The following is a 54,759-nucleotide window of genomic DNA, read 5'->3' as shown; positions in this document are numbered from 1 at the left end:
AACAACGCCGTAATCAAAGAACTCGCCTAGTCGGAAGGCCCCGCCGGAGGCGTGTTGGAATCGCAGCCCTCGTGGTCGGGCGGCGGCGCGCACCCTGGCCCTTGTCACGGATCACGGTGAAGCTTTTCGCGGATCTGCTTCTCTTCTTCTGGTGTGATGGTCGATGCCGCACTGCGTATGAACAGGCCGAGCTCATACATGGTGTTCAGGACTACTCTGATCTCGACGTCGAGTTCCTTTGCGAGCTCGTAGATACGCCTCGTCATCGCATCGGCCCCTGTCCGCCATGGCTCTTGTGATCGTCCACAGTTCGACTCAGCTGGAACCAGAGGACGACGCGCGGACGTGCCAGATAGCCCCCGTGGGAGGCCGACAAGTGCGGGCCGGCGGCGCGGCCCCCGTGACCACCGTCAGCCGTCGGGCCGGGCGGCTCTGGCGTGATGCGCGGCCGGGCGCGCGCCGCCGGGGACCGGCGCCCACGCCGCGCGCTCCGGCGACGGGCCGCGCCACGGGCGCGAGCGCCGCCACCCCTTGATCCCAAACAGCTCACCGGCGGAGAACGTCGACCAGATCGGGGAGATTCAGGCGGAGCAAGTCCTGCGCCAGACGGTCGCGCTCATCGTCGGTGGTCACGGGCAGCAGGCTACTCAGTCCGCCTGCCCGGGCCCGAAGAACGTTCCTGTTCTCCGGGCTGGTCACTCAGTTGGTCACCCACAAGATCGAAGGCCATGATCCGCGGGGGCGGATCATGGCCTTGACGTGGGTGGGCGCGGACGGTTTCGAACCGCCGACTCCTCGCTTGCAAGGAGCCGTGATCATCAACTGGACGGCGCTCACCTGGGCGTTCACAACCCGTCCGGGAGGGCGCACGCTCTCTGCCCACAGACCTAATGGCACGCTAATGGCACGGACGCGCGGCAAGATCACACAGGCTGATCAAGGTTCTGAGCTGCTACGCCTCACAGCTTCTGCGCTCCCGTCTGGCACGCAAGCGGCACGGGGCCGTCCTCCCGCATGGCACGCACACCACTCCCCCGCCTGAGCTTCCCGTCTGCCGTCGTCCCGCGCTCCGCGCGGCCGGGCCAGGGCCAGGGGGTGAAGGTGGAGCGCCCCACCGGACGAACGACCTTCACCCCCTGGCCCTGGTCCGGTAGATCCCCGATCGGGACGACGGCAGACGGGAAGCTCAGGCCCACACCCCAACCCGCGGCAACCGTCACGGACACGCCCCCTACTTCCCGGAGCCGGAGTGCCCCCCGCCGGAGGCAGAATGGCCGATCGATAGAGACGGGGCAAGGATGAGCGATGCTGAGGTCTTGGGTGCCTGGTGGCGCTCATTGGTTGATCAGGCTCGGGAGGTGACCACGGTCCGGGCGCTGTGGTTCGGCATCGTGGAGTTGGCGGGGACCGAGGGCGCCAGTTGGAATCTGTATGTGGGCGGGTGTCGGGAGTTCGCTCGGGAGGATGACACAGGCGACTGGGCCGCTGAGCCTGCTTGGTGGCCAGAGGGGCGCTACCTATTCCTGACTGGCTTGAACGAGCGTGCAGAGGACGGCGCTGACGCGATGCTGGCGTATGTGGCCGGCCTCGTCCGCTCTCTGGCTCCCGAGCAGTCTTGGCCTGGCCTCCTGGAGGGGGTTGCAGTCGGTTTCGATGACGGTGATTTTGCGCTGACTTGGACCTCTTAGCGGCGGCGCGTGGCCCGTGACCGCCAGCAGTTGGCGGACGGAGCGGCGGCGGCACGATGCCCGGCCCGGCGCGGCACGGCCGTCTCGAGCGATGGACGACAAGATCAACAAAGCCGACTCGGATGACGACGATGGGGCGGCCGGAGCACTCGCGATCGTGGGCTAATGGCACGCTAATGGCACGAGACCCCGTTTCCGATCTTGGAAACGGGGTCTTTTGGCTGGTGGGCGCGGACGGTTTCGAACCGCCGACTCCTCGCTTGTAAGGCGAGTGCTCTACCCCTGAGCTACGCGCCCGCGTTGCCGGGAAAGCGTACCTGGTTCTTGGGGGCGATCGCGAAGCGGCGGGGGGCGGGGCAGGTCAGGCCATGGCCTCGCGGACCAGGTGGGTGTCAGTGAACTGTTCGAAGTCGGTGATCTCTCCGGCCTGGACGCGCCAGACGTGGACGAAGCGGACGCGCATGCCCTTGCCGGTGTTGCGGTAGGTGCCCGAGTAGTGGCCGATCGCTACCACGGTTCCGTCGCCGCCGTCGATCAGTTCGTCGGGGTCGGCGCGGAAGCCCTTCCACTCCTTGGCGAGGCGGCCGAACACGCCGGCCTTGATGGCTTCCGTGCCCACATAGGTGCCCGCGTAGGGGAAACCGGCCATCTCGGTCCATGCCACGCTCTCGGCGAACTTCTCGACCATGCCGGCCAGGTCGCCGCGGGCCGAGGCCTCGTAGTGGGCCTTGACGATGTCGTATGCCTCGCTCATGTGGTGTCTCCCGTGTCGACGAGTCTGTCCGGCCCAGCGTCCCAGAGTGCCTTGGTTGCGCGGTCAGGGTCAGGTGGGTAGGCCGCCTAGGAGGCGTAGGGCCGTGCGCATCAGGGGTGGGTGGGCGAGGCCTTGGTGGGTTGCCAGGCGCATGAGGTGGGGGTTTTCCAGGGCGCGGGTGAAGGCTCGGCCTAGGGCGAAGGGGGTGCTGTTGGCACGGTTGACGGCGGCCGGGTACTTCCGCAGGACGTGTTCGGGGAACGGGGAGCGGAAGGCCGTTGTGATCACTTCGGCGGCCAGGCGGCCTGCCTCCAGGGCGTAGGAGATTCCCTCGCCGCTGGACGGGTTGACCATGCCGCCGGAGTCGCCCGCGAGGAGGACGCCCGGTAGGTAGTGGGGGCGGCGGCTGAAGCCCATGGGGAGGGCCGCGCCGCGTAGGGGGCCGACCGCGTTGTCTTCCGTGAAGCCCCAGGACGGGGGTAGGGAGGCTAGCCAGCGGGAGCAGAGCTGGTGGTAGTCGGGGTGGTCGGTGCGCAGGAACGCGACGCCGACGTTGCAGGTGCCGTCGCCCATGCCGAAGATCCAGCCGTATCCGGCGGGCGCCAGGTCGAGTTGGATCTCGAGGTACTCGTCATCGTGGCGGGGGCTGCGGAAGTAGCGGCGGCCCGCGATGCCGATGGGTCGGTCGCGGCGTGGACGCAGGCCGAGCGCTACCGAGAGGCGGGACGAGGCTCCGTCGGCGGCGATGACCAGGCGTGCCTTGTGGGTTCCGGTGGAGGTGCGGACGCCTTGCACACGGCCGTTCGCCGTCAGCGGTGCCGTCACCTTGGTGTTCTCTCGGAGGGTCGCGCCGGCGCGGACGGCGTTGCGGGCCAGGATCTCGTCCAGGTCGGCCCGGGTGCGGGTGAGGCCTAGGCCGCCGTTCGGCCAGGGCAGCTCTAGGCGGCGGTCCCCGCCGAGTAAGCGGACGCCTTTGGTCGGGAACCAGCCGGGGCCGGTCGTAACCACACCGAGGGACTTCAGCTCCTGGACGGCCCTCGGCGTCAGGCCGTCGCCGCACACTTTCTCGCGCGGGAACGAGGTCTTCTCCACCACTAGGACGTCGAGGCCGGAGCGGGCGAGGTGGGTCGCGGCGGACGAGCCCGCGGGGCCCGCGCCCACCACGATGACGTCGTGCATCACAGGTACCGATTGAACCAGTCGGCGGCCTGCGCGGTGACCTCTTCGAGCGCTCCGGGCTCCTCGAACAGATGGGTCGCGCCGGAGATCACATGGACCTCGGAGACGGGGAGGCTGCGGTGCGCCTGCTCGTTCAGCTCCAGCACCTCGGTGTCGCGCCCGCCGACGAGCAGCAGTACGGGGGCCTGGACCTGCGGGAGGGACGGCCCCGCCAGGTCGGGACGCCCGCCGCGGGAGACGACCGCGGCGATCTTCTCGGGACGGGCCGCGGCGGCGCCTAGGGCGGCGGCCGCGCCGGTGCTCGCGCCGAACAGGCCGATGGGGAGGCCCGCCGTGTGCGGGGCGGCTTCGAGGCCCTCGGCGAGCCCGTCGACCGCGCCGACGAGCCGCCGCGTGAGCAGGTCGATGTCGAAGCGGAGGGCCGCGGTCACCCGGTCGGCCTCCTCCTCGGGCTCGGTGAGCAGGTCGATGAGGAGCGTCCCGATCCCGGCCGCGTTGAGGCCTTCGGCGACCGCGCGGTTGCGGGGGCTGTGCCGGGAGCTGCCGCTGCCGTGCGCGAACAGGACGACGCCCCGCGCGCCGTCCGGGATCACCAGATCGCCCGGCAGCTCGGCGTCCGGCAGCGTCAGCGTGATCATATGTTCGGCGGCTCCGCGCTGATGTCGGCGAGGGCCGAGCGCTCGTCGCGCTGGACGGCCAGGTCGCCGATGGACACCATGCCGATCGGGCGGTCGCCGTCGACGACCGGGAGCCGGCGGACGGCGTGCGCCCGCATCAGCCGCACGGCCTCCTCGGCGTCCGCGGCGGGCTCGACGGTGATCATGTTGGTGCTGCAGACGTCGGAGACGGCCGTGCGGGCCATGTCGCGGTGCTCCGCCACGGCGCGGACGACGATGTCGCGGTCGGTGACCAGGCCCAGCAGCCGCCCATCGTGGACCACCAGGACGTCGCCGATGCCGTGCCGGCGCATGAGGTCTCCGACCTCGACCAGGTTCGTGTCCGGGGACACCGCCACGGGCACGGGCGTCATCACTTCGTTCACCCTCTGGGACATGCGAGACCTCCTCCCCCGGCTCCCTCGAAGGCTCGCGTACCCAGCGGCGGGCGGGAATATGTCCGTGCCGGCTAGGCGGGTGTGTCAGGGCCCTCCCGCTCGGCGAGGAAGCGCTCGAACTGCGCGCCGAGCTCCTCGGCGGTCGGCATGTCCTGCGACTCGGCGAGGAGGTTGTCGCGCTCGGCGGCGCCCGCGAAGGCGTCGTACTGCTGCTCCAGCGCCCGGACGACCTTCTCGACCTCGTCGTTGCCGTCCACCTGCTCGGCGATCTCGGCGTCGGTGGCGGCGGCGGCCTCGCGGAGCCGGTCGACCGGCAGCACCAGCCCCGTCGCGGCGATGACGGCCTCCATGGCGGCCACCGCCGCGGCCGGGTAGGCGGACTGCGCCAGGTAGTGCGGGACGTGCACGGCGAACCCGACGGCGTCGTGGCCGGCCTCGCCGAGCCGCAGCTCCAGCAGGCCCGCGACGCTGCCGGGCACCTGCACCTTGTCGAACCAGGAGTTGCGGGTGATCAGCTCGGGCCGGGTGGCGTGCGAGGTGGTGCCGACGGGACGGGTGTGCGGGACGCCCATCGGGATGCCGTGGAAACCGACGACCAGCTCGACGCCGAGCCGCTTCACCAGGTGCAGGACGGACGCGGTGAAGCCCTCCCACAGCCGGTCGGGCTCCGGGCCGGACAGCAGCAGGAACGGGCTGCCCACCTCGTCGCGCAGCAGCCGGACGACCAGCTCGGGCGCCTCGTAGGTGGCCCAGTGGTCGCGGTCGAAGGTCATCGGCGGCCGGCGCGCCCGGTAGTCGATCAGGGAGTCGACGTCGAAGCGGGCGATGACCCGGTGCTCCAGTGCCTCCAGGAGGTGCTCCCGCACGAGCTGCCCGGTGGACCCCGCGTCCACGAAGCCGTCCAGGCTGTGCAGAAGCACCGGACCCGTCATCTCCGGCACGTCGGAGTCGAGCTCGTACAGATCCTCAGGGTTAAGCAACTTCTCCCCCACCTCTACTGGCCTCAGCCCAAGAGTATCCATTGGGGTGGGACAGGTGCCGGGGCGTCAGGGCGTCCGGCACCTGTCCCGCTGCGGAGGGGAAGGCGGGCCGGCGGTCGGCTCAGGTGGCTTCCTTGAAGACTCGGCTGGTCAGGAAGTCCTCGGGGTGGAGGGTCGTCAGGGCCTCGCGGTCCACTTCGCCGGGATGGGCCAGGAGGCGGTTGGCGTGCCGCAGGCGGGCGCGTTCTATCGCATTGCGGACGGACCGGGCGTTGGCGAAGCGGGGCCGGGCCCGGCGGCGGTCCAGGTACTCGCGGAAGACCGGCTCGGTCTCGGGGGCGAGGGTGTAGCCCTCGCGGTCCATCATGAGGCGGCCGATGGCCTCCAGCTCGGCGGGCTCGTAGTCGGGGAAGTCGATGTGGTGGGCGATGCGGGAGCTCATTCCCGGGTTGGACGCGAAGAACGAGTCCATGCGGTCCTTGTAGCCGGCGAGGACGACCACCAGGTCGTCGCGCTGGTTCTCCATGACCTGGAGGAGGATCTCGATGGCCTCCTGTCCGTAGTCCCGCTCGTTCTCGGCCCGGTACAGGTAGTACGCCTCGTCGATGAACAGGACGCCGCCCATGGCGCGCTTCAGGACCTCCTTGGTCTTGGGCGCGGTGTGGCCGACGTACTGGCCCACGAGGTCGTCGCGGGTGACGGAGACGAGGTGGCCGCGGCGGATGTAGCCGAGGCGGTGCAGGAGCTCGGCGAGCCGGACGGCCACGGACGTCTTGCCCGTCCCGGGGCTGCCGGTGAAGCACATGTGCAGGTTGGGGCGTCCCGAGTCGATGCCGAACCGGGCCCGGACGCGGTCGACGAGCAGCAGCGCGGCGATCTCCCGGATGCGGGTCTTGACCGGGGCGAGGCCGACGAGCTCGGCGTCGAGGGCCTCGAGGACGGAGTCGACCTGGGAGTCGGCGCGCTCCTTGGCGAGGTCGACGCGGGCGTCGGCGGGGAGCGGCTCCGCGGCGGGGGCCTCCTGGAGGTCCACCGGGGAGCCGTTCCGCCGCATGCCGAAGCCCTGCCGCGTCCCGGCGCCGGGGCTTTCGCTCAACGTCCCGCTCCGTACCGATCGCCCTCGGGACGGTCGAGGGCGTAGGGATGCATCGTGTAGCGGACGCGCCGGTCGGAGGTCTCCGCGCGGTCGAGCCTGAAGCCGGGCTCCTCGGCCGGGCGCTGGACGATGAACGACAGCGCCGTCGTCTGCCGCCCGTAGCGGGCGTCGTAGGCGTTCAGCCGGACGTAGTGGCCGGGGTAGGCCTTGCGGCACTCGTTGACCTCGTACAGGACGCCGGCCGGGTCGGTGAGGTCGAACATCGGCAGGCCCCACATCTCCCAGTAGGAGTTGCGCGGGTGGGGGTCGTCGGTGAACTCGACCGAGCAGGGCCAGCCCTGGTCCAGGGCGTAGGCGATCTGCTTGGCGATGTCCTCGTCGGTGAGGCCGGGCAGGTAGGAGAAGGTGCCTTGGGTGATCCGCATGTCACACGCTCACGGGGGTCTCGACGGCGTCGGGGGTGTCGGTGGACTCGTAGGTGAAGGTGATGTCGCCCCAGGTGGACAGGGCGATGTCGAGCTCACGGCTGTGCTTGGCGGCGGCCCGGAGGATGTCGGGCCCCTCGGCGAGGTAGTCGCGGCCCTCGTTGCGCGCCTTGATCATCGCCTCCAGCGCGACGCGGTTGGCGGCGGCCCCGGCGGCGATGCCCATCGGGTGGCCGATCGTCCCGCCGCCGAACTGGAGGATGGAGTCCTCGCCCAGGTAGTGCAGGAGCTGGTGCATCTGCCCGGCGTGGATGCCGCCGGACGCGACGGGCATCGTTCCCGGCATCGACGCCCACTCCTGGTCGAAGTACAGGCCCTTCACCGGGTCGGCCTCCACCTTGTCGAGGCGGAGGGTGTCGTAGTAGCCGCGGACGCTGTTCGGGTCGCCTTCGAGCTTGCCGACGACCGTCCCGGCGTGGATGTGGTCGACGCCCGCGAGGCGCATCCACTTGGCGATGACGCGGAAGTTCACGCCGTGGGTCTTCTGCCGCGTGTACGTGGAGTGGCCCGCGCGGTGCAGGTGCAGGATGACGCCGTTCCTGCGCGCCCACTTGGCCATCGACTGGATGGCCGTGTAGCCGATGGTGAGGTCGATCATCACGATGACGCTGCCGAGCTCCTTGGCGAACTCGGCGCGCTCGTACATGTCCTCCATCGTCGCGGCGGTGACGTTGAGGTAGTGGCCCTTGACCTCGCCCGTCGCGGCCTGCGCCCGGTTGACGCCCTCCATGCAGTACAGGAAGCGGTCGCGCCAGCGCATGAAGGGCTGGGAGTTGATGTTCTCGTCGTCCTTGGTGAAGTCCAGGCCGCCGCGGAGGGCCTCGTAGACGACGCGCCCGTAGTTGCGGGCCGACAGGCCGAGCTTCGGCTTGACGGTCGCGCCCAGCAGCGGGCGGCCGAACTTGCCGAGGTACTCGCGCTCCATGACGATGCCGTGCGCCGGGCCCTGGAACGTCTTCACGTAGTGGGTCGGGATCCGCATGTCCTCCAGGCGCAGCGCCTTCAGCGCCTTGAACCCGAAGACGTTCCCGATGATGGACGACGTCAGGTTCGCGATCGACCCCTCCTCGAACAGGTCGAGGTCGTAGGCGATGTAGGCGATGAACTGGTTGTCCTGCCCGGGGACGGGCTCCACCTTGTAGCACTTGCCCTGGTAGTTCTCGTAGGAGGTGAGCCGGTCGGTCCACACGACCGTCCAGGTCGCGGTGGACGACTCGCCCGCGACGGCCGCGCCGGCCTCCTCCGGCGGCACGCCCTGCTGGGGGGTGATGCGGAAGGCGGCGAGGATGTCGCTGTCCTTCGGCTCGTAGTCCGGACGCCAGTAGCCCATCTCCGCGTAGGGGATCACGCCCGCCGACCATCTGCCCGCGCTCATCGCCGCTCTCCTTCAGCCGAAGCGTTGGATGGGCGGGACGCGGCGCGCCGCCCCGGTGGAGGACGGCATGTCCCAGGGGATGGGGTGGAGCGCCGCGTCCCGGCCACGTGGAACCGTGACGCGTCCGAGCTTCACCTCCCGATACTTGCGATGTCCATCAAGTGTTCTACGGTGACCGTTGAGCATTCGTTTGAACGAGGAGGCCGGACGTGACGGAGGCGCGGCTGCGGGCGCTCGTCGCGCTCGCCGACACCGGGTCCGTGCGGTCGGCGGCGCGGCGGCTGTACGTGACCGAGTCGGCGGTGTCGGCGGCGGTCGCGGCGCTGACCCGCGAGCTGGGCGTCCCGCTCGTCCGGCGGGAGGGGCGCGGCGTCCGGCTGACCGGCGCGGGCGCGGTCTACGCCGGGTACGCGCGGCAGGTGCTCGGGCTGCTGGAGGAGGGGCGGGCGGCGGCGCGCGGGGCCGCCGACCCGGGGCGCGGGCCGCTGCGGCTGGCGGCGGTGACGACGGCCGCCGACCAGATCCTCCCCGAGCTGCTGGCCTCGTTCCGGTCGCGCTGGCCGGACGTTGAGCTGGCCCTTGAGGTGGGGCCGCGCCGCCAGGTGTGGAGCAGCCTCGCCGCGCACGAGGCCGATCTCGTGCTGGCGGGCCGCCCGCCCGCGGACGTCGCGGCGACCGTGCTGGCGAGGCGGCCGAACGAGCTGGTCGTGGTGGGCGCGCCGGACCTCGCGGCCGGCTTCGCCCTCGCCCGGACGCCGTGGGTGATGCGCGAGCCCGGGTCGGGGACGCGGGCGAGCGCGGACGCCTACCTGGCCGAGCGCGAGGCGGCGCCGCCGCGGCTCGTGCTCGGCTCGAACGGCGCGGTGATCGCGGGCGCGGCGGCGGGGCTCGGGGTGGCGCTGGTCTCGCGGGACGCCGTCGGCGCGGAGCTGGACGCCGGGCGGCTCGTGGTGGTCGACGCCCCGGGCATGCCGCTGGACCGGCCGTGGCACGCGGTCGCGGGCGCCGCGCCGACCGCGACGACGCTGCTGTTCGTCCGGCACCTGCTGGAGGCCCCCGGCTGGCGCCCCGCCACGGCGGACGCGACGGCTACGGCAGGCGCAGTGGCTACGGCAGGCACAGTGGCTACGGCAGGCACAGTGGCTACGGCAGGCTCCAGAGGGAGACCGACAGCAGGCCCAGGCTGACGGCGATCAGGATCATCGCGACGGACCGCCCGCCCTCGCCGGACGGGGCCTCGTTCCGGCGCCTCACAAGCACCGCGAGCGCCACTAGGAAGCCCGCGGCGACCACGTCCATCGCCACGGCAAGCCAGGTCATACCCACACCAATCGCATCATCGGAGCCACCCTAGAGGAGTGCGGTCCCCCACATCGGCGGGCCCGCGCGCATGAACGCGCCCGAACACGACAGAATCGTGTTCGGACTCGTGAAAGGGGGCCTCCATGACCGCCGACCGCCCGTACGACATCGTCCTGTTCGGCGCCACCGGCTTCACCGGCGCCCTCACCGCCGAGTACCTCGCCCGGAACGCCGATCCGGGCACGCGGTGGGCGCTGGCCGGGCGCAACCAGGCGAAGCTCGCGGCCGTGCGCGACCGGCTGGCGGAGCTGGACCCGGCGTGCGCCGACCTGCCGCTGCTGCACGCCGACACCACCGACGCGGCGTCCATCGAGGAGATCGCGGAGTCGGCGCGGGTCGTCATCACGACGGTCGGCCCCTACGTCAAGTACGGCGAGCCCCTGGTGGCGGCGTGCGCGCGCGCCGGGACGGACTACGTCGACCTCACCGGCGAGCCCACGTTCGTCGACCGGATGTACGTGAAGTACCACGACGCCGCGGTGCGCAGCGGGGCCCGGATCGTCCACGCCTGCGGGTTCGACTCCATCCCGCACGACCTCGGGGCGTACTACACGGTCAAGCAGCTCCCGGAAGGCGTCCCCCTGCACGTCGAGGGGTTCCTGCGGGTGCGCGGGGACGCCTCCGGCGGCACCCTGCACTCGGCCGTCGGCATCTTCGGCGACACCGCCGGCATGATCCGCGCCGAGCGCGAGCGCCGCCAGGTGGAGGACCGCCCCGCCGGGCGCACCGTCCGGATCTCCCGCCGCCCGGCGCCGAAGGCCCGCATCGGCGGCGGCTGGACGCTCCCGCTGCCCACCATCGACCCGCAGATCGTGGTCCGGTCGGCTGCGGCCCTCGACCGCTACGGCCCCGACTTCTCCTACGGCCACTACGTCGCGGTGAAGCGGTTCGCCACGGCGGCGGGGATGGCGGCGGGCTCGGGCGCCCTGCTCGCCCTCGCGACGCTGCCGCCGACCCGCAGCCTCCTGCTGCGGCTCCGGACGCCCGGCGACGGCCCGGCGGAGGAGCGGCGCGCCCGCAACTGGTTCAGCGTGAAGTTCGTCGGGGAGGGCGGCGGCAGGCGCGTCGTGACCGAGGTCGCGGGCGGCGACCCCGGCTACACCGAGACGGCGAAGATGCTCGCCGAGTCGGCGCTGTGCCTCGCCCACGACGACCTGCCCGAGACGGCCGGCCAGGTCACGACGGCCACCGCGATGGGCGACGCGCTGATCGACCGGCTCGTCAAGGCCGGCATCACCTTCCGCGTCCTCGACGCCGGCTGAGCCCCGACTTCAGGAGCGGCGGCCGGGGATGGGGATGATCGCCTCGACGGTCGTGCCGACGCCGGGGCGGCTCGTCACCGCGACCCGGCCGCCGAGCAGCTCGGCGCGCTCCCGCATGCCGCGCAGCCCGTAGGAGTCGGGACGGCGGCCCCGGCCGCCCCGCGCGAGGACGTCGCCCATCGAGAAGCCGACCCCGTCGTCGGCGACCCTCAGCCGGACCCGGTCGCTGGAGTGCTCCAGCAGCAGGTCGACGCGGTTCGCCGACGCGTGCCGCAGGCAGTTGCCGACCGCCTCCTGCGCGATCCGGTACAGCGCGGTCTGCACGTGGTCGGGCAGCTCGTCCTCCAGCTCGCCCTCGACGGTCACCGTCACGTCGAGGGGGCCGGGGCCGTCCCCGGCCTCCCGGGCGAGGGTGGCGAGCGCCGCCGACAGGCCGAGGTCGTCCAGGACGGGCGGGCGCAGCCCCCCGATCGCCGCGCGGGTCTCGGCCGCGGCCAGCTCGCACAGCCGCCGCGCCATCATGATCTGCGCCAACCCCTCGGGATGGTGCTCGGGCAGCGCCCGCTCGGCGGCCGACAGGTGGAAGCCGAGGCTGGCGAGCCGCTGGGCGATGCCGTCGTGGATCTCCCGGCTCAGCCGCGACCGCTCGGCCTCCTGCGCCTCGACGGCCCGCTCGGCGAACCGCTCGGCCGCGTGCTCGCGCTCGCGGGCCGTGCGGAGCCGGCGGCACGAGGACAGCACCGGCCCGAACAGCCCGGCGAGCGCGGTGACGAGCGCGACGTCGTCGGGCGGGCACGGGCCGGCGGACCGGACGTCCACGACGGCGATCACGATCCCGTCGGCGTGCACGGGGATCGCGGCGCCCCGCCCGTCCGGGTGCGTGCGGGCCCGGCCGTGCGCCGCGACCCAGCCGACCTCGCCCTCCCCCAGCGGGACGGGTTCGCCGCGCCATTCCAGGACGCGCTCCTCGTCGTCCAGGACGTACACGTCGCAGAAGGTCAGCGTCCGCGCGGACCGCACGACCAGCTCGGCGAGCTTGTCGGCCATCCAGGGCAGCTCGCGGTCGGAGCAGGCCACGCCCGCGACGCGGACGAGCAGGTCGCTCCCCCGCTCGGCGAGGAGTTCGAGCGGCCGGACACCGGTCACCGGAACAGCCCCTCGCGGAGCGCGACGGCGATCGCGGCCGACCGGTCGGCCACCTCCAGCTTGCGGTACAGGGCGCGCAGGTGGCTCTTGACCGTCTCCTCGCTGAGCACGAGCCGGGCGGCGATCGCCTTGTTGGACAGGCCGCCCACCAGCAGCGACAGCACCTCGCTCTCGCGCTGGGTGAGGCCGCGGTTGGCGCCGGGCCAGAACTCGCCGCGGGTGAGCCGCGCCGCGGTCACCGCCATCCGCCCGGCGAGCGTCGGGTCGACGACGGTCTCGCCCTGCGCGACCTCCTCCAGCCGCCGGACGAGCTCCGGGCCGTCCACCCGCTTGAGCAGGTAGCCGCCGGCCCCCGCGCGCAGCGCCTCGAAGACGTACTGCTCGTCGTCGTACACCGACAGGAACACCACCCGGGACTCCGGGACGCGCCCGGTGATGAGGCGGCACAGGTCGAGCCCGCTCTCGGGGCCGAGCCGCACGTCCAGCAGGACGACGTCCGGGCGCAGCGTGGTGACCAGCCGGGTCGCCTCGTCCCCCGTCCCCGCCTGCCCGACGACGCGCACCCGGCCGGAGAACCCGGCCAGCATCGCCGTCAGCCCGGCGAGGATCATCTCGTGGTCGTCAACCAGGACGACTCGTACGGGGACACCCATTCCGGCACGATAACAACCACTGGTCTACTCACCAGTAGCCCACTGGGGAAGGCGTGCCGCGTTTCACCCCCGCTCTCCCCTGATTGGGGGACGAGCCGCCGCGCCGACCCGCCTACGCTGCACAGCGAAAACTGAATTCCGCAGGACGGAGGAGCCAGTGCCCCATCGGATCGTGCATATGCTCCGGGCGCGCGGGTCGGGCCGCCGCCCCGTCATGCTCGCCATCGCGGGGGACAGCGCGGCGGGCAAGACCACCCTGACCAGGGGGCTTGTGCGGTGCCTGGGGGCGGACCGGATGACGGCGGTCTGCGTGGACGACTACCACCGCTACGACCGCGCCGAGCGCGCCGGGAAGCCGTTCACGGCGCTGCACCCCGACTGCAACCACATCGACATCATGGAGCAGCACCTCCAGCTGCTGTCGATGGGCGAGCCGATCCTGAAGCCGGTCTACGACCACGCGACCGGCGAGCTCGTCCGGCCGGAGCTGGTCGAGCCCCGCGACTTCGTGATCGTGGAGGGGCTGCTCCCGCTGCACACCCGGCTCGCGCGGGCCTGCTTCGACATCACCGTCTACCTGGACCCGCCCGAGCCGCTGCGGCACTCCTGGAAGGTCCGGCGCGACTGCGAGAAGCGCGGCTACGGCCCCGAGCAGGTGATGGCGGAGCTGGCCCGGCGCGAGCCCGAGAGCGCCGCCTACATCCGCCCGCAGCGCAAGCACGCCGACATCGTGGTCCGGTTCGCGCCCGTCGCCGGGCGCCTCGACCCTCCCGGCACCCCGCTGTCGGCCGAGCTGCTGCTGCGCCCCACCATCGACCACCCGGAGCTGGCCGACGTCCTGGAGAGCGGGCCCGGCGACGGCGAGACCGCCATGCACCTGCGCCTCCACCGCGACACCGACGGGCGTCCCGTGGACGCGCTGCACGTCCACGGATACGTCTCGCCCGAGGAGTCGCAGGTCGTCAAGAAGGCCATCTGGGAGCGCCTGGGCCCCCGCGCCGGGGCGGCCCTGCCCGATCCGGACGCTCTCGGCCGCATCGGCGACACCGGCACCAGCGACCCGCTCGCCATCACCCAGTTGCTCCTGCTCTACCACCTGCTCGACGCGGACCACCGCCAAGCAGCTTGAGCGGAGCGAACCGGGGGGTGTGGGGGGGCGCCACCCACAAGGAACATGTGTGAGCGGAGCGAACCGGGGGGTGTGGGGGGGCGCCACCCACAAGGAACATGTGTGAGCGGAGCGAACCGGGGGGTGTGGGGGGTCGCCCCCCACAGGCAACACGCTTGAGACTCCGCGTGCGTGCGGGGAGGCCCCGGGGCCTTGGACCTGTGCCCCGGGCCGCACGTCCGCGGCCGCCGGGAGGGCGTCCTAAGCGGGCGCGAGGGGCGCCCTCCCGGTTCTCTACAGCTCGTGCCAGGGGATCTCGGGGCGGTCGATGGCGACGACCGCGAGCGACTGGCCGCCCCGGATCCTCTCGTCGTGGGCGGGCGTCAGGCGGAAGCGGGCGTCCGGGCGGTGCGAGTCGCCCACGGCGAGGAGCGTGCTCCCCCGGCGGAGGAGGAAGACCGCCACGTCGATCCGGGTCCACTCGCCGGCATCCTCGGGGACGTCGACGCGGTACAGGGTGCCGTCGCTGTCGAGCGTGCTCGCCAGGTCGTGGTAGATCGCGGCGATGCCCGGGTTGCGGATCGCCGCCGCCGTCACGGCGGGATCGTCGATGTCGACCGGCTCGATGTTCTCGCCGACCAGCCGGAGGGCCTCGGTGATCTCGGCGCGGCGCCCGCCGTCGCGCACCCCGGCCAGGAGGTGGACGGACGGGTCGCCGTTGCGCCGCAGGTAGGCCTCGACGGTCAGCATCACCCGGACCGTCTCGTCGTCGCTGCGGCCGACGACCATGACCGTCCGTGCGTGCTCCAGGCAGGCCCGCTCGAAGGCGGTGTCGTCGAACACGACCACGTCGTACAGCTCCGGGTCGGGGTTCTCCCCCGCCAGCTCGCCCGGCCAGAAGACCGTCACCACCTGCGTCTTCGCGAACTGCGGATCGGCGCGCAGCTGCCGGATGATGCCGACCAGCCCCTCGCGCTCGTACCCGACGATCACGATGTGCCGTCGCCTGTGCAGCCGCGCCTGGCCGTTGGCCCTCATGGCCCGTCCCTTCCCCATCCAGAGCGTCAGCTCGGCGAACATCACCAGCCCCGCGGTCAGCCCCGCGATCATGACGAGCACCCCGCCGATCCGGCCGCCGACCGTGGCCGGGGCCAGGTCGCCGTAACCGGTGGTCGTGCCGCTGACCAGGAAGTACCAGATGTACTGGTGCGGCTTCTTGATCTCGGCGCCGGGCTCCTCGAACACCGCGATGAGCAGCCAGCCCGCCACGAAGGCGGTGAGGAGGACCAGCGCGGGCACGCGCCACGTCCGCCCGGTGATCCGGTGCACCAGGCGCATCAGCACGATCGGCATCCGCGAAGAGTCCCACCAGGCAAAATGCCGCGTCAAGCCTGGACGATCCGGAGTTGCCCCAGGTCGGCCCGGAGTGGGGGTCCGCGTCCGGATCCGGCCGGTCTCCTCAGAGCGCGGGACCCCGTTTCAGGACGCGCGACAGCGCCGCCGCGACCTCCTCGGACAGGCCGCCGTCGGCGGGCGGCTGGGCGCCCGAGTGCACCAGGTCGGCCTGGTCGGGCTCCTCCCGGACGGCGTCGCGGGTATGGCCGCAGTCACGGCACTCCACCTCGCCGAGCCGGCAGACCAGCGCGGCCGAGCCGCACTCCGAGCAGTGGTCCAGCTCGTCCGCCCAGTCGTGGACGACCTGGCACCGGGGGCAGATCAGGACCTGGTGGTCCGCCCGGACCCCGCGCTTCCACGGGCTCGCCCCGCGCACGGGGTCGGTCTGCCGCGCCCCGCAGCGAAAGCAGGGCATCACACCTCCAGGGGTGCGGGGGCCGGTTCCGGCCATCCGGTCCGGATGGCCGCGAAATGAGCCGGAACCGGTCCGGTTCGCTCAGAGCCCGGCGAGCGCCTTGCGGTACTCGTCGATGTCACGTGCGTCCGGGATCGCGTTCACGACCTTCCAGCGGACCACGCCCTCGGTGTCGATGATGAAGGTGCCGCGCTGCGCGACGCCCCTGACCTCGTCGAACACCCCGTAGCGCTGGGCCGTCCCGCCGTGCGGCCAGAAGTCGGCCAGCAGCGGGAACGGGAAGCCCTCCTGATCGGACCAGGCCCGCAGCGCGAACATCGAGTCGACGGAGACCGCGAGCACCTGCACGTCGTCGCCGGCGCCGTCCCCGGCGACCAGGCTGGACAGCTCGTCGCGGAGCGCGCACAGCTCGCCCGTGCACACGCCGCTGAACGCCAGCGGATAGAACACCAGGACGACGTTCCTGCCGCCCCGGAAGTCCGACAGCCTCACCGGAGTGCCGTGCTGGTCCTTCAGCTCGAAGTCCGGTGCGGTGTCGCCTACGTTGACCGCCAAGATCTCTCCAGCCCCGGCGCTACTTGCGCACCTTGGGGGCGACCAGCCGCGTGCCGGACCACTCCCGGGCCGCGCTGACGCTGCTGGTCTGCGACAGGCCGGCGGTCTGCGCGGCCTCGCCGATGTCGCTCGGCTCCACGTGCCCGTCCCGGCCCGCCTTCGGCGTCAGCAGCCAGATGTTGCCGCCGCCGGTGAGCGGGATCATCGCGTCGGTCAGGCCTTCGAACAGGTCGCCGTCCTCCTCGCGCCACCACAGCAGCACGATGTCGACCACGTCCTCGTAGTCCTCGTCGACCAGCTCGTTCCCCGTGAGTTCCTCGACGGAGCGGCGGAGCTCCTCGTCGACGTCCTCGTCGTAGCCGATCTCCTGCACCACCTGGCCCGGCTTGAGGCCGAGCCGTTCGGCCAGGCTGCGCTCAGACTGCGCCTGACCCGCGGTCGCGCTCACGAAAGTCCTCCCATTGTCGTCAGTCCGCACGGTTCGAGCCCTTGTCGCTCTCGGCCCCCCTGGACGGGCGGCCCGCCCGCACCTGTGCGGTGTTTGCGGGACAGTCCACACAAGTGAGGGCCCCTTGCGCAAGTGTCTTCCCGGCTTTTGGTGACCCCATTGGCCCGATTACGAAGATCCCGGTCACCGGACGCCCACCGACCGTGATACCGGCCCGCCCAACTCCGCACCCCGCAGAGAGGCGTCCGGCCGCACCCTGAGGTTCGCGCTGCTCAACCCTGCACCATGTGGCAGGACGACCTCCCACACTCCCCGGTTTACCGTGCTCATTCCTACAGAATGTAGCGGGACGACCCCCCACACCCTGCGATTCGCGGTGCTCAACTCTGCACCATGTGGGGGGACGACCCCCCACACCCCCCGGTTCGCGCCGCTCAACCCTGCACCATGTGGGGGGACGACCCCCCACACCCCCCGGCTCGCGCCGCTCATCCTTTGAGAAACGACAGCCGAACCTGCCGATCGGGGTTGTCGACATTGAGGTCGACCAACGCCACCGACTGCCAAGTGCCCAGCGCGAGGCGTCCGCCCACGACCGGCAGGGTCGCGAACGGGGGCACGAGGGCGGGCATCACGTGCGACCGCCCGTGGCCTCGCGAGCCGTGCGCGTGCCGCCAGCGGTCGTCCGCGGGCAGCAGGTCGCCCAGGGCCGCCAGCAGGTCGTCGTCGCTGCCGGAGCCCAACTCGATGATCGCCACGCCGGCGGTCGCGTGCGGGACGAAGACGTGCAGGAGCCCGTCACCACCCGCGGACGCGGCAAACCGCTCGCATTCCGCCGTGATGTCGTGCACGGCCTCACCCGTACCGGTGGTCACCCGGACCACGGTGCTCTCCATGATCCCGTGTCTACCCCATCCGCGGCACCGGACGCATCCGCTCCGAGACAGAACCGCACGGGGACGGATCCGGGGCCGGGCGCCGCGGCTCAGCTAGCGGGACGCCTTGGCGCGCGGCTCGATGACCGCGTCCGGCCCCGGGTACACGAGGGCCTCGTGGCCGTCGTCGAACCTGACCAGGTACGGCGGGCCGCCGTCCTTGCCCCGCACCTCGACGATCTCGCCCATGCGGTCGGGCTGCCCCACCACGTTGCCGTGGACGTGCAGCCGGTCTCCGATCTTTCCGTTCATACTTCCCCCAAGCTCACCCGTCCGCCGCCGGGGCGGACCGTGCCGGGCGGGTGGGCGCTCGTTCGCGCCCAGGGCGCTCGTCGCTCCCCGCCTCACAAGTTCCCCACCTCAAACGTTCCCCGCCTCATACGTTCCCCGCACCCGGCCGGAGGGAATCTCCCGGCACCGTGAAAAAGGTGGTCGCACCGGGTCGGCCCCCGCGCTGACCGGGGACAATGGTTACTGGTTGGTAGAGATGCGTTAGCCGAGATTAGCGGCGACGATGGATCACGAACCGAGGCGACGAACAGTCTGCCGGGACCGGTGGCCTCCCGCGCGGCGGCCCAGGTCTGACCAGCACAGACGGTAAGGACAGAGGGGACCCCGTGGCTTCCGGACGTCAACGCTTTTCGATCATCAGCGACGGGCTGCCGAGCCAGCTGCCCGACATCAACCCGGACGAGACCCGGGAGTGGCTGGAGTCGCTGGACACGGTCATCAAGACCGAGGGCCGCGGCAGGGCGCGCTACGTGATGCTGCGGCTCCTGGAGAGGGCGCGAGAACTCCAGGTCGGCGTACCCAGCCTGCGCAGCACCGACTTCATCAACACGATCCCGCCGGAATCCGAGCCCTGGTTCCCCGGCGACGAGCATGTGGAACGGCGCATCCGCGCCTACATCCGGTGGAATGCCGCGATCATGGTGTCGCGGGCGAACCGCCCCGAACTCGGCGTCGGCGGCCACATCGCCACCTACGCCTCCGCCGCCTCGCTCTACGAGGTGGGCTTCAACCACTTCTTCCGCGGCAAGGACCACGGCGAGTCCGGCGACCAGGTGTTCATCCAGGGGCACGCGGCGCCCGGCATCTACGCGCGCGCGTTCCTTGAAGGACGGCTGCCCGAGGAGAAGCTCGACGGGTTCCGCCAGGAGCACTCGCACCCCGGCGGCGGCCTGTCGTCCTACCCGCACCCGCGGCTCATGCCGGACTTCTGGGAGTTCCCCACGGTGTCCATGGGCCTGACCGCGATCGACTCGGTGTACCAGGCCCGGTTCAACCGGTACCTGTACAACCGCAAGATCAAGGACACGTCCCGCTCGCACGTGTGGGCGTTCCTCGGCGACGGCGAGATGGGCGAGCCCGAGTCGCTCGGCGCGATCGGCCTCGCCGCCCGCGAGGAGCTCGACAACCTCACCTTCGTCGTCAACTGCAACCTCCAGCAGCTCGACGGCCCGGTGCGCGGCAACGGGAAGATCATCCAGGAGCTGGAGTCGTTCTTCCGCGGCGCCGGCTGGAACGTCATCAAGGTCATCTGGGGCCGCGACTGGGACCCGCTGCTCGCGCAGGACGTCGACGGCGTCCTCGTCAACCAGATGAACACGACGCCCGACGGCCAGTTCCAGACGTTCACCGTCGAGTCCGGCGAGTACATCCGGGAGAAGTTCTTCGGCGCCGACCCCCGGCTGCGCAAGATCGTCCAGCACCTGTCGGACGACGAGCTGCGCAAGCTGTCGCGCGGCGGGCACGACTACCGCAAGGTCTACGCGGCGTTCAAGGCGGCCCGCGAGCACGTCGGGCAGCCGACCGTGATCCTCGCGCACACCATCAAGGGCTGGACGCTCGGCTCGGACTTCGAGGCCCGCAACGCCACGCACCAGATGAAGAAGCTCACCAAGGCCGAGCTGAAGGAGTTCCGGGACCGCCTCTACCTGGACATCCCCGACTCGGCGCTGGAGCAGCCGCTGCCGCCCTACTACCACCCGGGCGAGGACTCCGAAGAGATCCAGTACATGCGCGAGCGCCGCGCCGCCCTCGGCGGGTTCCTGCCGAAGCGGGTCGTGCGGGCCAAGCCGCTCAAGCTGCCCGGCGACCCCGTCTACAGCGAGCTGAAGAAGGGGTCCGGCAAGCAGAACATCGCGACGACCATGGCGTTCGTCCGGCTGCTCAAGGACCTGATCAAGGACGAGAACATCGGCGCCCGGTTCGTACCGATCGCCCCGGACGAGTACCGCACGTTCGGCATGGACTCGCTGTTCCCCACGTCCAAGATCTACTCGCCGCACGGGCAGACCTACGACGCGGTCGACCGCAAGCTGCTGCTGTCGTACAAGGAGGCCGAAAGCGGCCAGATGCTCCACGAGGGCATCAGCGAGGCCGGCTCGATGGCGTCCACCATCGCCGCGGGCACCGCGTACGCCACGCACGGCGAGCACATGATCCCGGTCTACATCTTCTACTCGATGTTCGGGTTCCAGCGGACCGGCGACCAGATGTGGGCGCTCGGCGACCAGATGGGCCGCGGGTTCCTGCTCGGCGCCACCGCCGGCCGCACCACGCTCACCGGTGAGGGCCTCCAGCACGCCGACGGCCACTCCCCACTGCTCGCGGCGTCCAACCCGGCGTGCGTCCACTACGACCCGACGTGGGCGTTCGAGCTGGCCCACATCGTGAAGGACGCGCTGCGCCGCATGTACGGGTCGTCCGAGGAGCACCCGAACGGCGAGGACGTCTTCTACTACCTCACCGTCTACAACGAGCCGTACCAGCAGCCCGCCGAGCCCGAGAACCTCGACGTCGACGGGCTTCTCAAGGGCCTGTACCGGCACAAGGCCGCCCCGGAGGTCGCCTCCGGGAACGGCGAGGCCCCGCGGGCGCAGATCCTCGCGTCCGGCGTCGGCGGCCGGTGGGCCCTGGAGGCGCAGCGGCTCCTCGCCGAGGACTGGGGCGTCGCCGCGGACGTGTGGTCGGCCACCTCGTGGAACGAGCTGGCCCGCGAGGCCCGCGCCTGCGACGACTGGAACCTGCTGAACCCCGACGCGGAGCAGCGCGTCCCGTACGTCAGCAGGGTCCTCGACAACGTCGCCGGGCCGATCGTCGCGGTGTCGGACTACATGCGCGCCGTGCCCGACCAGATCGCGCCGTGGGTCCACGGTGACTACACCTCGCTCGGCACCGACGGGTTCGGGTTCTCCGACACCCGCGCCGCCGCCCGCCGGTTCTTCAACGTGGACGCCGCGTCGATCGTCCTCGCGGTGCTCACCCGCCTCGCCCGTCACGGCGAGATCAAGCCGGAGACCCTGACGGAGGCGATCCAGCGCTACAAGCTGAACGCCGAGGTCAGCGACGTCTTCGCGGGCGGCGTAGGCAGCGCCGAGAGCAACACGGGCGGCGACGCGTGAGCTGTGTTGCCCAGGGGGAGCGACCCCCCTGGAACCCCCCGTTGCGAGCCGGGCGATCCTCACGCTGCGCTGCCCAGGGGGAGCGACCCCCCTGGAACCCCCCGTTGCGAGCCGGGCGATCCTCACGCCACGGTGCAGGTTTCCGTGCCCGTGCGGGTTCGCGTCGTGTCGCTGCGGTCGCCCGGCTCGGCGGGTCGTGCGACTTCCAGGCGCTCAGAGCGCCTTCCAGCCGCCCGACCCGCGGCGGTGGCTGAGGCCAGGGCCGTGTCGGTGACGGTGATCGCGGAGGTGTAGGCCGCGATCATCGCCGGGCCCCGGCGTGGTGAGGGCCCCGAGGTTCGCCTCGGGGCCCTCGCCATGTCCTGGGTCTAGGACGCGGGCGGGGTGAACACGCCGAAGGTGTTGCCGGACGGGTCCTGCAAGTAGGCGAACTTGAGGCCGTTGGTCGTGGTCAGCGGCGGCATGGCGACCTTGCCGCCGGACTTCACGGTCTGGTCGCAGACGGCTTCGACGTCCTCCACCAGCACCAGGAACATCGCGTGGTTGCGGGACGCGTCCGGCTCATGGGAGATGCCCCCGGACGGCTCCTCCGCGCCCGGGTAGGTGACCAGGTCGTAGCCGTCGGCGTCGGGGTCGAGCGCGAACTTCCAGCCGAACATGTCGCCATAGAAGCGGCGGGCCTCCTCCGGCGCGTCCGTGCCGACCTGGAACCACGTGACGGTGTTGAAAGCGGGAACGGTCATTGGTCTCCTCCTTGGAACACTGCTGCCGAACAGCGTGGAAGAGCCTCGCGACAACCCCATGTCGGAGTTTCCGAACGAGTTCGATCCGAGCGACCTTTCTCCTCAGGTCCTCTCGGCCCCCTCCATCGTGGTGAAGCCCGTCCGCCAGCTGGAATGGCGGGGCCGCCAGCCGAACGATCTCGCGCGGGCGTTGCTCGCTCCGCGCTGCCAGCCCGCGCGGCCGGTGGCCGCGGGCGGGGGCGGAGCCCCGAACGCGGCGGCCAGGACGGGCAACCAGTCCCGGGCGGCCGCCGGCTCGTCGTCGACGATGTTGACCGGGCCGCTCGGCCAGTCGAGGGCGGCGACCGCGGCCCTGGCGGCGTCCTCCACATGGACGAAGGACGTGACGCCGTCGTCGGCCTGCAACCGGCCGACGAACGCGGCGGCCCGGCCGGCGTTCCCTTCCCCCCGGAGCACATCGGCGACGAGACCGTCCGGCGAGTACCAGGTCCCCTTCCCGTAGAAGGTGCCGTAGCGCAGGACGACGTGCTCGTCCAGCTCGGCGGCCGTCTCCTCCAGGGCCGCGATGCCGCCGATCATGTTCGCCCGCGGCGGAGGGGCCGTCCGGTCGAGGGGGACGTCCTCGCCGGCCGGCGGGTCCCCGGGCGCGTAGGCCCAGGCGACGGACTGCGCAACAATGCGGGTCACGCCGGCCCGCACCGCGGCGTCGACGAGGTTGCGCGTGCCCTCCCTGCGGATCCGCCCGTTGTCGGCGGGCGTGCCCTTCGCCAGCGCGGTGAGCTGGTGGATCACGGCGTCGGGTGAGGCGGCCGCGACCGCCTCGACCAGGCCACCGGCGTCGAACACGTCGACCTGGACGGGGATGGCGCCTTGCTCGCGCAACCGGTCCAGCCCTGCCCGGGTCCGGGCGGTACCGGTGACCTGGTGTCCGGCCTCCAGGAGAAGCGGCACCAAGAACCGGCCCACGGCGCCGGTGGCGCCGGCGACGAAGACGCGCACGGCGGGCTCCTTTCTCTGCGGATCTTCGATGGAGCCCGGTGGCCGGGCATGACGGGGCAGTCGAACGGCCCGGCCTCCGGGCACCGCCAACCTACGAGCGGAACAGCCCACTAGGCTGGGCCATTGCATGGACGAAAGATTGGACAGCTTCACGCCTCCCCTCGGGCCCGGCTTCGGTCCGGAGCTGCTCCTGCAGATCCCGCCCCGGGGCGGCCGGCGGCGGGCGGTCGAGGAGGCGCTGCGGTCCGCGATCCGCGACGGGCGGCTCAGGGCCGGGACGCGACTGCCCTCCAGCCGGGAGCTCGCCGAACAGCTCGGGCTGGCCCGCGGGACCGTGGCCGCCGCCTACGAGCAGCTGGTCGCCGAGGGCTGGCTCACCTCGCGTTCCGGATCCGGCACGCGCGTCGCGGCCGGGGCCTCCACGCCGGCCTCCACCGCGCCGGAGCGCCCGGTCCCGGCGGCGCCGCGCCATGACCTGCGTCCCGGCCAGGCGGACAGCAGCTCCTTCCCCCGCGACTCCTGGGGCCGCGCCATGCGCCACGTCCTGCGGGAGGCGCCGGCCGACGCCTTCGCCCGAGGCGACGCCAGGGGGCGCCTGGAGTTGCGCACGACGCTGGCCGCCTATCTGGGCCGCGTGCGCGGAGTCCGTGTCGACCCGTCCCATGTGGTCGTCTGCTCCGGGTTCACGCAGGCGCTCACCCTGCTCACCGAGGTCTTCGCCGAACTCGGGACGGACCGCGTCGCGATGGAGAACCCGGCGATCGGCGACCATGTCCGCATCGTCTCCTCCCGTCTGGACGTGGCCGACATCGCCGTGGACGCCGACGGGATGTCCTGCGCGGAGCTGTCCGCCTCCGGGGCCGGGGTCGCCGTGTGCACGCCGGCGCACCAGTTCCCGCTCGGGATGAGCATGGCGCCCGCGCGCCGCGCCGACCTGCTGGCGTGGGCGGACGAGGACCTCGGCTGGATCGTCGAGGACGACTACGACGGGGAGTTCCGCTACGACCGCAAGCCCGTCGGCGCGCTGCAGGCCCGCCGACCGTCCCGCGTCGTGTACGCCGGGTCGGCCAGCAAGAGCCTCGGCCCGGCGGTGCGGCTCGGCTGGATCGCCTGCCCGCCGCCGCTGCTCGAACCGCTGGTCGAGGCCAAGCGCCGGGCGCAACCGACGAGCCCGCTCGAACAGCTCGCCCTCGCCCGCCTGATCGACTCCGGCGGCTACGACCGGCACCTGCGCACGGTCCGCCGCTCGTACCGCCACCGCCGCGACCTGCTCGCCGAGGCGGTGGCCTCCCGGCTGCCGCGCGCGCGGGTGCGCGGGATCGAGGCGGGCCTGCACGCGATCCTCGAACTGCCGTCCGGCCCGCCCGACGAGGCGGCGCTGACGGCCGCCCTGCGACTCGCGTCGGTCGACGTGCACGCGCTCGGCGCCTACCTGCGCGATCCCCTCGACCGGGAACCGCGGCCCCCGTCGCTGGTCGTCGGGTACGGCAGCCCGCCGGCACGCGCCTACCGGCCCGCGATCGACGCCCTGGTCGGCCGCCTGAGCGAACTCGGAGCCGGCTGACCGGACGGGAGCGCCCGGCTCCGCGACACCAAGCGGTCCAACGATCTGACCGCCGAATGGCCCATCCGATGGGGCCGATCAGGTCCTAGCGTGCCGGGCATGGAAAGCACGCAAGAGTCGGGCACCGTCCTGACGGTGCTCGCGGAGCAGCAGCCGTCGATCCCTGACGGGGCTTGCGCGATGACGGTCCTCATCGAACTGCCTCCCGGCGATCCGGGCACCCCGCCGCACCGCCACGCGGGCCCGGTGTTCGGCTACATGCTCGAAGGGGAGATGGTCTTCGAACTCGAAGGCGAGCCCGAGCGGGTGGTCCGCGCCGGCGAGACGTTCTGGGAACCCGGCGGCGACGTCATCCACTACCAGGCGGCCAACAACCTCACCGACGGGTGGAGCCGGTTCGTCGCCGTGATGATGTGCGTCCCCGGCCGGCCGATGCTCACGCTGGTGGACGACGAGGAGCTCCGGCAGCGGCGGGACCGTCGCGCGCCCCGCGCCTGACCCCCGCGCCACGCCCCGAAGCCCCTCAGATGAGAAAAGAGCAGAGATGACGAACCGTTCCCCGGGCCGGGCACCGGAACCCGGACCGGCCCCCCTCGACACGCCCCTCGACATCTATGACGCGGTCGGGCTCGCCGAACTGATCAGGAACGGCGAGCTGCGCGAGAAGGAGGTCCTCGAACTGGTGGCCGACCGGATCGCCACGCGGGACCCGGGCATCAACGCCCTCGTCGCCACCCGCCTGGACGAGGCGCGCGACGAGGTGGCACGGGGACTGCCGGACGGGCCGCTCCGCGGCGTCCCGATCGGGATCAAGGACCTCTACTGCGACGTGGCCGGCCTGCCCTCGACCCACGGCAGCCGGATGTTCGAGCACGCGGTCGCGAAGCGGGACGCCGACCTGGTCATCCGCTACCGCGCGGCCGGGCTCGCCGTCCTCGGCAAGACCAACACGGCGGAGTTCGGCGCCAGCGCCAGCACCGAGCCCGCACTGCACGGGCCGACGAGGAACCCCTGGAACCCCGCCTACTCCGCGGGTGGCTCCAGCGGCGGGGCGGCCGCCGCCGTCGCGGCGGGCATCCTGCCGGCCGCGCACGCCACCGATGCCGCCGGTTCCATCCGCATCCCGGCCTCCGCCTGCGGGCTGTTCGGCATGAAGCCGTCCCGCGGCCTGGTGTGGAACGGTCCGCGGGCCAGTGCCCTGTCCGTCCCGATGGCCGTCTCCCACGCGGTGACCCGGACGGTGCGCGACAGCGCGGCCCTGCTGGACGCCACCGCCGGAGCCGTCCCCGGCGCGCCGTTCGCGACCCCCGCCATGGAGGAGACCTTCTCGGCGGCGGTGCGGCGGCCGCCGGCGCGCCTGCGCGTCGGCTACACCACGGTCGCTCCCGACGGCACTCCCGTCGATCCCGAGATCGCCGCCGCCGTCGAGGAGGCCGCCGCGTTGTTCGAACGCCTGGGGCACGAGGTCCGCGCCGCCGGGCCCTCGTTCGATCCGGACCTTCCGGGCAGGGCCCTGGACGTGCTGTTCGGCGCCGGGCTGCGCGGCCTGGTCGACACCGTGGTCCGTGCCCGCGGGCGCGCCCTCGGCGACGACGAACTGGAGCCGATGACCCGGCGGCAGTACGAGGAGGCGGCCGGCGTCACCGGCAGCGCCCTCCTCCACGCCCTGCAGGAGACGGAACAACTCGGCCGCACGGTCGCGGGGTTCTACGCGGATCACGACATCTGGCTGAGCCCCACCCTGCCCGCACCGCCGCCCCGCCTGGGCGTCCTGGACACCGCCGTCCCCGGCACGGCCGACGCGATCGCCCGGTACACCGTGTTCACCCGGATCGCCAACCTGACCGGGCAGCCCGCCGCGTCCCTCCCCTTCGGGCGCGACGCCGCGGGCCTGCCGATCGGCGTCCAGATCACGGCACCGCACGGCCACGACGCCGTCGTCCTGCGGCTGTCGGCCCAGTTCGAAGAGGCCGCCCCATGGGACTGGACGGCCCCCTGGCCTCCCGTGGCCTGAGCACGGCTCATCCACCGGTCGAGCGCCGCGGGCGGCACGCGAAGCCCCGTACCGCTCGATGAGGCCTAGGGCGCGGGCGGGGTGAAGACGCCGAAGGTGTTGCCGGACGGGTCCTGCAAGTAGGCGAACTTGAGACCGTTGCCGTTGCTCAGCGGAGGCATGGCGACTTTGCCGCCGGCCTTCACGGTCTGGTCGCAGACGGCTTCGACGTCCTCCACGAGGACCAGGAACATCGCGTGGTTGCGGGACGCGTCCGGCTCGTGGGAGATGCCCCCGGACGGCATGTCGGCGCCCGGGTAGGTGACCAGGTCGTAGCCGTCGCTGTAGGGGTCGAGCGCGAACTTCCAGCCGAACATGTCGCCGTAGAAGCGGCGGGCCTCCTCCGGCGCGTCGGTACCGACCTGGAACCACGTGACGGTGTTGAAAGCGGGAACAGTCATTGGTCTCCTCCTTGGAACGCTGATGCCATCAGCGTGGAAGAGACCCGCGACAGCCCCATGTCGGAGTTTCCGAACGAGTTCGCGAAACGGAACTCCGCCCACACGATCGTGCGGTCCCCGTCCGTCCGGTACCCCCAGCGATCCGAGAGGGCTTCGACGATCCGCATCCCGCGCCCGCACTCGGCGCCGTCCTCCGGCTTGACGCGGGGGCGCCTGCCGTCCGCCCCATCGTCAGCGACCTCCAGACGGTGAACGCCCTCTCCGACCAGGAGGCTCACCGTCACCCAGCCGCCGTCACCCGAGGCCGTGTGGAGGATGGCGTTGCAGACGGTCTCGCTCCCGACCGTCATCAGGTCGTCCAGCGCGGGATGGGCCGGGGGCAGCATGTCCCGCAGGAACCGCCGCGCGTTCGCCACCGACCGGGGAACGCCCGGCAACGTGATCGCGCCGACCACGACCAGGTCGCCGCTCATCACCCCGCCATCCACGACACGCCGGGCCGGGCCGCCGAGTGGCCCGCCTCCCATCTCACCGGTGTCCTTCTCGTCTCGGGCGCTCCCATCGTGCGCCTCCCTTCGGTTCGGAGTCGCCCGCCACAATCACCGCCCGAAGTCCCCGTGTCAGGCCGCCTGAACGTTCCCCGACTGAACGTTCAACCGCCAGCCTTTCCGTGCACGCGCCGACACACTCGGTGACATTCTTGAAAGATGCCTTCCGGGAACGCCCCCACCGTTCGCCAGCGCCGGATCGGCTCGGCGCTCCGCAAAGCCCGCGACCGCCACAACCTGACCGTCGCCACCGTGGCCCGCCGCTTCGGCCGCTCCCAGGGCTGGGTGAGCATGGTCGAGAACGGCCTCCAGTTCGTCGCCCCAGAAGAACTCAGCGACTTACTCGACTTCTACGAGATCGAGGACGGCCCTCTCCGCGAATCCCTCCTCCACCTCGCCACCCACCAGCCCGGCACGTGGGTGCGGGCGTACGAGTACCGCATCTCCGCCGCCGCCCTCGACCTGGCGAGCCTGGAGGAAGACGCTGCCGTCATCCGCAACTTCGAGCCCAATATCATCCCTGGGCTCCTCCAACTCCCCGACTACGCCCGAGAGATCATCGCGGTCGGCAACGCCAAACGCCCCCACGATGTCAAAGCGCTGGTCGACTTCCGAATGTCACGACAGAAGGTGCTGAGCCGTTCTGACCCGCCACGCTATATGCCGATCATCGCGGAGGCAGTTCTCTACAACCAAGTAGGCGGTGACCCCGCGCTCCTGCGCGCACAGATTCGGTGGCTGACCGAGGTCGCACGGCGCGATCACGTGGACCTCCGAGTCCTTCCCAGGACAGCCAGCGAATACCTCGGGCTCATCACCCCGTACGTTCTCCTCTCCCTACGCCCACCCGGACGACTCACCGTGTCCGTGAGCGACCATCGCACCGGGAGCATCTTCGTGGAGGACGAGGCCGAGGTGGCGACCGATGAGGCGACGTTCAAAATGCTCCTGTCAGCGGCCCTGGACAGAACTGCTTCGCTGGAACTCATTGACGGGGTAGCGTCACAAACATGATTTCCTCCGGACTGCCCCACACTCGCTGGCGCAAGAGCTCTTACAGCGGCTCCAACGAGGGCAATTGCGTCGAGATCGCCGACCTCCACGACCACATCGGCATCCGCGACAGCAAGAACCCCGCCTCCGGGCACCTCACCCTCACCCGCCAGGCCTTCACCACCCTCCTCACCCACCTGACGTCACGACGGTGAACAACTCAACCCGCTGGCGGAAGAGCACCCACAGCGGCGGCAACGAAGGCGAGTGCGTCGAACTTGCTGAGATCGACGGCCACATCGGCATCCGCGACAGCAAAAACCCGGCCGCCGGTCACTTGACCCTTGCCCGCGAAGACTTCGCTGACCTGCTCACCCATCTGGCGTCGCAATCGTGAACGCAACACCCCAGTGGCGCAAGAGCTCTTACAGCGGCGGCGACGAAGGCAACTGCGTCGAGATCGCCGGCCTCCACGACCACATCGGCATCCGCGACAGCAAGAACCCCGCCTCCGGACATCTAACCCTCACCCGCCAACGCTTCACCAGCCTCCTGGCCCATCTGGCATCACAGCCGTGATCGCTGACCGGGACAGAATCGCCCGCTCCCACGAACGCCTCAAGGGCCGCCAGCCCCAGCTCACCGCACGCCGGCAGGCCGAACTGGTGCGTATGCACGGCATCAGCGACTACACCATCACCGAGCAGGTGGGGCCCTTCTCCGTCGGAAGGGCGATGGTGTACCGCGTCCTGAACCGCGTACACGACCAACCGAAGAGCCACCCCGAAGGCTAGGCCTGGTGAACGCCACCGGCGGGAAGCACTCGGCTGGTTCACTTTCGGTGATGGTCGCGCAGATGAAGGTCAGCTGGGTGATCGAGGAGAATCTGGAGCGGATCAGCCAGATCGTGGCCCGGGGACGCGCCGACGATCTCATACTCCTCCCCGAAGGAGCGCTATCGGGATACGGCACCGACCTGTCACCACTGCAGGACCACTCCCGGATCACAGATGTAGAACTGGCGGCCCGATACGTGGCCGATCTTGCACAACGACAGAAGGTTCACCTGTTCTGCGGGTCGCTTGCCTGGGACCGCGGCGCGTGGAGGAACGCTGTGTTCTATTGCGGCCCTGATGCCCAACGGTGGGTCTATCACAAGGTCAATCTGGCCATGAATGAAAGAGACCACCTGCGGCCTGGAAACCGGCTGGCGCCAGTGTCCCTGTCCACTCAGACAGGCACGGTCACCGTGGGGGTGCAGATCTGCCGCGAGATCCGCTTCCCCGAACAGTGGCGCCATCTCGTCGACGCCGGTGCCGACCTGCTGCTCTTCCCCACTCACGCAGCCAATCCAACCGAACCCGCCGGTGTCTGGCGCAGCCACCTCATCAGCCGAGCCGCCGAGAACCAGCGGTTCGTCCTGGCCTGCAACGCCGCCGAACCCCTCCAACACTGCCCCAGCATGATCATCAACCCTCGCGGCGAGGTTCTCGCAGAGACCGCCTCCGCCGACCCCGAACTGCTGCGGGCAACCATCGACTTGAACCAGACCAGCAACTGGTACCTCGACCAGCGACAGGACCTGACCAGCACCTGATCCGGGGTCAGACACGCAGGCGCAGCCTGACTCCCCTTTGAGAGATGGATCCCACGTTTAGGAATCCCCTCAATAGAGCGGGGAGTTTGGTGTCGGGTCGCCCGCCCGGCCCGCCGACCGTGCGCGGAGGGCCGGACGCCCGACTGATCCCCGGTCCCGACTGCAGGTGGCTTGCCTCGTAGCGGGACGCTCCCTCCGCTGACCAGATTAACCCTTTAGTTGTTTTTGTGGTGCCGGGCTACTTTGAGGGGAATGCTCGACTTCTGCAAGTATGTAAATCGGATTCCACTTTCTCCGGGTCTCACCTATCCCCACGGCAACAATAATCAGCCTCCAATCTCGCATCTATTGGTTTACTTGTTCGATATACTTTGCGCATGTGTTCGGTTACGGATATGGATCTCGGCGCGGCGTCCACTCAGGAGTTGGTGGACGCCGCCGCCGCGATCGCCGCCGAACTCGCCGCCCGCTCCGCCCCCGAGTCGGCTGCGGTGTGCATGGAGCTCGCCGAGACGTTAGCGGCGGCGTCGGACGCCCATGAGGCCGCGCTGGCCGGGTTCGTCGCCCGCGTGGACGCGGCAGGTGAGACGCGCCGCTGGGGGTTCCCCTCCACGCAGGCGTGGCTGCGGTCCCGACTGGGCATGCGCGACGCCCGCGCCAAGGAACGCGTCACCCTGGCCCGCCATATCCACCGGCTCCATGTGGTCACCGAGCTCCTGGCCAAAGGTGAGTTGTCCTACGGCTACGCCACCACGGTCGCCGACGCCGTGGCCCGCCTCGACGATGACGACTGCGCCAAGGCCGAGACGCTGCTGCTGGACATGATCGGCCAGGGCTTCTCGCCCGGGAAGGTCGCCGCGTTCGGGCGCCGTATCCGGGAGGTCATCGCCGAACGCGACGGGTGCGAGCAGCCACCCGAGGAGGTGCAGCGCGGCTACGAGCGATCCTGGATCGACTCCACCCGCTCGCTGGACGGCGGCCGCTACATCAAGGGCTGGCTGAACGCCGAGGACGCCGCCGTCTGGGACGGCACCCTGGGCCCGCTGGCCAAACCGGCCGGGCCCGACGACCACCGCGACCTGCCCGAGCGCACCGCCGCGGCCCTGTCGAGTGTGCTGGCCGGTGGGCACAAGGCGACCAAGGTCACCGTCATCTGCGACCTGGACACCCTCACCGGCGGTCACGCACCGGCGAGGTTGACCGACGGCACCCCCATTCCTGCGCCCCAGGCCCGCCGCATTGCTTTGTCGGCCGGAGTCTCACCGCTCCTGCTGGGCAACGGGAACGCGCCGCTGTATCTGGGGCACAAAGTCCGCTTCGCCACCGCCGCCCAACGCCAAGTCCTGGAGACGCTCTATCCCACGTGCGCGGTGCACGGCTGCGAAGTCCCCGGAATCCTGTGCGAGGTCGACCACGTCAACGGATGGGCCCTGGGCGACAGCCCCACCGACATCGACAAACTCGCCCTGTGCTGCGGATGGCACAACCGCTACAAACACACCCACCCCCAACACATCCACACCACCCACGACCCCGCCACCGGCCGCTACCTCTACCGGCTCCACCCACCCGGCACACCAACCACCCACCCACCGACCACCAATCCGCGCACAGTCGAGCCAGGCACAGTCGAGCCGCACACAACCCTCAACTGGGCCGCCTGACCAGCGGCGCGCGGACGGCGGAGCCGGGACAAACCGCTCATCCGGCCCGGACGGGGCAGCAGCGCTTGTTCTTGGCGTGCTCTCTCCCACCAACGGCAACGAGGAGGGCGATTCAGTAATGCAGTAACCCGCGTGCCCAACCTCACGCGACAGAACAGCAGAGGTGGCCGGGGTGCAGACTCATCGAGTGCACCCAAGCCCCTAAGGAATCCGAGTTCATCGCCGAGATCGACCGTGAGGCCGTGTTCTCCGCCCGCAGGGGGAAGCTGCGGGCCCTACGCACCTCCGCCTGGTGCGGATGGCGGGCGGTGCCCTCTTCGTCGTGATCGCAGCGCTGACAGCCATGCGCGTCCCCCAGGGGCGGCATGGGAAGTCACCTGGCTGATGCTCCTGCCAGGCCCGATCCCGTGGCTCGGATCGTGGCGCCAGTTCGCCGCCGTCCGGCATCTGGAAGAGACCTGGAACACCATGGGCGTCCCCGCGGTCGCGATGCGCATGTCCGCCCATGGGCTGCGCTGAAGTACCGACGCTGCGCCCGATCACGTCTTCCTGCCCTGGTCTGCGATCACCGGCTTCCGGCTCAGGACTGTGGCGCGGGCAGCAGGCTCCTGGTGCTCGATCCAGTGCCGGGGCTCAGCGCCGGCGCCCCGGGTGTCTCCGGTCTGGATCACCCGGACGTGCAGCGCGTCCTGCACCACAAGGTGTTCGGCATTCAGGGGCTCCACTTCGCCGTGAGGGCTCGTCGCCAGTCGGTCGAGGAGATTGACCGGGCACTGGCCCATTTCACTGAGCCTTTTTCAGCGGCAGCTTCGGAGTCGCTGATCAGAGCATGACCGCGGACGGCGTGGGCGATGCCGGACGTCAAGAAGCCCCTGGTAGGACGATTGATCTCTCACAACCCCCGTCCCCACCAGAGGCCTCGCATGCTTTTGTACCGTGCTTCGCTGCCTTTGTCGCGCCGGACCCTGACCTACGCCACCGGTGTGGTCCGCCGCCACCGCCAGGCCATCGGCAGCAAGGGCCGCCGCCTGCCTGCGGGCATGCAGGCCCTGATGACCCTGGTCCACCTGCGCAAAGGCGAGACTTGCGCCGAGGCCGCGCTGCCGGCGATCCGTCCACCCGCGGCAGCGCCTGGTGCGGTGACCACGAACGCTCGCCGGGTCGGGTGACACGCGGGGCATGGTCCTCAGCACGACCGAGCGGGTGCATCCCCAGGCTGTCCATAGGCTGTCCCTGGTCGGCCTCGCGGCCCTACCGGGAAGGGCTCAGATCACTTTGATGACCCACTCGCCCTTCGCCTCCACATGGAGGAAGACCGAGCCCGCCACCTGACCCTCAGCGGACGAGATCCCCTTGCCGGACAGGACGTGGGGGCCCCGGTGGAACTCCGGGGTCAGTTCGGTGACGGAGTACCTGCCCCCTTCCCTGTGCTGCATCTGGATCCGCGCCGCTCCGCCGACGTAGCGGAAGATGAACGGACCGCGTGAGCCGACGGCGCGCTCGATGACCGGAACGGTGTCACTGGCCTGCAACCATGCCGACCACGTGCCGTTGCACGTGATGCGCAGTTGGACGGGCCAGTCTGTCTGCAGGGAGAGCGGCCGCACTATGCGGAACGGTGACGGCACATCAGCCAGCCGCACGGCCTTTCCCTGCTGGACGTGTTCGATCCGCCCGCCTTCGTGGAGACGGGCGACGACCAGCGACGGGACCTCCCAGTCGGGGCGGTGCAGCATCGCTTCGCCTTTGCCTCGCCCTTTGACGTGGTGTTTCTCGCCCAGATCCGGGGGCGCCACCCTGAACGGCCCAGGTCGCTTCGCCGGACGGGGAGGTCGGGGCGCCTGTTTCGGCTCGCGTGGCCGGCGCGTGTCACCGGTGTCCCCCGCCCGCTTGGTGCGAGTTTCCGGCCGGACGCCCGTCGCGATCGGCGGCAGCCCCTCGGTGAGGCGGATCGCGTCCGCGGCGCACACGTGGACGTCGCGCGCGGCGCCGCCCGGCGGGGCCCACGCGACACAGTCCACGGACGGGCCGTGGCGGGGGTCGAAGAAGCAGAGGGGCCGTCCCGTCAGGGCGGCATTGACGCGGGCGAGCGCGCGGCGTCCCTGGTCGAGACTCCGCAGGACGTCGGCGGCGTCCCCACGGTCACGGTCGCCCAGGAAGTCCAGCTTGGCCTGCTCGTACGCGTCCAGCGCGCGGCCGTAGTCGGCCATCAGGTCAAGGTCGGCGCCATGTTCGTCCGGGTCGAGCGGCAACCGTGCGAGTTCCTCTCCGAACGCGGTGATCTCCGCGTCGATCTCCGCCAGCTCGTCCTCGCGCCGCCGCTTGAAGATTCCGAACAATCTCGCCCCCCACGATCGGGGTGATCGTACCGACACGATCGCTTCCTGCACGATCCTCTACCGCAAGCCGGGACATGACCTCCTCGATCCGGTCCGGCCTGGCGTCGAAGTCGGGTCGACTGAGATCTTCCAGCGTGTCACCCACCCCGGTGGACGTTCGTGCTCACCGCACTAGCCAGGGGTCAGTAGGAGTAGCCCGCGAACCTCGCGGTATGCGTTTGCCGTCCATGGCAGCCCGCTCGCCGCCCGGCCAAGGCAGGCCACCGAAGCCGGCGAGGGCGGTCGCTGCCACGACATGGCGGAGCCACCGCAGGGCCCAGCCGTTCAGGTCGGCGGCCTCGCAGAGCAGATCGTCCTCAGAACGCACAAGCCCATCACGCCCCGGGCCCGGGCTTGCCGCCCGCCGCGGCCGGTCCCGGCCGCACCGCCGCCTAAGTCCAGTCACGTCACGCCCACCAGCACCTGGCCAGGGTCCGGCTGCGCTTGTTGGTCACTCGGGGGTGCCGGGGACTACTAGGCCCGACTCGTAGGCGACCACTACGGCTTGGGCTCGGTCGCGTAGGCCTAGTTTGGCGAAGATTCGGGTTACGTGGGTTTTGACCGTTGCCTCGCTCAGGTGGAGGTGGGCGGCCAGTTCGGTGTTGGAGAGGCCGCCGCCTACCAGGCGGAGCACCTCTTTCTCGCGTGGGGTCAGGACGTCCAGGCCCTGGGGTGCCGGTGCGGGGCGGGCGAATCGCTCGACGAGGCGGCGGGTTATGGAGGGGGCTAGCAGCGCGTCGCCGGTCTCGATGAGCTTCACCGACGCCACCAGGTGTTCGGGGGTGACGTCCTTCAGGAGGAAGCCGCTCGCGCCGGCGGCTAGTGCGGAGTACACGTATTGGTCGAGGTCGAACGTCGTCAGGATCAGGACGCGGCACGTGGGATCGTCGGCGAGTACGCGGCGGGTGGCCTCCAGGCCGTCCATTCCGGGCATTCGGATGTCCATGAGGACCACGTCCGGCCGGAGGCGACGTGCGGCGGTCACCGCCTCCAGTCCGTCGGCGGCCTCGCCGACGACCTCGATCCCGGACCTGGTGAGGATCATGCGGAAGCCGCCGCGCACCAGTGTCTGGTCGTCGGCGATCAGCACCTTGGTCACGGCCGCTCCAGGGGGATGCGTGCCCGCACGCGGTAGCCGCCGCCCAGGCGCCGGCGCGCGTCGAGGTCGCCGCCGTAGACGGCGACCCGTTCGCGCAGGCCGGCGAGGCCCCGGCCGCCCTTGTTCTCGGGTGGGGCGGGGCCGGTTCCGGTGAGCACGCTCGGGCCGGTGTTGAGCACCTCAAGCCGCAGGTTCCGTCTCCCGTAGGTCACCGTCACCTCCGCCGTCGCCCCGGCGGTGCCGTGTTTCAAGGCGTTGGTGAGCGCCTCCTGGACGATGCGGTACCCGGTCGCGTCGATCCCGGTGGGCAGCGGGCACGGTTCGCCGGTCACGGTCACATCGACCGGCAGGCCCGCGAAGGCGATCCGGTCGACGAGGGTCCCCAGGTGCGCCAGCGACGGCTGCGGGGCGAACGCCTCACCGTCGCCGTCGGGGGCGGGCGCCAGCACGCCGAGCAAGTTCCGCAGTTCGGTCATCGCCTCCCGGCCGGTCCGCTCGACGGCCAGCAGCGCGTCCTCGGCCTCGCCGTCGACGCCGTGCCGGGCCGCGCCCGCCTGGACGACCATGACGCTGACGCTGTGGCTGACGATGTCGTGCAGGTCCCGGGCCACCCGGGCCCGCTCCTCCTCGACGGCCCGGCGTGCGGCGCCCTCGCGTTCGCGTTCCAGCAGCCAGGTCCGCGCCCCGAGCTCGGCGCGGCGCCTGCGCCGCTCCCACAGGGCCCATGTGGATGGGATTGTGGCGAGGAGGGGCACGAGCCACGCGGGCAGCATCCGCCCATCCTGCCGCCAGACCCGGACGGAGCGCATCATTCTGGCGGTTCACGGCCGTACATCCCTCGGTTGACCCGGCCCCGGACTTACATCCAGGACCCGACGCGCGTGCGGGGGCGGGGCTCGTACCGTCACCGCCATGGAACCGATGGTCCAGCTGATGGACGTACGCAAGGAGTACGGCGAGACCGCCGCGCTCGCGGGGGTGACCCTCGACATCCAGGCCGGTCAGGCCGTCGCGGTGATGGGCCCGTCGGGGTCGGGCAAGTCGACCCTCCTCAACATGATCGCCGGCCTGGACCGGCCCACCTCGGGCACCGTGGTGGTGCGCGGCGAGGACATCACGGCGATGGGCGAGGCCGAGCTGGCCCGGTACCGGCGCCGTCGCATCGGCATGGTCTTCCAGTTCTTCAACCTGCTCGACGACCTGCCGGTGCTGGAGAACGTGATGCTGGCGGCCCAGCTGCTCGGCACCTCGCGCAAGCAGGCGCAGAGCCGCGCGCTGGAGCTGCTCGACGAGCTGGGCATCGCCGACCGCCGCAACGCCTACCCGGTGGTGCTGTCGGGCGGGGAGCGGCAGCGGGTCGGCGTCGCCCGCGCGCTGATGAACCGGCCCGCCCTGCTGCTGGCCGACGAGCCGACCGGCGCGCTCGACTCGCGGGCCGGGGAGCAGGTCATGGACCTGCTGCTGGACCTCAACCAGATCGGCCAGACCCTCCTCATCGTCACCCACGACGAGCGGCTCGCCACCCGGGTCGCCGACCGGGTCGTGGCGTTCGAGGACGGCCGCGTGGCCGCCGAGGTGACCCGGTGAGGGCCGTGTGGCAGGCCGCGCGGTTCGCGGTGCGGCGGCGCAGGCTGCAGACGACCATCATCACGCTGGTGCTGCTGGTGTCGACCGGGACGGTCGTGCTCGCGCTGGGCCTGCTCGCCACCGTGGACGGTCCGTACGACAAGGCGTTCGCGCGGCAGCACGGCGCCCATCTGACGGTCTCCTACGACCCCGCGAAGGCGACGGCTGCTCAGGTCGCGGCGTCGGCGTCCCGGCCGGGCGTGACGGCGGCGGGCGGCCCGTTCCGCTCGCAGGTCGTGAACGTCCCCGAGACGCGCGAGGACGGGCCCGAGCTGCTTCCGCCCGGCCCCCTCACGGTCGTCGAGCGGAGCGTCCGCGACGACGACCCGGTCGACCGGCTGGCCCTCCGGAAGGGCCGCTGGGCCACCGCTCCCGGCGAGATCGTGCTGGGCACCGACTACGCGCGGTTCCCGTTCGACCCGATCGGGCGGAAGGTGACCTTCAGCAACGGGCGGAGCTTCACCATCGTCGGAATCGGCAGGTCGATCACCCGGTCCGCGCAGGCGTGGGTGGCGCCCGGGCAGCTGACCGCCCCGGACGGCCTGCAGATGCTCTACCGGCTCGCCGACCCGTCCGCCCCGGCCGGCACGGTCACCGCCGGCCTGCCCGCGACAGCGAGCCAGAGCTACCTCGTCTCCCGCCGCCAGGCCACCGAGGCCGGGACGACCATCATCCCGTTCCTCGTCGCGTTCGGGATCGCCGGGCTGATCGTCTCGGTGCTCATCATCGGCAACGTGATCAGCGGCGCGGTCGTGTCGGGATTCCGGCACATCGGCGTCCTCAAGTCCCTCGGATTCACCCCCGCCCAGGTCACCTGCGTCTATGTGGTGATGACCGCGGTGCCGGGAGTGCTGGGCAGCCTGGCCGGGATCGTGATCGGCAACGTCCTGGCCGGGATGCTCTCCACCACGCTCGGTGATTCGTTCGACCTGCCGACCGCCAGCGGCGTCTCGGCCTGGGTGGACGTCCTGGCCTTCACCGGCGTGCTCGCCGTCGCCGTCGTCACCGCACTGGTGCCGGCCGTCCGGGCGGGCCGGATCCCGACGGCGGTCGCGGTCAGCGCGGGCGCCGCGACGAGCCGGGGCCGGGCCCTGCGGGTGCAGCGGGCGCTGGCCCGGACGCGGCTGCCGCGCCCCGTCAGCCTGGGCCTGGGCCTGCCGTTCGCCCGGCCGGGCCGCACCGCGATGACCGTCACCGCCGTCGCGTTCGGGGTGGCGGCGGTGACGTTCGCCGCCGGCCTCAACCGGTCCCTTACCGCCTACCTCGCCGACTCGGAACTCACCGACACCGTCCAGGTCATCGTCCCCCTCGACGACGGCAAGCCGGTCTCGCTGGCCGGCCGGCCCGGCACCGCCAAGGTCGCCGTCACGCGGTTCGAGCAGGCCCACGTGCCGGGGTTCGACCGGCCGGTGCAGGTGAAGGCCTACGAAGGGGACATCACCGACCGGCACGGCTACCGGATGGTGCACGGCCGCTGGCTCGGCGGGCCGGGCGAGGCCGTCGTGGGCGACCCGTTCCTGAAGAACGGCGGCAAGAAGATCGGTGACACCGTGGTCGTGACCGTGGACGGCAGGAAGGCCGCCCTGCGGATCGTCGGGACGGCGCTCGTGGACGGCGGCGACACCGTCCTCACGGACTGGGCGTCCCTCACCTCGCTCCTCGACCGAGAGAAGCCGGCGGACTCCCCGGAGCCGTCCGGCCCGCGCACCCGCTTGGTGACCTCCCGTCTGGAGGTCACCCTCACCCCCGGCACCTCCCCGGAGGACTACGCCGCCGCGCTCAGGACGGACGGGATTTTCGCCGAGCCCGCCTCCGAGGGCATCGAGGCCGGCCAGGTGATCTTCTTCGGGCTCCTCACCCTGCTGACCCTGGGGCTGACCACGGTCGCCGGGCTCGGGGTGTTCAACACGGTGATCCTCAACACCCAGGACCGGGCGCGCGACTTCGGCGTCCTGAAATCGTTGGGCGCGACCCCGAGGCAGGTCCTGACGGTCGTGCTCGCCTCGATGGCCGTGCTCGGCCTGGTCGGCGGACTCATCGGACTGCCGCTGGGCCTCGCCGCCCACCATGTGGTGATGCCGGCCATGGCCGACATCGGCCGCCTCGTCCTCCCCTACGGACTCATGGAGATCTTCCCCTGGCCGCTGATGCTGCTGTCCGTCCTCGCGGGCGTCGTGATCGCCCTGCTCGGCGCCCTGATCCCGGCGGGCCGGGCGTCCCGGATCAAGACGGCGGCGGTCCTGCACTCGGAGTGACCCCGGCGGGGTACGAAGCCGGATACCGGGGCGGCGATGAGTCGGGCGGCGCCCGCGGGTCTACCTCATGACCGAGAAAAGCAACCCATCGGGAGCAGCCATGGGCCTCATCCATATTGAGATGTTCGCGACCCTCGACCTCGTCGGGCAGGCGCCCGGCGGCCCCGAGGAGGACCCGCTGGGGTTCCCGTTCGGCGGCTGGCAGGCGCCGCTGATGAACGACGTCACCGGGGGCCAGATCCTCGCCGCGTACGAGGGCACGGACGCCCTCCTGCTCGGCCGGCGGACGTACGACATCTTCGCCGCCTACTGGCCGCACCAGGACGGCGAGGGCGACGAGATCGCCAAGCTGTTCAACAGCATTCCGAAGTACGTGGCCTCCCGCGGCAGGCCCGACCTGTCGTGGGAGGGGTCCACCCAGCTCGGCCCGGACCTGGCCGGGGCGGTCCGCGAGATCCGCGACCGGCACGAGCACGTCAAGGTCGTCGGGAGCCTGAACCTCGTGCAGACGCTCCTGCACGAGAAGCTCTTCGACCGCCTCGACCTCTGGATCCACCCGATCGTGCTCGGCGTCGGGAAGAAGGTGTTCGACGGCGGCGAGGTGCCCACGAACGTCACGCTCCTCGAACCGCCGGCGGCCAGCCCGAACGGCACCGTGTACCTGCGCTACGGCCTCGTCGAAGGCACCCCCGAGACGGGCGACATGACCGCATCCGACCAGAACGGCTGAAGCCGCCCGGCGCCTAGGCGCGGTCCGGTGAGCCCGGCAGTCGCAGGACGAACGTCGCGCCTCGGCCCGGTTCGCTGCGCACCGACGCGGATCCGCCGTGCGCCTCGGCCAGCTGCCGCACGATGGCCAGGCCCAGTCCGCTGCCGCCGGTCTGGCGGCTGCGCGACTTCTCGGCCCTCCAGAACCGGTCGAAGACGTGCGGCAGGTGCTCGGGCGCGATGCCCGGCCCGGTGTCGGCGACCTCGATCAGGACGTCGTCGCCGTCGGCGTGCGCGCGCAGGCTCACCCGCCCGCCCGCCGGGGTGTAGCGGACCGCGTTGGCGAGCAGGTTGCCGACCGCCTGCCGCAGCCGCACCGGGTCGGCCTCCAGGTGCGGCCGGCCGGTCACCTCGGCGGTCAGCACCAGCTCGGCGGCCTCGGCCGCGGCCCGGTAGACGGTCGCGATCTGCTCGACCAGGTCGGCCACGTCGACCGGCTCGGGGTGCAGCCGCAGCTTGCCCACGTCGGCGAGCGCGAGCTGCTGGAGGTCGTCGACGATGTGCTGCAGCAGCGTGGCCTCCTCGACCAGCGAGGCGGTCAGCGCCGGGCCCAGGTCGGCCACGCCGTCCTGGGCGGCTTCCAGCCAGCCCCGGATGTTGCTCAGCGGCGTGCGCAGCTCGTGCGACACGTCGCTGACCATCGCCTTGCGCTGCCGCTCCAGGCGGTCCAGGTGCTCGGACATCTCGTTGAACGCGGTGCCCAGCTCGCCGACCTCGCCCTTGGCGCGCACCGCGACCCGCGCCGAGCCGTCGCCGGCCCGCATCCGCCGGGCCGCCGCGGTGACCGCCCGCACCGGCCGCGCCAGCCGGGTGGCGACGAGGACGCTGACCCCGACCGCCAGGACGAGGATCACCGCGGTGACCCCCGCGATGCCGTACGGGTCGATGGCCGGGGCACGGTCGTCCGACGAGCCGATGTAGAGCAGCGCGGCCGGCGCGACGTACGGCTTCAGCTGGGTGCGGCGCGCGGTGGCCAGGCACTCGGCGGCCGACGCCGGGGCGGCCGGCGTGCCGGTCTCGTCCAGCCACACGTCGACCTGGCCTCCGCGGCACCGCCGGACCAGGGCGGCGAGCTGGTCGAGCGCGCGCCTCTCGGTGGCGGTCGGACCGGGTGCGTCCGGCGAGCACGACACGGGCGGCGCCGAGGGCTCCGGCACCGGGGTGGACCGGTCCGCCGGCCGCCCGCCGGGCGCGCTGCTCGGCAGGCCGGGCACGGTGGTCGGCACGCCGGGCGTGGCACCGGGCGTGGCCCCCGGCCGCTGCGACTCCTCCACCGGCCGGGTCGGCGGAGAGGAGGGCTTCGGCGTCGGCGAGAGCGCGCCCGGCGACGTCACGACCGCGTCGACCAGCCGGACCGCTCCGCCACCGGACGACCGTGCAGACTCCGCTCGCGGCGCGGAAAGGACGTATCCGGAGGGTGCACCCGGACGGGTCCCGGCCGGCGGCTCCACGGCGACGACGACCGCCCCGCCAGCGGGCGGTCGCGCGAGCGCCGCTCGCGGCGGGGAAGGGACGTATCCGGGGAGCGCGCCCGGCGGCTCCACGGCGACGACGACCGCCCCGCCGCCGGACGGTCGATCGAGCCCCGCTCGCGGCGGGGAAGGGACGTATCCGGAAGGCGCGCCGACGGGTGCGCCCGGACGGGTCTGGCCCGGTGCCGGGCCGCCCTCGCGGCGGAGGTACGGGCGGCCGCCCGGCCCGACGACGACCGCGGCGCGCTGGCCCTCGCGGCGCAGGCACGCCGCCTGCGCGTCGACCTCCCGGCGCAGCCGCACCCGCTCGGCGTCCGGCAGCCGGAACGGCCCGGCCGCACGCGCGTCGATCCGGTCGGTGGCCGCGCCCGGCCCCAGTGAGACGTCCACGGCGAGCGGGTCGACGACCGCCGAGGGGCGCGCCGGCAGCGGCGGACGGCCGGTCGCCGAGTCCGCGATCCGGGCGCCGCCCTCGGTCGCCAGCGCGACCCGCTGGCCGCTCTGCCGGGCCAGCCCGCGCACGGTCTCCCCGACGCCGTCCCAGCGCGGGTGGCTCGCCGCGTACCCGAGGAGCGCGTCGTTGATCCGGGCGTCGCGGGCGAGCGTCTGACCCCGCCGCTGCCGGATCTCGCCGGACGTGCTGCGCGCCGCCAGCCACGCGGTCGCCACGATCGAGCACACCGCGATCAGCACCGAGCTGGCGACCAGCCGGACGAGCAGGCTATGGCGCACGGTCGCCGACCAGCTTGTACCCGACGCCGTACACGGTGCACAGCCGGACCGGCCGCCGGGGCTCCGGCTCGATCTTCTTGCGCAGGTTCTTCACGTGCACATCGACCGTGCGCTCGGTGATGAAGCGGTCGAAGCCGTGCAGATGCTCCAGGAGCTGCGCCCGGGTGAGGACCCGGCCGGGCCGCGCGGCCAGCGCCTCCAGGATGCGGAACTCGGCGGGCGTGCACTCGACCTCGCGCCCGTCCGCGAGGACCGTGTGCCGTTCGGGATCCACGGTGATGCCGCCGACCCGGTACACCGGCTCGCCGCTCCCCCGCCCGGTCCGCCGCAGCAGCGTGCGCACCCGGGCCATCAGCTCGCGCGGGCTGTACGGCTTGGTGACGTAGTCGTCGGCGCCGAGGTCGAGGCCGCGCAGCAGGTCGTCCTCGGTCGAGCGGGCGGTCAGCATGAGCACCGGGACGTCGGACTCGGCGCGCAGCCCGCGGCACACGTCGAGGCCGTCGACCTCCGGCATCATCACGTCGAGCAGCACGAGGTCGGGGCGGCGCGCGCGGGCCTCGTCGAGCGCTGCCCGCCCGTCGTGGACGACGACCACCGAGTGCCCCTCGCGCTGGAGATAGCGGCGCAGCAGCTCCGCCTGCTTCGTGTCGTCCTCCGCGACCAGGACATTCGCGCACATGGCTCGTGAGCGTAGCCAAACCCCGGCCGGCACCACGGGATCATCACATCGGCCTCACAGGTTCTTCACAGTCCTCGGCCAGCATCTCGCGGCATGCGCCAAGTCAAGATCCACACCGGCACCCTGCTGGCCGCCGGCCTCATTGCCGGGCTGATCGCCGGACTTGCCGGCTGCGGCTCGTCGGACGGCGGCGGATCGGGGGCCCGCCCGTCCGGCACGGGCCGGCCGGTCGCCGCCGAGCCGCAGCGGTCAGGGCGGCAGCGTGCCGAGATAGCGACCGTGCGCGGCCGCCAGATCGCCGTGCACAAGCAGAAGGGCGACGGCGCGGCCTGGAAGACGCTGGCCAGCCCCAACGCGATGGGCGCCACCCGCGTCTTCCTCGTCGAGGCCAAGGACGGCGGCTGGCTAAAAGTGCTGCTGCCGGTCCGGCCCAACGGCAGCACCGGCTGGGTCAAGGCGTCCGACGTCACGCTGTCGTCGACGTCCCACCGCGTGGAGATCGACCCGAGGGCGTTCACGTTCACCGTCTTCGACGGCGACAAGGTGCTGCGCACCGGCAAGGTCGCCACCGGCGAGGGCGGCACCCCGACCCCGGCCGGACGCTACTACTTCACCGAGCTGGTCAAACCGCCGAACCCGGGCGGCGCCTACGGCGCGTACGCCTTCGGGCTGAGCGGCTTCTCGCCGACGCTGAAGACGTTCGCGGGCGGCCCCGGGCAGCTCGCCGTCCACGGCACGAACAAGGCGTCGGCGCTGGGCAGCAGGGTCAGCCACGGCTGCGTGCGGGTCGGCAACGACGACATCACCTGGATGGCCAAGAACCTGGCGATCGGCACGCCTGTCGTCGTCAAGAAATGAAACAACACCGGAAGGAACATCGATGCGCCTGAAGTCACTCGTCGCGGCCGTCGCGCTGGGCGTCGGCCTGGCGGGCACCGGGATGGCCGCCGCCGAGGCCGCCACCGCCACTCCCCGCCCGTCCGCCTCCCCCAGCGCCCCGACCCCGCGCCCCAGCGTTTCGGCCCCGCCCACGCGCCCCGGCGCCACGCTCCCGCCCACGCGCCCCGGCGCCCCGGCGCCCAGCCGGCCGCCGGTCGCCCAGCCCCCCGGCAAGGCCATCCCCAAGATGCCGAACTACACGGGCTGACCGCGACCGCGGGCCCGCACGTCTCTTGTCGTGCGGGCCCGCCGCCGTCCGGTCAGGGGGCGGGGACGCCTCCGATCTCGTTCACCCAGCCCTGGCGCTCGAAGGCCAGGTACTCGCCTCCGGCCGCCTTGCCGGGAAGGGCGGCGCCCTGCTCCTCGTAGTCGAGGAGTTGGGCGCTCGTGCGGTCCACGACGAGCCGCGCGCCGGTGCCCTGGACGGTGATGGCCATGCCGAGCCTGCCCATCCGGTCCTTGATCTGTCCGGTGACGCGGACGGACGGGGTGCGCGCCAGGATCCGGTAGAGGGCCGCCCGGGTGCCGGGGGTGGTGGGGGCCATGAACAGGTCCCAGGCGCTGACGAAAACGTACTCGCCGAAGTCGGCCGGGGCGGTGTAGCCGTGCGCGCCGCCCCGGCGGTCCTGCTGCCACAGCCGGCGCAGGTAGCTCTCCAGGGCGGTGTCGGTCGCCGGCAGCTTCGCGAGCGTCTTCCACTCGATCTCATGGGACCCGATGACGGGGTTCACCAGGTGCGAGCGCTTGCGGTAGGTGACCGTGCTCGGCTTCGAGGCGGTCGTGCCGCCGTTGACGTCCAGCGCCGGCGAGCCCGCCGCCTTCCAGGCGGCCTCGTCCTTCTTCGTGGGGAAGGTGAGCTCGATGTCCAGCGGTCCGTGTGAACGGAACCGCATGCCGGTGCCGGCCTGGGTGCACGCCCAGTCCTCGAAGCTGCTCGCGGTCCGCGCCTGGAAGTTCTGGGACCTGCCCCGGGGCTTGCCCTTGGGCGTCGGTACGTCTGGGCCGGGCTTGAAGGGCATGATGTCCTGCCACATGCGGGTCCGCTTGTACCAGCAGGTCCCGTGGGCGGCGGGCTGCTTGGCGGCCGTCTTCGCGCTGGCCAGCAGGAATGCGCGGGTGTCGATCGCCTCGTCATGGCCGGAGCGGGGGCCGTCGCCGGGGCCGTCCGACGGCATGCCGACGGCCACCGCCGTCGCGGCCGCCGCCACCGCGGTCACGCCGGCGGCGAAGGCCAGCCGCCGGACCGGCCGCCGCGCCGGCACCGCGCGCGGGTTCTCGGCCGAGGCGGCGGCGCGCGCACGGACCTGCGCCACGTCGGGACGCCGCGCGAAGGCGTCGTCGGCGAGTTCGTCGGCCGCCGCGGGCTTCAGGGCGACGATCAGGTTGTCGAGATCGTCCTGCTTCATTGCTTCTCCTGGATGACTCGCGGGCGCGGGGCGCGTCCGTGCGTTCGCGTCGTGCTTTCCTGGGACGCCTCGATCGCCCTGGCCAGCCGGCGGCGTCCCCGGTGCAGCCGGACGATGAAGGCGGTGCGGGAGCAGCCCGCGGCCCGGGCCGCCTCCGCGGGGGCCAGCCCGTGCCAGGCGGTCAGGGTGACCGCTTCGGCCTCCTTGGCGGGAAGGGCGCGCAGCGCGGCCAGCGCCTGGTCGCGGGCGATGAGGTGCTCGGCGACGTCCCAGGCGTGCAGGTCGGCGTCGGTGGTGAGGCCGGCGAGCCGGTCGACCAGTCCGCGCGCCCGGCCCGCCGCGCCGTGCGACTGGCGGACCAGGTTCCTGGCCACGCCGAGCAGCCACGGCAGCGCCTGGTCGGGGATCTCATCGATCTTCCGCCACGCGACGGTGAACACCTCGCCCGTCAGGTCCTCGGCGGCCTGGGGGGAGGCCCGCAGCACGACGTAGCCGAAGACGTTGCGGTAGTACGTCTCGTAGAGGCGGGTGAATCGGGCCTCTTGCTCGTCCACGCCACCTCCTCTCTTCTCGGAACCGGTACGCCGAGAAGTCGGAGAAGGCCGCAGCGGATTACATGACGGGCCGGGAATCCTTCGGCGACCGCACCACGGCGACGGACGCTCAGATGAGTTCCAGGGGGCGGAAGGTGTAGTCGGACGGGATGTCGTCGTGCATCGCCTCGACGGGGCGCTCGGGGGCGGTCTCCTCCAGGAGGGCGGCGCGGCGGACGCGGTCGGTGCGGAACACGCGGCGCTCGCCTCGCATGCGGCACCAGGCCGTCAGGTACCAGCCTTCGCCGGACGCGGTGAACGCGACCGGCTCGACGTCGCGCTCGGTCTCGGTGCCCGCCCGGTCGACGTAGGTGAGGCGGACCACCTGGCGCGTGCGGATGGCCTCCTCAAGGACGCTCGGCACGGACGCCGGGTCGTCGCCGTCGGCGGGGGTCAGGAAGCGGACGCGCTGGGCCAGTTCGCGGGCCGAGGCGCTGTCGGCCGCCGACATAGCGGCGACGATCTTGTGCAGGGCGGTGCGGGCGGCCCGGGAGTACGGGGACCCGCCGGCCCGGGACAGGGTGATCGCGACGGCGACGGCCTCGGCGGGGGTGAAGTTCAGCGGCGGCAGCGTCCGGCTCTTGTCGAGGGTGTAGCCGCCGCCCCGGCCGACGTCCGCGAAGATCGGCACCCCGGCCTGCTGGAGCGCGCCGATGTCGCGCTCGATCGTGCGGACGCTCACCTCGTACCGCGCGGCCAGCTCCCGCGCGCTGACCCGCCGCGGGGCGCACGCGCGCAACTCCTCCACCAGGGCGTACAAGCGGTCGGTGCGGTTCACGCGCCGACCGTACGCCCCGGGTCCGACAATTCCCGGCTACGAGAAGCGCCAGAGGCGAACGCTCCCGTCGGAGCTGCCGGCTCCGGCGGCCAGGAGCCGGCCGTCCGGGCTGAACGCCAGGGCCGTCCCGTCCGACCGCTCCCATTCGAGTGTTGCGAACCCGTCGCCGGTGCGCGTGTCCCACAGCCTGATCGTTCCGTCCTGGGCCGCGCTGGCCAGGGCCCGGCCATCGGGGCTGAACGCCAGTGCCTGGACGGTCCCCTCGTGTCCTTCCAGGTCCCGGATCCGCTTCCCGGCTCGCAGGTCCAGGATCCGGATCGCCCATGTGGCCCGGTCCGGATGCGTCCTGTCCCAGATGTCGGTCGCGGCGGTCCGCCCGTCCGGGGCGAAGGCGAACAGCACGTTGATGGTGCCGGCGACGGCGTTCGCGACGTCCCGGTCCGCCCGCAGGTCGTGGACCTGGACGTCGCCGCCGCCGCTGACGGCGATCCGGTCGCCGGTCGCATCGAACGTCAGCCGGGTGGCATCGTTGCGCGGTGCGAACACGCCGGTGCGGCGACCGGTCGCGGTGTCCCAGAGTTCGACGCCGTTCGCTCCGACGGTGGCCAGGGCCCGGCCGTCCTCGCTCAACGCCTTGGTGAACGCCCTGCCCGCGGGCATCACCGTCCGGAGGCGGGCGCCGGTGGCCGCCTCCCAGAGCCGGATCGGGCCCTTCCCGCGCAGCGTCGCCAGCAGCCGCCCGTCCCCGCTGAGCGCCGTGAGCTGGTCGGCGCCATCGTCGCCCAGCTCGTGCACGGTTCCGCGGCCGGTCGCGACCGTCCACCGCCAGATCTGCTCCGCCGCCGCGCAGACCAGCGTCTTCGAGTCCGGAGTGAAGGCGAGCCGGAACGTCGCGACCGGTCCGCCGGCGAGCACGACCGGCCGAGGGTCCTTCAGCGGCGCGGCGTCCTCTTCCGACCGCCGCCACAGCAGCGCGGGCACGCCGAGGACGGCCGCGACGCCCGCCGCCGCTCCCCCCGCCAGGACGGTGCGGCGCCCCGTCCGGCCGGGCGGCGCCGCCAGCAGCCGGGCCGCCTCGGCGGGCGCCGGCCGCCGGTCCGGTTCCTTGGCCAGGCACGTCACGATCGCGGGACGCAGCTCGGCGGGCACGCCGGTCAGGTCCGGCGGGGCGCTGACGATCCGGTGGACGATCCCCGGCACGTTCTCGGCGTCGAACGGCCCGCGCCCGGTCGCGGCGAAGGCCAGGACGCAGCCCAGGGAGAACACGTCCGACGCCGGGCCCGCCGTGTCCGCGCGGACCTGCTCGGGCGACATGAACGCGTACGTGCCGACGACCGCGCCGGTGGACGTCAGCGCGGTGGCGCCGGCCGCTCGGGCGATGCCGAAGTCGATGATGCGCGGGCCGTCCGGCGACATGATGACATTGCCGGGCTTGAGGTCCCGGTGCACCAGCCCGCTCGCGTGGATCGCCGCCAGCCCCTCGGCCAGCGCGGCACCGAGCGCGCGGACGGCGGGGACGTCCAGCGGCGCCGCCTCGCGCAGGGACGGGCCGGGGACGTAGGCGGTCGCCATCCACGGTTCGGCCGCCTCCGGATCGGCGTCCACCACCTGCGCGGTGTAGAAACCGCCCACCTTCCGGGCCGCCTCGACCTCACGCGCGAACCGAACCCGGAAACGGGCATCCTGCGCGTACTCGGCGCGGATCACCTTGACCGCGACCCGGCGGCCACCGGGGGTGGCGCCGAGGAACACCTCCCCCATGCCGCCCGCACCGAGCCTGCCCTCCAGCCGGTACGGGCCGATCCGGCGGGGGTCGCCGTCGCGCAGGGGGTCCATCAGCGCAGCCTCCACAGGTTCACGGCTGCCTCTCCGCGGCGATCGCTGCCGCCGGCCACCGTCCGGCCGTCCGGGGAGAGCGCGAGTCCCGTGATCCGCCCGCCGGTCCCGGCCAGGGTGGCGGTCACCCGCCGCGTCGCCAGGTCCCACAGCCGGGCCGTGAGGTCGGTGCCGGCGGCGGCCAGCACCCCGCCGTCCGCGCTGACGGCGACCTGGGCGACGTCCCCGGTGAGGCCGGAGTCGAGGACGCCCGTGACGCGGACGCGAGCGGCGTCCCACAGCCGGATCGTGCCCCCGCCCCCTGCGGTGACCAGGGTCCGGCCGTCCGGGGTCAGGGCCAGCGAACTGGTCTTCTTCCCCCGATCGGCGACGTGGGCGATCGGGCTGCGGGTGCGGACGTCCCACACCCGCACGGAACCCGGTTCGGCGCGGCCTTGGAAGCCGTTCATCCCGGCCATGACCCGGCGGCCGTCCCGGCTGAACACCACGGCGTTCACACCGTCGGCACCTGGGAGGTCGCCGAGGACGCGTCCGGTCGCGGCGTCCCACAGCCGGTCCGGCCCGGCGAGGATCCCGCCGTCCGGACTGAACGCGAGAGCGTTGGCGCGGGTGCCCTCGGCGCGGAGCGTCCGCAGTGGGCGGGGCGGCCGCGTGTCCGCCGATCCGACGTCCCAGAGGCGGACGGTGGCGTTCGTATGGCCAACGGCCAGTACTTTTCCGTCCGGGCTGAACGCCAGGGCGTCCACTCCGGTGGGAGCACGCAGCTCGTGGATGACGTGGCCTGCGGCAAACTCCCACAGGTACAGGGTCTCCCCCCGCGTCCCGCCGCAGACCAGAATGCGGCCGTCCGGGCCGAACGCCAATGCCTCGATCGGCTGCCCGTCCCTGGTGAGCGTCGTGGTGGGCGGCCGCATGGCGTCGCCGGGCGGTGCGGACGGCGCTGCCCGAGACCGCCCGCCGCCCCGGGCGAGCAGGAATGCCGACACCCCGACGGCGGCCGCCGCCGCGCCGGCCAGCACCGTCCGGCGCGGCGTCCCGATGGCGGGCCGGACCTGATCCGCCACCCGCGTGAACAGCATCGTGCGGCGCTCCACCGTGCGGTCGGCGTCCCGGGCCGCCGGGCGTGCGGCGGCCGGCGGGACGGCGTCCGGGTCGGCGAGGTGGGCGAGGATCCGATCGGTGCCCGGACGGCCGGCCGGGTCCTTGGCCAGGCAGGCCGTCACGAGCGGGCGCAGCGACTCCGCCAGCCCGTCCAGCCCGGGCGGCTCGTTGAGGACGCGGTGCACGATGGCCGGGATCGTCGCGGCGTCGAACGGGCTGCGCCCCGTCGCGGCGAAGGCGAGAACGCAGCCCAGCGCGAACACGTCGGTGGGCGGCCCGGACGGCTCGCCCCGCACCTGCTCGGGCGACATGTAGGCGTAGGTGCCGAGGACGGCGCCGTCGGCGGTGAGCGATCTCGCGTCGGCGGCTCGGGCGATGCCGAAGTCGATGATGCGCGGGCCGTCCGGCGACATGATGACATTGCCGGGCTTGAGGTCCCGGTGCACCAGCCCGCTCGCGTGGATCGCCGCCAGGCCCTCGGCCAGCGCGGCACCGAGCCCGGCCACCTCGGCGGCGGGCAGCGGGCCGACGTCCCGCAGGGAAGGGCCGGGAATGTAGGCGGTCGCCATCCACGGCTCAGGCGCCCCCGGATCGGCGTCCACCACCTGCGCGGTGTAGAAGCCGCCCACCTTCCGGGCCGCCTCGATCTCACGCGCGAACCGCGCGCGGAACTCCGGCCGGTCCAGATGCTCGGCGCGGACGATCTTCACCGCGACCCGCCGGCCGCCCGCCGACACGCCGAGGAACACCTCGCCCATCCCGCCGGAGCCGAGCCGCCCCTCCAGCCGGTACGGGCCGATCCGGCGCGGGTCGCCGTCGCGCAGCGCGTCCACAGAGCGCTCCCGTACTCATCCGGTTGTGATCTTGGGAACGATATCGCCGTCCCTGTGATCGTCCCTCCCGGTACGGCGGTCCTCGCGCTCCTAGAGGGTGCGGAGGAAGGCGATCAGGGCCTCGTTGACCTCGGCGGGGCGCTCCTGCTGCGTCCAGTGGCCGCATCCGGACAGCCAGACGGTCTCGCGCAGGTTCGGCACGAAGTCGCGCATCGAGTCGACGGCGTCGCGGGCGCCGACGGCGACGAGGTCGCGGTCGCCCGCGATGTAGAGGGCGGGCGGGCCGATGGGGGCGCGGTGCCAGGCGGAGGTGAGCTCCCAGTTGCGGTCGAGGTTGCGGTACCAGTTGACGGGGCCGGTGAAGCCGCTCTCCGCGTACTCCTCGACGTAGGCGGCGATGTCGTCCTCGGTCAGCCAGGCGGGCAGCTTCTCCGGGTCGGGGAGGCCGTCGAGGAAGCCGCCGCCCTCCGGAGCGATCAGCGGCGGGCACGGGCCGTCGCCGGACACCCCGTACAGCATCCGCCGGAACGTGGCGGCCCGGTCGCGGTCGAGCTCGGCCTCCGGGACGTCCGGCTGCTGGAAGTGGACCATGTAGAAGCCGTCGCCGAACATCCGGCGCATGGACTCCACGGGCGGCCTGCTGCTGCGCGGCCGGTGCGGCACCGAGAGGCCGACCACGCCGCGCACCTTGTCGGAGCGCATCTGCGCGACGGCCCAGGCGACGGGGGCGCCCCAGTCGTGGCCGACGACGACGGCGCGGTCCGCGCCGAGCCGGTCGACGAGCCCGACCGCGTCCCCGGCCAGGTGCAGGATCGAGTACTGGTCGGCTTCCGCGGGGCCGCCCGTCCGGCCGTAGCCGCGCTGGTCGGGCGCGACGGCGTGGAACCCGGCCTCGGCGAGCGCGGTGAGCTGGTGCCGCCACGAGTACCAGCACTCGGGGAAGCCGTGCAGGAGGAGCACGAGCGGCCCTTCGCCCGCCTCGGCGACGTGCATGCGCAGGCCGCTCTCCGACCGGACGTAGCGGTGCGTGATCTCGTGCATTCATACCCCTCACGGCATGGGCGGCCCGTGCGGGCCCAACGGTAGCCCCCCGGACCGGGGCCCCGGACTCGGGTGAGGAAACGGCGGGGAAACGGCTGAATCCGGCGGCCCCATACCGTCCGGCGGTGGATTGTGTGCGCGGGCCACATGGGAGCGCGGGGCCGCGCTCCATAGGTTCTGCGCATGACGAGCGTGACACCGCGGCCTGCCGCGGGGACTTCGGGGACGCTGGATCTGGCGGGCAGGCGCGCCCTGGTCACCGGCGGCGCGAGCGGGATCGGGCGCGCCTGCGCCCGGCGGCTCGCGGCGGCGGGGGCCGAGGTGGTGGTGGCCGACATAGACGGGGCCGCGGCGGAGCGGACGGCGGCCGAGTTCGACGGCGTCCCGCTCCTGGCCGACCTGGCCGACGTGGACGCGCTCGACGGGCTGGCCGCCGGTGTGGACATCCTGGTCAACAACGCCGGGATCCAGCATGTGGCGCCCGTCCAGGACTTCCCGCCGGAGACCTTCGCGCGGATCCTGCGGCTGATGGTGGAGGCGCCGTTCCGGCTGGTGCGGGACGCGCTGCCCGGCATGTACGAGCGCGGCTGGGGCCGCATCGTCAACATCTCGTCCGTGCACGGCCTGCGGGCCTCGCCGTACAAGTCGGCCTACGTGACGGCGAAGCACGGCCTTGAGGGGCTGTCCAAGGTGATCGCGCTGGAGGGCGCCCCGCACGGCGTGACGTCCAACTGCGTCAACCCCGCCTACGTCCGGACCCCGCTGGTGGAGAACCAGATCGCCGACCAGGCGCGCACGCACGGCCTGCCGGAGGACGAGGTCGTCGAGCGGATCATGCTCGACCACGCCGCCGTGAAGCGGCTGATCGAGCCCGACGAGGTGGCCGAACTCGTCGCCTATCTGTGCTCGCCGCCCGCCTCGATGGTGACCGGCACGTCCCTGGCACTCGACGGCGGCTGGACGGCGCACTGAGAATGGGCCGTATGACCTGCGGCGTCTTCCTCGAACTGCTGGCCCGGGAGGCCTCCCCCGTCGAGTTCGAGGGTCCCCTCGTCCAAGCGCGGGCGGAGGGCGCGCCCCCCGCCGTCCTGGAGGAGCTGGAGGCGGCCAAGCTGGCCGCGCTGCGGGTCCGGATGATCATGCGGCGGCACGCCCGGCGGGAGACCGAGCTGGCCGCGCTGTTCGAGACCGCGGGCGACCTCGCCGGGCTGCGCGACCTCGACTCGGTGCTCGAGGCGATCACCCGCCGGGCGCGGCGGCTGCTGAGCGCCGACATCGCCTACCTGACGCTGAACGACGACGAGCGCGGCGACACCTACATGCGGGTGACCGACGGGGCGGTGTCGGCGGCGTTCCGGCAGCTGAGGCTGCCGATGGGCACCGGGCTCGTCGGCCTGGTCGCGCAGACCGCGATGCCCTACAACAGCGCCCACTACCTCGGGGACGCGCAGTTCGAGCACCGCGGGTTCATCGACGACGCGGTCGCGGAGGAGGGCCTGGTCGCGATCCTCGGCGTGCCGATGCGGCTGGGCAGCCGGGTCATCGGGGTGCTGACGGCCGCGAACCGCAGCGAGCGCCCGTTCGACCAGGAGGAGGTGGCGCTGCTCGGCTCGCTCGCCGCGCACGCCGCCATCGCCATCGACAACGCGCGCCTCCTGGAGGAGACCCGCACCGCCCTGGCCGAGCTGAGCACCGCCAACGAGGAGGTCAAGGCGCGCAGCGCGGCCGTGGAGCGGGCGGCGCGCGCGCACGACCGGATGACCGCCGTCGTGGTCCGGGGCGGCGGCGTGGAAGACGTCGGCGCCGTCGTGACCGAGCTGCTGGGCGGCACCCTCCACGTCCTGGACGCCGACGGCCGCCGGCTCGCGACGACCGGCGCCGCTTCGGAGCCCCTCACCGACGACGAGCTGGACGGGGTCTCCGCCTCGGCGCACTCCGCACGCGCGCAGGGCCGGACGGTCCGGCGCGGCGACCTGTGGATCGCCTCGGTCTCCACCGGCGACGAGATGCTCGGCACGCTGGTCCTGCGCACCGCCGAAGAGGTGGACGACGCCGACCAGCGGATCCTGGAGCGCGCGGCCCTCGTCACCGCCCTGCTGCTGCTGTTCCAGCGGAGCGCCACCGAGGCCGAGGGGCGGGTGCGCGGCGAGCTGCTGGACGACCTGCTGTCCGGCCGCCGGACCGGCGCCGAGGCGCTGACGGCCCGGGCGCGGCGCGTCGGCGTCGACCTGAGCGCCCCGCACGTGCTGCTGTGCGCCAAGTACGACTCCCGCGAGCACCGTCCCCGCGCCGCCTTCTGGGCCTCGTCCTTCGCGGCCGTCGAGCACGGCCTGGCCGCCTCGCGCGCGGAGGAGATCGTCCTGCTGCTGCCGGGCGACCGGCCGGGCGACGCCGCGCGCCGCGTGGCCAAAGAGCTCGGCGCCTCCCTCGGCGGGCCCGCGACGGTCGGCGCGGCCGGCCCGGTCCGCGACCCGGGCGGGGTCGCCTCCGCCCACCGGGAGGCGCAGCGCTGCGCCGACGCGCTGCTGGCCCTCGGGCGCCGCGGCGACGGCGCCGGCGCGTCCGAGCTGGGCTTCGTCGGCCTGCTCATCGGGGACGACCGCGACGTGACCGGCTTCCTCGGGAGCGCGCTCGGGCCCGTACTCGACTACGACGAGCGGCGCGGCACGGCCCTCGTCCAGACCCTGGAGGCCTACTTCGGGACGGGCGGCAGCCTGTCGCGGACGGCCGAGCGCATGCACATCCACGTCAACACCGTGAGCCAGCGCCTCGACCGCATCGCCCGCCTCCTCGGCGACGACTGGCAGACCCCCGAGCGGGCCCTCGAACTCCAGCTCGCCCTGCGCCTGCACCGCCTCTCCCGCTGAACCGCCTCACCCGCTGAACCGCCTCACCTGCTGGAAGGCCCGCATGCCGAAGCGGCGCGCCGCCCCCTCGGGGACGGCGCGCCGCGCGCTCGGGTCGGGTGTCAGACGGAGGCTTCGACCTTGGTGTCGCTGTTCTCGGGCTCGGGACGGGCCCGGGACGTGCGGGCCGCGAGCAGGTCGCGGGCGGTGCCCCAGACGCCGCGGCGGAACAGCAGGACCACCACGATGAAGATCGCGCCGGTGATGATCCCGGTCTCCTCGAACCCGGCGGTGGCCAGGTAGTCGTTCAGCTCCACGATCAGCGCGGCGCCGATGGCGCCGCCCCACAGGGTGCCGATGCCGCCGAGGACGACCATCATCACGGCCTGGCCCGAGGTCGTCCAGTAGACGCCCTGGAGGGACGCGAAGCCGTGCCCGACGGTGAACAGCCCGCCCGCGAGGCCCGACAGGGCCGCCGACAGGACGAACGCCAGCAGCTTGTAGCGGTCGATGCTGTA

Annotated in this window: 59 protein-coding genes and 1 tRNA gene (2 of these 60 running past the window's edge); 25 read left to right on the top strand and 35 right to left on the bottom strand. The window is 72.3% G+C overall.

All coding sequences use genetic code 11. The annotated features are described in order from the left end of the window. Nucleotides 1-30, top strand: the 3' portion of a protein-coding gene (locus K4S16_RS29185) for a DUF1877 family protein (RefSeq protein WP_160161070.1). Its footprint begins 543 nt before the window's first position; 30 of the gene's 573 nt are visible here — the last part of the coding sequence; its start codon lies beyond the left edge, outside the window; its stop codon occupies nt 28-30. 74 nt (nt 31-104) lie between these two features. Here the strand turns inward: K4S16_RS29185 and K4S16_RS29180 are convergent, their stop codons facing one another. From K4S16_RS29180 to K4S16_RS29135, 10 genes are all read right to left on the bottom strand, one after another. After that, nucleotides 105-266, bottom strand: a complete 162-nt coding sequence (locus K4S16_RS29180) for a translation initiation factor IF-2 N-terminal domain-containing protein (RefSeq protein ID WP_149262252.1) — start codon at nt 264-266, stop codon at nt 105-107. A gap of 1,644 nt (nt 267-1,910) precedes the next feature. Continuing rightward, nucleotides 1,911-1,985: transfer RNA gene (locus K4S16_RS29175), tRNA-Val, on the bottom strand. 64 nt (nt 1,986-2,049) lie between these two features. Further along, complete coding sequence (locus K4S16_RS29170) at nt 2,050-2,442, bottom strand: nuclear transport factor 2 family protein (protein ID WP_149262251.1); 393 nt, start codon at nt 2,440-2,442, stop codon at nt 2,050-2,052. Between the two features lie 69 nt (nt 2,443-2,511). Next, nucleotides 2,512-3,621 carry a geranylgeranyl reductase family protein gene (locus K4S16_RS29165; protein ID WP_235037165.1) on the bottom strand — a complete coding sequence of 370 codons (1,110 nt, stop codon included), beginning with the start codon at nt 3,619-3,621 and terminating at the stop codon, nt 2,512-2,514. Further along, nucleotides 3,621-4,259 (bottom strand): dienelactone hydrolase family protein, encoded by a 639-nt coding sequence (locus K4S16_RS29160; protein WP_149262249.1) that lies wholly within the window; start codon nt 4,257-4,259, stop codon nt 3,621-3,623. The genes K4S16_RS29165 and K4S16_RS29160 overlap by 1 nt, the downstream gene beginning before the upstream one ends. Then, complete coding sequence (locus K4S16_RS29155) at nt 4,256-4,675, bottom strand: CBS domain-containing protein (protein WP_149262248.1); 420 nt, start codon at nt 4,673-4,675, stop codon at nt 4,256-4,258. Before K4S16_RS29155 ends, K4S16_RS29160 begins: the two co-directional genes overlap by 4 nt. 71 nt (nt 4,676-4,746) lie before the next feature. Then, complete coding sequence (locus K4S16_RS29150; RefSeq protein ID WP_200842183.1) at nt 4,747-5,655, bottom strand: PAC2 family protein; 909 nt, start codon at nt 5,653-5,655, stop codon at nt 4,747-4,749. 121 nt (nt 5,656-5,776) lie between these two features. Continuing rightward, nucleotides 5,777-6,751 (bottom strand): CbbX protein, encoded by a 975-nt coding sequence (gene cbbX, locus K4S16_RS29145; protein ID WP_235037135.1) that lies wholly within the window; start codon nt 6,749-6,751, stop codon nt 5,777-5,779. Further along, on the bottom strand, nt 6,748-7,176 hold the full coding sequence (locus K4S16_RS29140; protein WP_149262246.1) for a ribulose bisphosphate carboxylase small subunit: 429 nt from the start codon (nt 7,174-7,176) through the stop codon (nt 6,748-6,750). Before K4S16_RS29140 ends, cbbX begins: the two co-directional genes overlap by 4 nt. A gap of 1 nt (nt 7,177) precedes the next feature. After that, nucleotides 7,178-8,611, bottom strand: a complete 1,434-nt coding sequence (locus K4S16_RS29135) for a form I ribulose bisphosphate carboxylase large subunit (protein WP_149262245.1) — start codon at nt 8,609-8,611, stop codon at nt 7,178-7,180. A 209-nt stretch (nt 8,612-8,820) separates the two neighbouring features. On the opposite strand from K4S16_RS29135, the gene K4S16_RS29130 reads away from it, so the two are divergent. Then, nucleotides 8,821-9,798 (top strand): LysR substrate-binding domain-containing protein, encoded by a 978-nt coding sequence (locus K4S16_RS29130; RefSeq protein WP_149262244.1) that lies wholly within the window; start codon nt 8,821-8,823, stop codon nt 9,796-9,798. Here the strand turns inward: K4S16_RS29130 and K4S16_RS44535 are convergent. After that, nucleotides 9,755-9,931, bottom strand: coding sequence for a hypothetical protein (locus K4S16_RS44535; RefSeq protein WP_160161069.1), 177 nt, complete (start codon nt 9,929-9,931; stop codon nt 9,755-9,757). The genes K4S16_RS29130 and K4S16_RS44535 overlap by 44 nt on opposite strands. Before the next feature lie 125 nt (nt 9,932-10,056). Here K4S16_RS44535 and K4S16_RS29125 point away from each other — a divergent pair, with 125 nt between their 5' ends. Beyond that, on the top strand, nt 10,057-11,235 hold the full coding sequence (locus K4S16_RS29125; protein WP_149262243.1) for a trans-acting enoyl reductase family protein: 1,179 nt from the start codon (nt 10,057-10,059) through the stop codon (nt 11,233-11,235). Nucleotides 11,236-11,244: 9 nt separating this feature from the next. Here K4S16_RS29125 and K4S16_RS29120 read toward each other — a convergent pair whose 3' ends face one another. Together K4S16_RS29120 and K4S16_RS29115 are read right to left on the bottom strand one after the other, a co-directional pair. Beyond that, a complete protein-coding gene (locus tag K4S16_RS29120; protein WP_235037134.1) occupies nt 11,245-12,381 on the bottom strand; it encodes a GAF domain-containing sensor histidine kinase in 1,137 nt (378 codons plus the stop codon). After that, entirely contained in the window at nt 12,378-13,034 is a 657-nt protein-coding gene (locus K4S16_RS29115; protein ID WP_149262242.1) for a response regulator transcription factor, read from the bottom strand. The genes K4S16_RS29120 and K4S16_RS29115 overlap by 4 nt, the downstream gene beginning before the upstream one ends. A gap of 178 nt (nt 13,035-13,212) precedes the next feature. Here K4S16_RS29115 and K4S16_RS29110 point away from each other — a divergent pair, with 178 nt between their 5' ends. Beyond that, on the top strand, nt 13,213-14,163 hold the full coding sequence (locus K4S16_RS29110; protein WP_149262241.1) for a phosphoribulokinase: 951 nt from the start codon (nt 13,213-13,215) through the stop codon (nt 14,161-14,163). 273 nt (nt 14,164-14,436) lie between these two features. Here K4S16_RS29110 and K4S16_RS29105 read toward each other — a convergent pair whose 3' ends face one another. The 6 genes from K4S16_RS29105 to K4S16_RS29080 all read right to left on the bottom strand — a co-directional run bounded on the left by K4S16_RS29105 (nt 14,437) and on the right by K4S16_RS29080 (nt 18,142). Next, the gene (locus tag K4S16_RS29105; protein WP_149262240.1) at nt 14,437-15,495 is read right to left on the bottom strand and encodes a potassium channel family protein; all 1,059 of its coding nucleotides are present in this window, start codon (nt 15,493-15,495) and stop codon (nt 14,437-14,439) included. A gap of 106 nt (nt 15,496-15,601) precedes the next feature. Further along, nucleotides 15,602-15,952: a hypothetical protein gene (locus K4S16_RS29100; protein WP_149262239.1), complete on the bottom strand. Its 351-nt coding sequence runs from the start codon at nt 15,950-15,952 to the stop codon at nt 15,602-15,604. A gap of 81 nt (nt 15,953-16,033) precedes the next feature. Next, nucleotides 16,034-16,507 (bottom strand): peroxiredoxin, encoded by a 474-nt coding sequence (locus tag K4S16_RS29095; RefSeq protein WP_149262238.1) that lies wholly within the window; start codon nt 16,505-16,507, stop codon nt 16,034-16,036. 19 nt (nt 16,508-16,526) lie between these two features. Continuing rightward, nucleotides 16,527-16,955 carry a DUF3052 domain-containing protein gene (locus K4S16_RS29090; RefSeq protein ID WP_149262237.1) on the bottom strand — a complete coding sequence of 143 codons (429 nt, stop codon included), beginning with the start codon at nt 16,953-16,955 and terminating at the stop codon, nt 16,527-16,529. A 488-nt stretch (nt 16,956-17,443) separates the two neighbouring features. Then, nucleotides 17,444-17,851 (bottom strand): YjbQ family protein, encoded by a 408-nt coding sequence (locus K4S16_RS29085; protein WP_149262236.1) that lies wholly within the window; start codon nt 17,849-17,851, stop codon nt 17,444-17,446. 93 nt (nt 17,852-17,944) lie between these two features. Then, nucleotides 17,945-18,142 (bottom strand): DUF1918 domain-containing protein, encoded by a 198-nt coding sequence (locus K4S16_RS29080; RefSeq protein ID WP_149262235.1) that lies wholly within the window; start codon nt 18,140-18,142, stop codon nt 17,945-17,947. Between the two features lie 365 nt (nt 18,143-18,507). On the opposite strand from K4S16_RS29080, the gene aceE reads away from it, so the two are divergent. Then, a complete protein-coding gene (aceE, locus tag K4S16_RS29075) occupies nt 18,508-21,297 on the top strand; it encodes a pyruvate dehydrogenase (acetyl-transferring), homodimeric type (RefSeq protein WP_149262234.1) in 2,790 nt (929 codons plus the stop codon). Between the two features lie 368 nt (nt 21,298-21,665). Here the strand turns inward: aceE and K4S16_RS29070 are convergent, their stop codons facing one another. Both K4S16_RS29070 and K4S16_RS29065 read right to left on the bottom strand, forming a co-directional pair. Continuing rightward, entirely contained in the window at nt 21,666-22,040 is a 375-nt protein-coding gene (locus K4S16_RS29070; protein WP_149262233.1) for a VOC family protein, read from the bottom strand. 102 nt (nt 22,041-22,142) lie between these two features. Beyond that, nucleotides 22,143-23,039 carry an NAD(P)-dependent oxidoreductase gene (locus K4S16_RS29065; protein WP_149262232.1) on the bottom strand — a complete coding sequence of 299 codons (897 nt, stop codon included), beginning with the start codon at nt 23,037-23,039 and terminating at the stop codon, nt 22,143-22,145. A 127-nt stretch (nt 23,040-23,166) separates the two neighbouring features. Here K4S16_RS29065 and K4S16_RS29060 point away from each other — a divergent pair, with 127 nt between their 5' ends. The 3 genes from K4S16_RS29060 (at nt 23,167) to K4S16_RS29050 (ending at nt 26,617) form a co-directional block, all read left to right on the top strand. Then, the gene (locus K4S16_RS29060) at nt 23,167-24,603 is read left to right on the top strand and encodes a PLP-dependent aminotransferase family protein (RefSeq protein WP_149262231.1); all 1,437 of its coding nucleotides are present in this window, start codon (nt 23,167-23,169) and stop codon (nt 24,601-24,603) included. 99 nt (nt 24,604-24,702) lie between these two features. Then, nucleotides 24,703-25,101: a cupin domain-containing protein gene (locus K4S16_RS29055; RefSeq protein ID WP_149262230.1), complete on the top strand. Its 399-nt coding sequence runs from the start codon at nt 24,703-24,705 to the stop codon at nt 25,099-25,101. Nucleotides 25,102-25,147: 46 nt separating this feature from the next. Then, nucleotides 25,148-26,617: an amidase gene (locus tag K4S16_RS29050; protein ID WP_149262229.1), complete on the top strand. Its 1,470-nt coding sequence runs from the start codon at nt 25,148-25,150 to the stop codon at nt 26,615-26,617. A 65-nt stretch (nt 26,618-26,682) separates the two neighbouring features. On the opposite strand, the gene K4S16_RS29045 is transcribed toward K4S16_RS29050, so the two are convergent. Next, on the bottom strand, nt 26,683-27,057 hold the full coding sequence (locus K4S16_RS29045; protein ID WP_149262228.1) for a VOC family protein: 375 nt from the start codon (nt 27,055-27,057) through the stop codon (nt 26,683-26,685). Beyond that, nucleotides 27,054-27,530: an ATP-binding protein gene (locus K4S16_RS29040; protein WP_160161068.1), complete on the bottom strand. Its 477-nt coding sequence runs from the start codon at nt 27,528-27,530 to the stop codon at nt 27,054-27,056. The genes K4S16_RS29045 and K4S16_RS29040 overlap by 4 nt, the downstream gene beginning before the upstream one ends. Nucleotides 27,531-27,764: 234 nt before the next feature. On the opposite strand from K4S16_RS29040, the gene K4S16_RS29035 reads away from it, so the two are divergent. The 10 genes from K4S16_RS29035 (at nt 27,765) to K4S16_RS28995 (ending at nt 33,028) form a co-directional block, all read left to right on the top strand. Continuing rightward, nucleotides 27,765-28,619: a helix-turn-helix transcriptional regulator gene (locus tag K4S16_RS29035; RefSeq protein WP_149262226.1), complete on the top strand. Its 855-nt coding sequence runs from the start codon at nt 27,765-27,767 to the stop codon at nt 28,617-28,619. Further along, nucleotides 28,616-28,813, top strand: coding sequence for a DUF397 domain-containing protein (locus K4S16_RS29030; RefSeq protein ID WP_149262225.1), 198 nt, complete (start codon nt 28,616-28,618; stop codon nt 28,811-28,813). The genes K4S16_RS29035 and K4S16_RS29030 overlap by 4 nt, the downstream gene beginning before the upstream one ends. Further along, nucleotides 28,810-28,995, top strand: a complete 186-nt coding sequence (locus K4S16_RS29025; RefSeq protein ID WP_149262224.1) for a DUF397 domain-containing protein — start codon at nt 28,810-28,812, stop codon at nt 28,993-28,995. Before K4S16_RS29030 ends, K4S16_RS29025 begins: the two co-directional genes overlap by 4 nt. Then, a complete protein-coding gene (locus K4S16_RS29020; RefSeq protein ID WP_149262223.1) occupies nt 28,992-29,177 on the top strand; it encodes a DUF397 domain-containing protein in 186 nt (61 codons plus the stop codon). Before K4S16_RS29025 ends, K4S16_RS29020 begins: the two co-directional genes overlap by 4 nt. After that, nucleotides 29,174-29,392, top strand: coding sequence for a hypothetical protein (locus K4S16_RS29015; RefSeq protein ID WP_149262222.1), 219 nt, complete (start codon nt 29,174-29,176; stop codon nt 29,390-29,392). Before K4S16_RS29020 ends, K4S16_RS29015 begins: the two co-directional genes overlap by 4 nt. Nucleotides 29,393-29,397: 5 nt before the next feature. Beyond that, the gene (locus K4S16_RS29010) at nt 29,398-30,195 is read left to right on the top strand and encodes a carbon-nitrogen hydrolase family protein (protein ID WP_200842182.1); all 798 of its coding nucleotides are present in this window, start codon (nt 29,398-29,400) and stop codon (nt 30,193-30,195) included. A gap of 395 nt (nt 30,196-30,590) precedes the next feature. Then, nucleotides 30,591-31,859, top strand: a complete 1,269-nt coding sequence (locus K4S16_RS29005) for an HNH endonuclease signature motif containing protein (protein ID WP_160161067.1) — start codon at nt 30,591-30,593, stop codon at nt 31,857-31,859. A 384-nt stretch (nt 31,860-32,243) separates the two neighbouring features. Beyond that, entirely contained in the window at nt 32,244-32,378 is a 135-nt protein-coding gene (locus tag K4S16_RS46560) for a hypothetical protein (RefSeq protein WP_268843283.1), read from the top strand. A 92-nt stretch (nt 32,379-32,470) separates the two neighbouring features. After that, entirely contained in the window at nt 32,471-32,692 is a 222-nt protein-coding gene (locus K4S16_RS29000; RefSeq protein WP_149262220.1) for a hypothetical protein, read from the top strand. Between the two features lie 90 nt (nt 32,693-32,782). Further along, entirely contained in the window at nt 32,783-33,028 is a 246-nt protein-coding gene (locus tag K4S16_RS28995; protein WP_149262219.1) for a hypothetical protein, read from the top strand. Nucleotides 33,029-33,124: 96 nt separating this feature from the next. Here K4S16_RS28995 and K4S16_RS28990 read toward each other — a convergent pair whose 3' ends face one another. The 3 genes from K4S16_RS28990 to K4S16_RS28980 form a co-directional block, all read right to left on the bottom strand. Next, the gene (locus K4S16_RS28990) at nt 33,125-34,198 is read right to left on the bottom strand and encodes a hypothetical protein (RefSeq protein ID WP_149262218.1); all 1,074 of its coding nucleotides are present in this window, start codon (nt 34,196-34,198) and stop codon (nt 33,125-33,127) included. Between the two features lie 490 nt (nt 34,199-34,688). Next, complete coding sequence (locus K4S16_RS28985) at nt 34,689-35,336, bottom strand: response regulator transcription factor (protein WP_149262217.1); 648 nt, start codon at nt 35,334-35,336, stop codon at nt 34,689-34,691. Next, a complete protein-coding gene (locus K4S16_RS28980; protein WP_149262216.1) occupies nt 35,333-36,109 on the bottom strand; it encodes a sensor histidine kinase in 777 nt (258 codons plus the stop codon). Before K4S16_RS28980 ends, K4S16_RS28985 begins: the two co-directional genes overlap by 4 nt. Nucleotides 36,110-36,248: 139 nt before the next feature. Here K4S16_RS28980 and K4S16_RS28975 point away from each other — a divergent pair, with 139 nt between their 5' ends. From K4S16_RS28975 to K4S16_RS28965, 3 genes are all read left to right on the top strand, one after another. Further along, entirely contained in the window at nt 36,249-36,923 is a 675-nt protein-coding gene (locus K4S16_RS28975; RefSeq protein ID WP_149262215.1) for an ABC transporter ATP-binding protein, read from the top strand. Next, nucleotides 36,920-39,217 carry an FtsX-like permease family protein gene (locus tag K4S16_RS28970; RefSeq protein ID WP_149262214.1) on the top strand — a complete coding sequence of 766 codons (2,298 nt, stop codon included), beginning with the start codon at nt 36,920-36,922 and terminating at the stop codon, nt 39,215-39,217. Before K4S16_RS28975 ends, K4S16_RS28970 begins: the two co-directional genes overlap by 4 nt. Nucleotides 39,218-39,317: 100 nt before the next feature. Beyond that, on the top strand, nt 39,318-39,947 hold the full coding sequence (locus K4S16_RS28965) for a dihydrofolate reductase family protein (protein WP_149262213.1): 630 nt from the start codon (nt 39,318-39,320) through the stop codon (nt 39,945-39,947). Nucleotides 39,948-39,960: 13 nt separating this feature from the next. Here K4S16_RS28965 and K4S16_RS28960 read toward each other — a convergent pair whose 3' ends face one another. Continuing rightward, nucleotides 39,961-42,189, bottom strand: coding sequence for a cell wall metabolism sensor histidine kinase WalK (locus tag K4S16_RS28960; protein ID WP_235037133.1), 2,229 nt, complete (start codon nt 42,187-42,189; stop codon nt 39,961-39,963). Further along, nucleotides 42,179-42,868, bottom strand: coding sequence for a response regulator transcription factor (locus K4S16_RS28955; protein WP_149262212.1), 690 nt, complete (start codon nt 42,866-42,868; stop codon nt 42,179-42,181). The genes K4S16_RS28960 and K4S16_RS28955 overlap by 11 nt, the downstream gene beginning before the upstream one ends. Nucleotides 42,869-42,961: 93 nt before the next feature. Between K4S16_RS28955 and K4S16_RS28950 the strand changes: the two genes are divergently transcribed. Together K4S16_RS28950 and K4S16_RS28945 are read left to right on the top strand one after the other, a co-directional pair. Beyond that, a complete protein-coding gene (locus K4S16_RS28950) occupies nt 42,962-43,726 on the top strand; it encodes a L,D-transpeptidase (protein ID WP_149262211.1) in 765 nt (254 codons plus the stop codon). A 22-nt stretch (nt 43,727-43,748) separates the two neighbouring features. Then, nucleotides 43,749-44,015 carry a hypothetical protein gene (locus tag K4S16_RS28945; protein WP_149262210.1) on the top strand — a complete coding sequence of 89 codons (267 nt, stop codon included), beginning with the start codon at nt 43,749-43,751 and terminating at the stop codon, nt 44,013-44,015. 52 nt (nt 44,016-44,067) lie between these two features. Here K4S16_RS28945 and K4S16_RS28940 read toward each other — a convergent pair whose 3' ends face one another. The 6 genes from K4S16_RS28940 to K4S16_RS28915 form a co-directional block, all read right to left on the bottom strand. After that, complete coding sequence (locus K4S16_RS28940) at nt 44,068-45,213, bottom strand: hypothetical protein (RefSeq protein WP_149262209.1); 1,146 nt, start codon at nt 45,211-45,213, stop codon at nt 44,068-44,070. After that, nucleotides 45,210-45,767: an RNA polymerase sigma factor gene (locus tag K4S16_RS28935; protein ID WP_160161066.1), complete on the bottom strand. Its 558-nt coding sequence runs from the start codon at nt 45,765-45,767 to the stop codon at nt 45,210-45,212. Before K4S16_RS28935 ends, K4S16_RS28940 begins: the two co-directional genes overlap by 4 nt. 109 nt (nt 45,768-45,876) lie before the next feature. Further along, nucleotides 45,877-46,584, bottom strand: a complete 708-nt coding sequence (locus K4S16_RS28930; protein ID WP_149262207.1) for a YafY family protein — start codon at nt 46,582-46,584, stop codon at nt 45,877-45,879. A gap of 36 nt (nt 46,585-46,620) precedes the next feature. Beyond that, nucleotides 46,621-48,420, bottom strand: a complete 1,800-nt coding sequence (locus tag K4S16_RS28925) for a WD40 repeat domain-containing serine/threonine protein kinase (RefSeq protein ID WP_149262206.1) — start codon at nt 48,418-48,420, stop codon at nt 46,621-46,623. After that, nucleotides 48,420-50,354: a WD40 repeat domain-containing serine/threonine protein kinase gene (locus tag K4S16_RS28920; RefSeq protein ID WP_149262205.1), complete on the bottom strand. Its 1,935-nt coding sequence runs from the start codon at nt 50,352-50,354 to the stop codon at nt 48,420-48,422. The genes K4S16_RS28925 and K4S16_RS28920 overlap by 1 nt, the downstream gene beginning before the upstream one ends. Nucleotides 50,355-50,444: 90 nt before the next feature. Then, entirely contained in the window at nt 50,445-51,395 is a 951-nt protein-coding gene (locus K4S16_RS28915) for an alpha/beta fold hydrolase (RefSeq protein ID WP_149262204.1), read from the bottom strand. A gap of 183 nt (nt 51,396-51,578) precedes the next feature. Between K4S16_RS28915 and K4S16_RS28910 the strand changes: the two genes are divergently transcribed. Further along, the gene (locus K4S16_RS28910) at nt 51,579-52,367 is read left to right on the top strand and encodes a 3-hydroxybutyrate dehydrogenase (protein WP_149262203.1); all 789 of its coding nucleotides are present in this window, start codon (nt 51,579-51,581) and stop codon (nt 52,365-52,367) included. Between the two features lie 11 nt (nt 52,368-52,378). Further along, entirely contained in the window at nt 52,379-54,262 is a 1,884-nt protein-coding gene (locus tag K4S16_RS28905; protein WP_235037132.1) for a helix-turn-helix domain-containing protein, read from the top strand. A 101-nt stretch (nt 54,263-54,363) separates the two neighbouring features. Here the strand turns inward: K4S16_RS28905 and K4S16_RS28900 are convergent, their stop codons facing one another. After that, nucleotides 54,364-54,759: the final stretch of a branched-chain amino acid ABC transporter permease gene (locus K4S16_RS28900; RefSeq protein WP_149262201.1), read on the bottom strand. 594 nt of this gene lie beyond the right edge of the window; 396 of the gene's 990 nt are visible here — the last part of the coding sequence; its start codon lies beyond the right edge, outside the window; the stop codon is at nt 54,364-54,366.

The organism is Actinomadura sp. K4S16 (assembly GCF_008327685.1).
Taxonomy (GTDB): Bacteria; Actinomycetota; Actinomycetes; order Streptosporangiales; family Streptosporangiaceae; genus Spirillospora.
This window is presented reverse-complemented; position numbering and strand designations above follow the sequence as displayed.

Bases quoted from the DNA above. Each gene is read 5' to 3' on its own strand.
- K4S16_RS29155 (WP_149262248.1), bottom strand. From the start codon at position 4,675: ATGTCCCAGAGGGTGAACGAAGTGATGACGCCCGTGCCCGTGGCGGTG.
- K4S16_RS28965 (WP_149262213.1), top strand. From the start codon at position 39,318: ATGGGCCTCATCCATATTGAGATGTTCGCGACCCTCGACCTCGTCGGG.
- K4S16_RS28995 (WP_149262219.1), top strand. From the start codon at position 32,783: ATGCTTTTGTACCGTGCTTCGCTGCCTTTGTCGCGCCGGACCCTGACC.
- K4S16_RS29170 (WP_149262251.1), bottom strand. From the start codon at position 2,442: ATGAGCGAGGCATACGACATCGTCAAGGCCCACTACGAGGCCTCGGCC.
- K4S16_RS29070 (WP_149262233.1), bottom strand. From the start codon at position 22,040: ATGACCGTTCCCGCTTTCAACACCGTCACGTGGTTCCAGGTCGGCACG.
- K4S16_RS29080 (WP_149262235.1), bottom strand. From the start codon at position 18,142: ATGAACGGAAAGATCGGAGACCGGCTGCACGTCCACGGCAACGTGGTG.
- K4S16_RS46560 (WP_268843283.1), top strand. From the start codon at position 32,244: ATGCTCCTGCCAGGCCCGATCCCGTGGCTCGGATCGTGGCGCCAGTTC.
- K4S16_RS29125 (WP_149262243.1), top strand. From the start codon at position 10,057: ATGACCGCCGACCGCCCGTACGACATCGTCCTGTTCGGCGCCACCGGC.
- K4S16_RS44535 (WP_160161069.1), bottom strand. From the start codon at position 9,931: ATGACCTGGCTTGCCGTGGCGATGGACGTGGTCGCCGCGGGCTTCCTA.
- K4S16_RS29060 (WP_149262231.1), top strand. From the start codon at position 23,167: ATGGACGAAAGATTGGACAGCTTCACGCCTCCCCTCGGGCCCGGCTTC.
- K4S16_RS29160 (WP_149262249.1), bottom strand. From the start codon at position 4,259: ATGATCACGCTGACGCTGCCGGACGCCGAGCTGCCGGGCGATCTGGTG.
- K4S16_RS29035 (WP_149262226.1), top strand. From the start codon at position 27,765: ATGCCTTCCGGGAACGCCCCCACCGTTCGCCAGCGCCGGATCGGCTCG.
- K4S16_RS29165 (WP_235037165.1), bottom strand. From the start codon at position 3,621: ATGCACGACGTCATCGTGGTGGGCGCGGGCCCCGCGGGCTCGTCCGCC.
- K4S16_RS29140 (WP_149262246.1), bottom strand. From the start codon at position 7,176: ATGCGGATCACCCAAGGCACCTTCTCCTACCTGCCCGGCCTCACCGAC.
- K4S16_RS29115 (WP_149262242.1), bottom strand. From the start codon at position 13,034: ATGGGTGTCCCCGTACGAGTCGTCCTGGTTGACGACCACGAGATGATC.
- K4S16_RS29040 (WP_160161068.1), bottom strand. From the start codon at position 27,530: ATGAGCGGCGACCTGGTCGTGGTCGGCGCGATCACGTTGCCGGGCGTT.
- K4S16_RS28955 (WP_149262212.1), bottom strand. From the start codon at position 42,868: ATGTGCGCGAATGTCCTGGTCGCGGAGGACGACACGAAGCAGGCGGAG.
- K4S16_RS28910 (WP_149262203.1), top strand. From the start codon at position 51,579: ATGACGAGCGTGACACCGCGGCCTGCCGCGGGGACTTCGGGGACGCTG.
- K4S16_RS28915 (WP_149262204.1), bottom strand. From the start codon at position 51,395: ATGCACGAGATCACGCACCGCTACGTCCGGTCGGAGAGCGGCCTGCGC.
- K4S16_RS29055 (WP_149262230.1), top strand. From the start codon at position 24,703: ATGGAAAGCACGCAAGAGTCGGGCACCGTCCTGACGGTGCTCGCGGAG.
- K4S16_RS29005 (WP_160161067.1), top strand. From the start codon at position 30,591: ATGGATCTCGGCGCGGCGTCCACTCAGGAGTTGGTGGACGCCGCCGCC.
- K4S16_RS28905 (WP_235037132.1), top strand. From the start codon at position 52,379: ATGACCTGCGGCGTCTTCCTCGAACTGCTGGCCCGGGAGGCCTCCCCC.
- K4S16_RS29045 (WP_149262228.1), bottom strand. From the start codon at position 27,057: ATGACTGTTCCCGCTTTCAACACCGTCACGTGGTTCCAGGTCGGTACC.
- K4S16_RS29030 (WP_149262225.1), top strand. From the start codon at position 28,616: ATGATTTCCTCCGGACTGCCCCACACTCGCTGGCGCAAGAGCTCTTAC.
- K4S16_RS28945 (WP_149262210.1), top strand. From the start codon at position 43,749: ATGCGCCTGAAGTCACTCGTCGCGGCCGTCGCGCTGGGCGTCGGCCTG.
- K4S16_RS28950 (WP_149262211.1), top strand. From the start codon at position 42,962: ATGCGCCAAGTCAAGATCCACACCGGCACCCTGCTGGCCGCCGGCCTC.
- K4S16_RS28980 (WP_149262216.1), bottom strand. From the start codon at position 36,109: ATGCTGCCCGCGTGGCTCGTGCCCCTCCTCGCCACAATCCCATCCACA.
- K4S16_RS29100 (WP_149262239.1), bottom strand. From the start codon at position 15,952: ATGCCCTGCTTTCGCTGCGGGGCGCGGCAGACCGACCCCGTGCGCGGG.
- K4S16_RS28925 (WP_149262206.1), bottom strand. From the start codon at position 48,420: ATGGACCCCCTGCGCGACGGCGACCCCCGCCGGATCGGCCCGTACCGG.
- K4S16_RS29105 (WP_149262240.1), bottom strand. From the start codon at position 15,495: ATGCCGATCGTGCTGATGCGCCTGGTGCACCGGATCACCGGGCGGACG.
- K4S16_RS29135 (WP_149262245.1), bottom strand. From the start codon at position 8,611: ATGAGCGCGGGCAGATGGTCGGCGGGCGTGATCCCCTACGCGGAGATG.
- K4S16_RS28975 (WP_149262215.1), top strand. From the start codon at position 36,249: ATGGAACCGATGGTCCAGCTGATGGACGTACGCAAGGAGTACGGCGAG.
- K4S16_RS29050 (WP_149262229.1), top strand. From the start codon at position 25,148: ATGACGAACCGTTCCCCGGGCCGGGCACCGGAACCCGGACCGGCCCCC.
- K4S16_RS29085 (WP_149262236.1), bottom strand. From the start codon at position 17,851: ATGGAGAGCACCGTGGTCCGGGTGACCACCGGTACGGGTGAGGCCGTG.
- K4S16_RS29110 (WP_149262241.1), top strand. From the start codon at position 13,213: ATGCTCCGGGCGCGCGGGTCGGGCCGCCGCCCCGTCATGCTCGCCATC.
- K4S16_RS28940 (WP_149262209.1), bottom strand. From the start codon at position 45,213: ATGAAGCAGGACGATCTCGACAACCTGATCGTCGCCCTGAAGCCCGCG.
- K4S16_RS29180 (WP_149262252.1), bottom strand. From the start codon at position 266: ATGACGAGGCGTATCTACGAGCTCGCAAAGGAACTCGACGTCGAGATC.